This window comes from Nonomuraea sp. NPDC005650, from assembly GCF_040605375.1.
In the GTDB taxonomy this organism is placed as follows: Bacteria; Actinomycetota; Actinomycetes; order Streptosporangiales; family Streptosporangiaceae; genus Nonomuraea.
Map to the genome: position 1 here is coordinate 112990 of NZ_JBEXCR010000023.1, position 55236 is coordinate 168225.

General features: G+C 71.4%; 55 protein-coding genes (1 of these 55 only partly in view). 23 read left to right on the forward strand and 32 right to left on the reverse strand.

Features of this window, described 5'->3' with window-relative positions; genetic code table 11:
• On the reverse strand, nucleotides 1-648 hold the 5' portion of the coding sequence (locus ABZS69_RS35860; protein WP_355379837.1) for an NAD(P)H-binding protein. The gene continues 195 nt to the left of window position 1, outside the view; 648 of the gene's 843 nt are visible here — the first part of the coding sequence; its start codon is at nucleotides 646-648; the stop codon falls past the left edge of the window.
• Between the two features lie 84 nt (nucleotides 649-732).
• On the opposite strand from ABZS69_RS35860, the gene ABZS69_RS35865 reads away from it, so the two are divergent.
• Nucleotides 733-1551, forward strand: coding sequence for a helix-turn-helix transcriptional regulator (locus ABZS69_RS35865; protein WP_355379838.1), 819 nt, complete (start codon nucleotides 733-735; stop codon nucleotides 1549-1551).
• Between the two features lie 26 nt (nucleotides 1552-1577).
• Here the strand turns inward: ABZS69_RS35865 and ABZS69_RS35870 are convergent, their stop codons facing one another.
• From ABZS69_RS35870 to ABZS69_RS35880, 3 genes are all read right to left on the reverse strand, one after another.
• Nucleotides 1578-1886: a hypothetical protein gene (locus ABZS69_RS35870; protein ID WP_355379839.1), complete on the reverse strand. Its 309-nt coding sequence runs from the start codon at nucleotides 1884-1886 to the stop codon at nucleotides 1578-1580.
• 165 nt (nucleotides 1887-2051) lie between these two features.
• Nucleotides 2052-4850, reverse strand: a complete 2799-nt coding sequence (locus tag ABZS69_RS35875) for a poly(A) polymerase (RefSeq protein WP_355379840.1) — start codon at nucleotides 4848-4850, stop codon at nucleotides 2052-2054.
• The gene (locus ABZS69_RS35880) at nucleotides 4850-6664 is read right to left on the reverse strand and encodes an RNA ligase family protein (protein ID WP_355379841.1); all 1815 of its coding nucleotides are present in this window, start codon (nucleotides 6662-6664) and stop codon (nucleotides 4850-4852) included. The genes ABZS69_RS35875 and ABZS69_RS35880 overlap by 1 nt, the downstream gene beginning before the upstream one ends.
• Nucleotides 6665-6907: 243 nt before the next feature.
• On the opposite strand from ABZS69_RS35880, the gene ABZS69_RS35885 reads away from it, so the two are divergent.
• Entirely contained in the window at nucleotides 6908-7888 is a 981-nt protein-coding gene (locus tag ABZS69_RS35885) for a glycoside hydrolase family 11 protein (RefSeq protein WP_355379842.1), read from the forward strand.
• A 119-nt stretch (nucleotides 7889-8007) separates the two neighbouring features.
• Complete coding sequence (locus ABZS69_RS35890) at nucleotides 8008-10803, forward strand: BTAD domain-containing putative transcriptional regulator (protein ID WP_355379843.1); 2796 nt, start codon at nucleotides 8008-8010, stop codon at nucleotides 10801-10803.
• A gap of 12 nt (nucleotides 10804-10815) precedes the next feature.
• On the opposite strand, the gene ABZS69_RS35895 is transcribed toward ABZS69_RS35890, so the two are convergent.
• Nucleotides 10816-11406: a hypothetical protein gene (locus ABZS69_RS35895; protein WP_355379844.1), complete on the reverse strand. Its 591-nt coding sequence runs from the start codon at nucleotides 11404-11406 to the stop codon at nucleotides 10816-10818.
• A 106-nt stretch (nucleotides 11407-11512) separates the two neighbouring features.
• On the opposite strand from ABZS69_RS35895, the gene ABZS69_RS35900 reads away from it, so the two are divergent.
• The gene (locus ABZS69_RS35900; protein WP_355379845.1) at nucleotides 11513-12208 is read left to right on the forward strand and encodes a GntR family transcriptional regulator; all 696 of its coding nucleotides are present in this window, start codon (nucleotides 11513-11515) and stop codon (nucleotides 12206-12208) included.
• Here the strand turns inward: ABZS69_RS35900 and ABZS69_RS35905 are convergent.
• From ABZS69_RS35905 to ABZS69_RS35945, 9 genes are read right to left on the reverse strand one after another with little or no spacing between them, the layout of a single operon-like run.
• The gene (locus ABZS69_RS35905) at nucleotides 12191-13234 is read right to left on the reverse strand and encodes a hypothetical protein (protein WP_355379846.1); all 1044 of its coding nucleotides are present in this window, start codon (nucleotides 13232-13234) and stop codon (nucleotides 12191-12193) included. The genes ABZS69_RS35900 and ABZS69_RS35905 overlap by 18 nt on opposite strands.
• Nucleotides 13235-13245: 11 nt before the next feature.
• Nucleotides 13246-13857, reverse strand: coding sequence for a hypothetical protein (locus tag ABZS69_RS35910; protein ID WP_355379847.1), 612 nt, complete (start codon nucleotides 13855-13857; stop codon nucleotides 13246-13248).
• Nucleotides 13854-14699: a carbohydrate ABC transporter permease gene (locus ABZS69_RS35915; RefSeq protein WP_355379848.1), complete on the reverse strand. Its 846-nt coding sequence runs from the start codon at nucleotides 14697-14699 to the stop codon at nucleotides 13854-13856. The genes ABZS69_RS35910 and ABZS69_RS35915 overlap by 4 nt, the downstream gene beginning before the upstream one ends.
• Before the next feature lie 36 nt (nucleotides 14700-14735).
• Nucleotides 14736-15686 carry a sugar ABC transporter permease gene (locus ABZS69_RS35920; RefSeq protein WP_355379849.1) on the reverse strand — a complete coding sequence of 317 codons (951 nt, stop codon included), beginning with the start codon at nucleotides 15684-15686 and terminating at the stop codon, nucleotides 14736-14738.
• The gene (locus ABZS69_RS35925) at nucleotides 15683-17011 is read right to left on the reverse strand and encodes an extracellular solute-binding protein (RefSeq protein WP_355379850.1); all 1329 of its coding nucleotides are present in this window, start codon (nucleotides 17009-17011) and stop codon (nucleotides 15683-15685) included. Before ABZS69_RS35925 ends, ABZS69_RS35920 begins: the two co-directional genes overlap by 4 nt.
• Before the next feature lie 33 nt (nucleotides 17012-17044).
• Nucleotides 17045-18022 carry an aldo/keto reductase gene (locus ABZS69_RS35930; RefSeq protein ID WP_355379852.1) on the reverse strand — a complete coding sequence of 326 codons (978 nt, stop codon included), beginning with the start codon at nucleotides 18020-18022 and terminating at the stop codon, nucleotides 17045-17047.
• Between the two features lie 3 nt (nucleotides 18023-18025).
• Nucleotides 18026-18895, reverse strand: a complete 870-nt coding sequence (locus ABZS69_RS35935; RefSeq protein WP_355379854.1) for an NAD(P)-dependent oxidoreductase — start codon at nucleotides 18893-18895, stop codon at nucleotides 18026-18028.
• Nucleotides 18892-19734, reverse strand: a complete 843-nt coding sequence (locus ABZS69_RS35940) for a sugar phosphate isomerase/epimerase (protein ID WP_355379856.1) — start codon at nucleotides 19732-19734, stop codon at nucleotides 18892-18894. Before ABZS69_RS35940 ends, ABZS69_RS35935 begins: the two co-directional genes overlap by 4 nt.
• Nucleotides 19731-20438 carry a GntR family transcriptional regulator gene (locus ABZS69_RS35945; RefSeq protein WP_355379858.1) on the reverse strand — a complete coding sequence of 236 codons (708 nt, stop codon included), beginning with the start codon at nucleotides 20436-20438 and terminating at the stop codon, nucleotides 19731-19733. Before ABZS69_RS35945 ends, ABZS69_RS35940 begins: the two co-directional genes overlap by 4 nt.
• 98 nt (nucleotides 20439-20536) lie before the next feature.
• Between ABZS69_RS35945 and ABZS69_RS35950 the strand changes: the two genes are divergently transcribed.
• Together ABZS69_RS35950 and ABZS69_RS35955 are read left to right on the forward strand one after the other, a co-directional pair.
• Nucleotides 20537-22282, forward strand: coding sequence for a dihydroxyacetone kinase family protein (locus tag ABZS69_RS35950; RefSeq protein WP_355379860.1), 1746 nt, complete (start codon nucleotides 20537-20539; stop codon nucleotides 22280-22282).
• Nucleotides 22283-22309: 27 nt separating this feature from the next.
• Nucleotides 22310-22765 carry a ribose-5-phosphate isomerase gene (locus ABZS69_RS35955; protein ID WP_355379862.1) on the forward strand — a complete coding sequence of 152 codons (456 nt, stop codon included), beginning with the start codon at nucleotides 22310-22312 and terminating at the stop codon, nucleotides 22763-22765.
• A gap of 52 nt (nucleotides 22766-22817) precedes the next feature.
• Here the strand turns inward: ABZS69_RS35955 and ABZS69_RS35960 are convergent, their stop codons facing one another.
• The 4 genes from ABZS69_RS35960 to ABZS69_RS35975 all read right to left on the reverse strand — a co-directional run bounded on the left by ABZS69_RS35960 (nucleotide 22818) and on the right by ABZS69_RS35975 (nucleotide 27011).
• Complete coding sequence (locus tag ABZS69_RS35960; RefSeq protein ID WP_355379864.1) at nucleotides 22818-24443, reverse strand: ABC-F family ATP-binding cassette domain-containing protein; 1626 nt, start codon at nucleotides 24441-24443, stop codon at nucleotides 22818-22820.
• A 242-nt stretch (nucleotides 24444-24685) separates the two neighbouring features.
• Nucleotides 24686-25546: a helix-turn-helix domain-containing protein gene (locus ABZS69_RS35965; RefSeq protein ID WP_355379866.1), complete on the reverse strand. Its 861-nt coding sequence runs from the start codon at nucleotides 25544-25546 to the stop codon at nucleotides 24686-24688.
• The gene (locus tag ABZS69_RS35970; protein ID WP_355379868.1) at nucleotides 25543-26394 is read right to left on the reverse strand and encodes a phytanoyl-CoA dioxygenase family protein; all 852 of its coding nucleotides are present in this window, start codon (nucleotides 26392-26394) and stop codon (nucleotides 25543-25545) included. Before ABZS69_RS35970 ends, ABZS69_RS35965 begins: the two co-directional genes overlap by 4 nt.
• Before the next feature lie 128 nt (nucleotides 26395-26522).
• Entirely contained in the window at nucleotides 26523-27011 is a 489-nt protein-coding gene (locus ABZS69_RS35975; RefSeq protein WP_355379870.1) for a MarR family transcriptional regulator, read from the reverse strand.
• 70 nt (nucleotides 27012-27081) lie between these two features.
• On the opposite strand from ABZS69_RS35975, the gene ABZS69_RS35980 reads away from it, so the two are divergent.
• A complete protein-coding gene (locus ABZS69_RS35980; RefSeq protein ID WP_355379872.1) occupies nucleotides 27082-27675 on the forward strand; it encodes a TIGR03086 family metal-binding protein in 594 nt (197 codons plus the stop codon).
• 22 nt (nucleotides 27676-27697) lie between these two features.
• The gene (locus ABZS69_RS35985) at nucleotides 27698-28114 is read left to right on the forward strand and encodes a RidA family protein (protein ID WP_355379874.1); all 417 of its coding nucleotides are present in this window, start codon (nucleotides 27698-27700) and stop codon (nucleotides 28112-28114) included.
• A gap of 83 nt (nucleotides 28115-28197) precedes the next feature.
• On the opposite strand, the gene ABZS69_RS35990 is transcribed toward ABZS69_RS35985, so the two are convergent.
• Nucleotides 28198-29115, reverse strand: coding sequence for an endonuclease/exonuclease/phosphatase family protein (locus ABZS69_RS35990; protein WP_355379876.1), 918 nt, complete (start codon nucleotides 29113-29115; stop codon nucleotides 28198-28200).
• 225 nt (nucleotides 29116-29340) lie between these two features.
• Between ABZS69_RS35990 and ABZS69_RS35995 the strand changes: the two genes are divergently transcribed.
• The 3 genes from ABZS69_RS35995 to ABZS69_RS36005 all read left to right on the forward strand — a co-directional run bounded on the left by ABZS69_RS35995 (nucleotide 29341) and on the right by ABZS69_RS36005 (nucleotide 31608).
• A complete protein-coding gene (locus tag ABZS69_RS35995) occupies nucleotides 29341-29619 on the forward strand; it encodes a hypothetical protein (protein WP_355379878.1) in 279 nt (92 codons plus the stop codon).
• A gap of 65 nt (nucleotides 29620-29684) precedes the next feature.
• Entirely contained in the window at nucleotides 29685-30464 is a 780-nt protein-coding gene (locus ABZS69_RS36000) for a GntR family transcriptional regulator (protein WP_355379880.1), read from the forward strand.
• Between the two features lie 7 nt (nucleotides 30465-30471).
• Nucleotides 30472-31608: an alkaline phosphatase family protein gene (locus tag ABZS69_RS36005; protein ID WP_355379882.1), complete on the forward strand. Its 1137-nt coding sequence runs from the start codon at nucleotides 30472-30474 to the stop codon at nucleotides 31606-31608.
• A gap of 84 nt (nucleotides 31609-31692) precedes the next feature.
• Here the strand turns inward: ABZS69_RS36005 and ABZS69_RS36010 are convergent, their stop codons facing one another.
• The 4 genes from ABZS69_RS36010 to ABZS69_RS36025 form a co-directional block, all read right to left on the reverse strand.
• Nucleotides 31693-32307: a hypothetical protein gene (locus tag ABZS69_RS36010; protein ID WP_355379884.1), complete on the reverse strand. Its 615-nt coding sequence runs from the start codon at nucleotides 32305-32307 to the stop codon at nucleotides 31693-31695.
• Between the two features lie 46 nt (nucleotides 32308-32353).
• Nucleotides 32354-33250, reverse strand: a complete 897-nt coding sequence (locus tag ABZS69_RS36015; protein ID WP_355379885.1) for an RNA polymerase sigma-70 factor — start codon at nucleotides 33248-33250, stop codon at nucleotides 32354-32356.
• Nucleotides 33251-33294: 44 nt separating this feature from the next.
• Complete coding sequence (locus ABZS69_RS36020) at nucleotides 33295-34137, reverse strand: SDR family NAD(P)-dependent oxidoreductase (RefSeq protein WP_355379887.1); 843 nt, start codon at nucleotides 34135-34137, stop codon at nucleotides 33295-33297.
• Nucleotides 34138-34318: 181 nt separating this feature from the next.
• Nucleotides 34319-34543, reverse strand: coding sequence for a hypothetical protein (locus ABZS69_RS36025; protein ID WP_355379889.1), 225 nt, complete (start codon nucleotides 34541-34543; stop codon nucleotides 34319-34321).
• A 43-nt stretch (nucleotides 34544-34586) separates the two neighbouring features.
• On the opposite strand from ABZS69_RS36025, the gene ABZS69_RS36030 reads away from it, so the two are divergent.
• Genes ABZS69_RS36030 through ABZS69_RS36040 form a run of 3 tightly spaced genes read left to right on the forward strand, consistent with a single transcriptional unit; the run spans nucleotide 34587 to nucleotide 36752 of the window.
• Nucleotides 34587-34892 carry a hypothetical protein gene (locus ABZS69_RS36030; RefSeq protein WP_355379891.1) on the forward strand — a complete coding sequence of 102 codons (306 nt, stop codon included), beginning with the start codon at nucleotides 34587-34589 and terminating at the stop codon, nucleotides 34890-34892.
• Between the two features lie 55 nt (nucleotides 34893-34947).
• Nucleotides 34948-35523 (forward strand): helix-turn-helix domain-containing protein, encoded by a 576-nt coding sequence (locus tag ABZS69_RS36035; protein WP_355379893.1) that lies wholly within the window; start codon nucleotides 34948-34950, stop codon nucleotides 35521-35523.
• Nucleotides 35520-36752: an MFS transporter gene (locus ABZS69_RS36040; protein ID WP_355379895.1), complete on the forward strand. Its 1233-nt coding sequence runs from the start codon at nucleotides 35520-35522 to the stop codon at nucleotides 36750-36752. The genes ABZS69_RS36035 and ABZS69_RS36040 overlap by 4 nt, the downstream gene beginning before the upstream one ends.
• A 32-nt stretch (nucleotides 36753-36784) precedes the next feature.
• On the opposite strand, the gene ABZS69_RS36045 is transcribed toward ABZS69_RS36040, so the two are convergent.
• Nucleotides 36785-38047: a cytochrome P450 gene (locus ABZS69_RS36045; protein WP_355379897.1), complete on the reverse strand. Its 1263-nt coding sequence runs from the start codon at nucleotides 38045-38047 to the stop codon at nucleotides 36785-36787.
• 12 nt (nucleotides 38048-38059) lie between these two features.
• Complete coding sequence (locus ABZS69_RS36050; protein WP_355379899.1) at nucleotides 38060-39418, reverse strand: glutamine synthetase family protein; 1359 nt, start codon at nucleotides 39416-39418, stop codon at nucleotides 38060-38062.
• A gap of 181 nt (nucleotides 39419-39599) precedes the next feature.
• Between ABZS69_RS36050 and ABZS69_RS36055 the strand changes: the two genes are divergently transcribed.
• The 9 genes from ABZS69_RS36055 to ABZS69_RS36095 all read left to right on the forward strand — a co-directional run bounded on the left by ABZS69_RS36055 (nucleotide 39600) and on the right by ABZS69_RS36095 (nucleotide 48789).
• Nucleotides 39600-39788 carry a ferredoxin gene (locus tag ABZS69_RS36055; RefSeq protein WP_355379901.1) on the forward strand — a complete coding sequence of 63 codons (189 nt, stop codon included), beginning with the start codon at nucleotides 39600-39602 and terminating at the stop codon, nucleotides 39786-39788.
• Nucleotide 39789: 1 nt separating this feature from the next.
• Nucleotides 39790-40998, forward strand: a complete 1209-nt coding sequence (locus tag ABZS69_RS36060) for an FAD-dependent oxidoreductase (protein ID WP_355379903.1) — start codon at nucleotides 39790-39792, stop codon at nucleotides 40996-40998.
• A gap of 8 nt (nucleotides 40999-41006) precedes the next feature.
• Nucleotides 41007-41795 carry an acetoacetate decarboxylase family protein gene (locus tag ABZS69_RS36065; protein ID WP_355379905.1) on the forward strand — a complete coding sequence of 263 codons (789 nt, stop codon included), beginning with the start codon at nucleotides 41007-41009 and terminating at the stop codon, nucleotides 41793-41795.
• Complete coding sequence (locus ABZS69_RS36070) at nucleotides 41792-43279, forward strand: aldehyde dehydrogenase (protein ID WP_355379907.1); 1488 nt, start codon at nucleotides 41792-41794, stop codon at nucleotides 43277-43279. Before ABZS69_RS36065 ends, ABZS69_RS36070 begins: the two co-directional genes overlap by 4 nt.
• On the forward strand, nucleotides 43272-44183 hold the full coding sequence (locus tag ABZS69_RS36075) for a 3,4-dihydroxyphenylacetate 2,3-dioxygenase (RefSeq protein WP_355379909.1): 912 nt from the start codon (nucleotides 43272-43274) through the stop codon (nucleotides 44181-44183). The genes ABZS69_RS36070 and ABZS69_RS36075 overlap by 8 nt, the downstream gene beginning before the upstream one ends.
• The gene (locus ABZS69_RS36080; protein WP_355379911.1) at nucleotides 44176-45021 is read left to right on the forward strand and encodes a fumarylacetoacetate hydrolase family protein; all 846 of its coding nucleotides are present in this window, start codon (nucleotides 44176-44178) and stop codon (nucleotides 45019-45021) included. Before ABZS69_RS36075 ends, ABZS69_RS36080 begins: the two co-directional genes overlap by 8 nt.
• Nucleotides 45022-45137: 116 nt before the next feature.
• Nucleotides 45138-46583, forward strand: coding sequence for an APC family permease (locus ABZS69_RS36085; protein WP_355379913.1), 1446 nt, complete (start codon nucleotides 45138-45140; stop codon nucleotides 46581-46583).
• Nucleotides 46580-48055, forward strand: a complete 1476-nt coding sequence (locus ABZS69_RS36090) for an aldehyde dehydrogenase (protein ID WP_355379916.1) — start codon at nucleotides 46580-46582, stop codon at nucleotides 48053-48055. The genes ABZS69_RS36085 and ABZS69_RS36090 overlap by 4 nt, the downstream gene beginning before the upstream one ends.
• Complete coding sequence (locus ABZS69_RS36095) at nucleotides 48052-48789, forward strand: gamma-glutamyl-gamma-aminobutyrate hydrolase family protein (protein WP_355379918.1); 738 nt, start codon at nucleotides 48052-48054, stop codon at nucleotides 48787-48789. Before ABZS69_RS36090 ends, ABZS69_RS36095 begins: the two co-directional genes overlap by 4 nt.
• A 55-nt stretch (nucleotides 48790-48844) precedes the next feature.
• On the opposite strand, the gene ABZS69_RS36100 is transcribed toward ABZS69_RS36095, so the two are convergent.
• The 7 genes from ABZS69_RS36100 to ABZS69_RS36130 all read right to left on the reverse strand — a co-directional run bounded on the left by ABZS69_RS36100 (nucleotide 48845) and on the right by ABZS69_RS36130 (nucleotide 54903).
• Complete coding sequence (locus tag ABZS69_RS36100; RefSeq protein ID WP_355379920.1) at nucleotides 48845-49456, reverse strand: MarR family transcriptional regulator; 612 nt, start codon at nucleotides 49454-49456, stop codon at nucleotides 48845-48847.
• A 123-nt stretch (nucleotides 49457-49579) separates the two neighbouring features.
• Nucleotides 49580-50800, reverse strand: a complete 1221-nt coding sequence (locus tag ABZS69_RS36105) for a cytochrome P450 (protein WP_355379922.1) — start codon at nucleotides 50798-50800, stop codon at nucleotides 49580-49582.
• Nucleotides 50704-52029 (reverse strand): cytochrome P450, encoded by a 1326-nt coding sequence (locus ABZS69_RS36110; protein WP_355379924.1) that lies wholly within the window; start codon nucleotides 52027-52029, stop codon nucleotides 50704-50706. The genes ABZS69_RS36105 and ABZS69_RS36110 overlap by 97 nt, the downstream gene beginning before the upstream one ends.
• Nucleotides 52026-52604 carry an ATP/GTP-binding protein gene (locus ABZS69_RS36115; RefSeq protein ID WP_355379926.1) on the reverse strand — a complete coding sequence of 193 codons (579 nt, stop codon included), beginning with the start codon at nucleotides 52602-52604 and terminating at the stop codon, nucleotides 52026-52028. The genes ABZS69_RS36110 and ABZS69_RS36115 overlap by 4 nt, the downstream gene beginning before the upstream one ends.
• On the reverse strand, nucleotides 52585-52935 hold the full coding sequence (locus ABZS69_RS36120) for a DUF742 domain-containing protein (RefSeq protein ID WP_355379928.1): 351 nt from the start codon (nucleotides 52933-52935) through the stop codon (nucleotides 52585-52587). Before ABZS69_RS36120 ends, ABZS69_RS36115 begins: the two co-directional genes overlap by 20 nt.
• Entirely contained in the window at nucleotides 52932-53339 is a 408-nt protein-coding gene (locus ABZS69_RS36125) for a roadblock/LC7 domain-containing protein (protein ID WP_355379930.1), read from the reverse strand. The genes ABZS69_RS36120 and ABZS69_RS36125 overlap by 4 nt, the downstream gene beginning before the upstream one ends.
• 55 nt (nucleotides 53340-53394) lie before the next feature.
• Complete coding sequence (locus tag ABZS69_RS36130) at nucleotides 53395-54903, reverse strand: hypothetical protein (protein WP_355379932.1); 1509 nt, start codon at nucleotides 54901-54903, stop codon at nucleotides 53395-53397.
• Nucleotides 54904-55236: the final 333 nt, after the last annotated feature.

The following is a 55236-nucleotide window of genomic DNA, read 5'->3' on the forward strand; positions in this document are numbered from 1 at the left end:
CACGTCCTGGACGGCGAAGCGGACCGTACGGCCGACGGCCTCCCCGATGAGCTCGGCCTGGCGTCTGCGGCTGACCAGCTCCGGCCCGGTCAGCGTGTACGTCGCGCCTTCGTGCCCCGGCTCGGTCAGGGCGCGTACGGCGACCGCCGCGATGTCCGCCTCGTGCACGGGGGCCGACCGCGAGTCCGGGAACGGGTCCCGCACCATCCCCTCGGCCCGGATCAAGGGAGCCCACTGCAGCGTGTTGGTGGCGAAGGCGCCCGGGCGCAGGAACGTCCAGGCGATCCCCGAGCGGGTCACCGCCTGCTCGGCGTCCCCGTGCAGGCGGCTGATCGCGTCGGCCGCGTCGGGGTCGGCGAGCAGCGCCGACAGCAGCACGACGTGCTCCACCCCGGCGGCCGCGGCCCGGGTGAGGAAGCCGCCCAGGCCGCGCGGCTCGGCGTACAGGAAGACCTTGGTGACGCCGGCGAGCGCGGCGTCGAAAGTGGCCGGGTCGGCGAGGTCGCAGAGCACCGCGTCCACCCCGGCGGGCAGGCGGGCCGCGCCCGGGTCCCGGCCGGCCGCGCGGACGGGCTGTCCCACGGCGAGAAGTTGCTGTACGAGGCTGCGCGCGACGTGCCCGCGCGCTCCGGTGACCAGAATCGTCATGTGACCAGGCTGGCCGCGCGGCCGGGACGGCGGGTAGGCCCCGCCGGGCCTGGGACTCGTAGTACCAGGCCATGATGGAAGACGATGAACAAGGACGAGCTGGGCAGTTTCCTGCGAAGCAGGCGCGAGCGGGTCAGGCCGGAGGCGGCGGGGCTGGCGCCCGGACACCGGCGCCAGACACCGGGCCTGCGGCGCGAGGAGGTCGCGCTGCTGGCCGGGATCTCCGTCGACTACTACATCCGGCTGGAGCAGGGGCGCGGGCCGCAGCCGTCCGCGCAGGTGCTCGCCGCGCTGAGCCGTACGTTGCGGCTGACCGGCGACGAGCACGACTATCTGCTGCGGATGGGCGGCCAGACCCCGCTTCGGGCCGGCCCCGCGCCGGAGATCCCCAAGAACGTGCTGCGCCTGCTGGATCGCCTCGACGAGGTTCCCGCCATGGTCGTCAACGTCTGCTGGGACCTGCTCGCCTGGAACAGGATGCTGGTCGCGCTCATCGGCGACCCGGCGGCCAAACCGCGCGGTCGGCGCAACACGCTGCGCTGGCTGTTCGGCGGCGCGCCCGCCCTGCTGGGCAACCACGCCGCGCTGGCCCGCCAGGCCGTCGCCGACCTGCGGGCCAGCGGCCGCTACCCGGACGATCCAGAGGTACGGCGGTTCGTGGACGAACTGGCGGCGGACAGCCCCCTTTTCGCCGAGCTGTGGGCGGCGCAGGACATCGAGGTGCAACGCACCGTCACGAAGCGAGCCGTGCACCCCGTGTTGGGCGAGATGGAACTCGACTGCGACATCCTGCCCCTGCCCGGCGGCGACCACCGCATCGTCCTCTACACCGCGGCCCCGGGCACCCCCTCACACCACGCCCTCCAGCGCCTGAGGTCACTCAGCGGCAGCGGCTCTTCCTGAGCCCGCCGCTCAGGGCCTGCGCATCCCTACGCGGCCACGTCTTCGCAGCGAACCGTGACCACTGCGAAGAACACGTGCGAGCGCGCATCCTGCGAAACCACCGACTCGAACACGTCACACGCCGTGAACCCATGGCTGAGCGCGTTCTGCCTGGCGGCGTCCTCGGCGCCGGCGAGCGCGGTGCCCTCGTCGACGCCCTTGCCGAAGCCGTCGAACAGCGCGCCGCCCTGCACGGTGGCACTCGCGGAGGCGGGCAGCGCGGCACCGAGGGCGCCGGAACCGGCCAGCGCCGCCGCAGCCACCGCGACCAGCAGTTTTCTCTTCAGGTACATCATGGAATCTCCTCGCGAATAGGTCGCTGGGTCTACACCCGATGGGCGTTCCATCCCGTTCCACGACGCCCGGCGGCCCGCTGGGCTGATCACGACAGGAGGCCGCGCCGGCGACGACGCGTCCAGGCGCTCAAGGTCGGCTTCTCCGTGTCCGCACCGTGGCGGTCGTCAGCTCAAGGTCGGCACGCCGCCGCACTCGGCCCGTTCGACCGTGACGCCGGGCAGGCCCCTGACCCATCGGCCGGTGATCTCGCCGAGCCGGGTGGCCCGCGGGGGAGTGCGGCCCAGCCCGATGGCGTACCGGGCCGATCGAGGACGGGTCTCGAACGGCCGCGGCCAGGCGTGCACGTCCCGGATTCCGGCCTCCTCCAGGGCGGCGAGCAGGTCCAGCAGCCGTCCCCTGACCCGGCCGAGCTCTTCGGAGGGTACGGTCAGCACCGCCCACGCCGCGTGCCGCCGGTGCAGGGGCGGCGGTGCGAGGAGTTCGGCGGAGCGGCCGTTCTCGGTGAGCTCCCAGGCCTGGTAGAGCTCCTGGGTGAGCAGGTCGAGACCGCCGGGGGAGACCTGGCGGGCGCAGTTGCGCACGGGGGCGCTGGGCGTCATCACCGCGATCGGGTCCGGCTGGGGCGGGGTGGGATCCAGGGCGATCGGGTCTCGCCAGTCCCAGGCGGCCCACGTACTGAAGAAGCGCCCGAGCAGGTCGCCGGCGGGGAGGTCGCCGCTCCCGCGTACGGTGTGCGCGGCCATGACCGCCCAGGCCAGGCCGGGGAGCCCGCCGAACGGGGCCGAGTCCAGGCCGCGGGCCCGCGCCCACGCCTTCACCTGCCTGGCGAGCAGGGCGAAACGGGCGTGGTGCCCGCCGACGGCGGTCCGGATCGCGTCCGCGTCGCTGACCGCGCTCAGGGCGATCGCGGCCGCCTCGCCCAGCTCGGCGCGGCGGGCCGGCGCCTGCTCGGGGGGAAGCGATCCGGTGGGGACCACGGTCAGGTCCACCTCCAGATCGGCCGTACGGAACCGCAGGCCCGCCACCCGTGCGCCGATCACCTGGCGCAGCCGGGCCGCGTCGGGCAGCGCCGCACGCACCAGGGCCGCCACCTCGGTCATGTCCGTTTCGCCGGGCAGCGCCGCCACCAGGTCCAGGTCGGCGTCCGGGAGCCCGCAGCCCATGCGCCGGGATCCGGCGACGCACACGAGGCCCGGCCGCAGCACCTCCTCCAGCCGCCGGGCAACCCGGTCGGCCACGGCGTCGAGCTGTCCCTCCGCCTGGCCTTCCGTGCTGATCACTGCGTCGAGCCGTGTCTCCGCCTGGCCCTCCGCGCCGGTCACGAGCTCGGGGAGCCAGCGGATCTCGCCCGTGCCCAGCGTGACCCGCGCTCGGGGGCGCATGGGCTCGTCCGCGCGGCGCGACAGCAGCACCAGCTCCCCGACCTGCGCCGTCATCCCGGCCAGGCGGATCGCGTCGTCCGTACGGCCGAGCGTCAGGTGCGGGGTGAAGCCTTCGGGGCGTCCCTCGCAGCGGGGGAAGCGCCGTTCGAGCGCGCGACGCAGCCGGCCCCACGGCGTCGGGTCGCCGCCGGCGGCGGGGTCGAGCCAGGCCGTCGAGTGGTCGCGATGCCGGAACGTCCGCACCCCCTCCAGCCTGGCGGCGAACGGCTCGACCTCGGCCGCCGCCGCGGCCAGCAGCGGCGCCGCCGCCTCGAACTCCGACTCCGGCACGAAGCCGAAGAGCAGGTTGACGTGCGGCGGCCAGCGGTCGATCTGCGGATCGTGCGCGCGGCGAACGGCCTGGATCGGCGGCCACAGCTCCCGTGGCGGGATCCACGCCACCGCCGTCCGCGCCGTCGGCGGCACGTCGAGCACCCCGTCGGGCTCGTCACCGGTGGCGTCGAGGACCGCCTCCACCCCGTAGTGGTCGGAGACGTACAGCCCCTCGGGGGTGGGCGTGTCGCCGCGCAGGGCCGCCGAGATCACCCGAGGCCGGCCCCTGAGCAGGATCCGGTCCAGGCGCGCGGCCCGGCCGGATCGGGAGGAGAGCGCCGCCAGCGGGTTGGCGTCCGGGTCGAAGGTGGGGGTCTGGTCGGGTCCGTGCGCCTCTGTCCAGGCGTCGCGGAGGCCGAGCGCGGACGCGGGGGTGTCCGTGCCGTCGTTGAAGTCGCCCAGCAGGACCACGTCGCCGTCCACGCCGGCCAGCCCTTCGGCGATCCTGGCCAGCTCGGCCCGCCGCCTGGCCGCGCCGTCGCTGGAATGGTCGCTGGTCAGGTGGGTGACCGCGACGACGAGGGGGCCGGTGGCGGTGTCCACGACGATGGCGGCCACCGACTTGTGCGGGCCGAGCTCGTGCCGGGCCGCCTCCCGTACGGGCAGCCGGCTGAGCAGCAGCAGGCCGCTGTCGTCGACGTCCGGGCCGTACGGGTCGGTGCCGACGGTGTAGCCGGCGCGTACCCAGGGCGCGGCCAGCAGCATCGACACCAGCGCGGGCTCGACCTCCTGCAGGGCGATGACGTCGGCGTCGGCCGCTTCGAGGGCCGCCAGGAGCAGGGGGCGGCGCCGGGCGGTGTCGATGAGGTCGCTGTCGTAGCGGTCCCACAGCGTGTTCCACGTCAGCACGCGCGCAGCCGGGTGCCCGGAGCGCGCGTGCCCCGCGGCGGGGCGCCACCCGCCGGCCGGGTCCCAGGCGTGCGGGGTCCTGGCCGTGAAGAACGGCGGACGCAGGCGGAGCGGGTCGCGCGCCCGGCCGGCCTCGCAGGTGTCGACGCGATCCAGACCCGTGGCGCGGTCCCAGACCAGCTCGCCGTCCGCCTCCACGAACAGCACCCGGTGCCAGGGGATGTCGCCCCCCGGGGTGAACGCGGGCAGCGCGACGCGCTTGGGCGCGGCGTCCCGCTGGCCGACTCCCAGGACGAACCTGGACGGGTCGAACCGCGGGTCCCAGCGAACCCGGTGGTAGATCTCCTCACTGGTACGCATCACGCCTCCGCCCCGTCCAAGGTGCCGTCCACGTCGTCGACGGTCCCGGACGCCCCGACGTACCAGGTGCGATGGGCCTGCCCGGGATACGGCGGGACGAACCGGCGCGCCTGCGCGACCAGCACGTGCGAGGGCACCGGATGGTCGCGGCGGGCGTTGCGCCGGTGCAGCTCGTCCTCCTCCACCAGCGCGACCGCGTGCGTCGTCAGCGCGTCGCGGCGGCGCGCCACGGCGTGCACCAGGGAACGCTGGTGCTGGTTGAGCGAGGTGGCGTCCCACACCACGGTGCCGCCGGCGGCCAGCGCGGCGTCGAGCCGGTCGAGCCCCTCGCCGAGCACCTCCCGGTTGGCCCGCTGGTCGGCCCGCGCGCCCCGGGCCTGGCGCAGGTCGTCCAGCGACAGGTACGCGTCCACCCCCGGCAGGCCGGCCGCGAACGTGCTCTTGCCGCTGCCCGACGGCCCGATCAGCTGCACCAGCCTGGGGAACGGCCTGGACCGCCACCGCCAGGTCGCCGCGACGGCCTCCTCGACCGTGGCGATCCGTCCCCTGGCCCAGGAGTCGCGGGCCTCCGCCCAGCACCGTTCGGCCGCCTGCGCGCCGAGGCCGGACAGGGCCTCGCGCAGGCCGTCACGTAAGGGCTCCAGCGGCTCCGGCCCGAGCAGCCCGGCGTCCTCGGCGTGCAGGGCCGACCACTCGACCTGCTCGCGTGCCTGGTCGTCCGCGTGCCCGGCCGGCACGGCCGCCGCCACGGCGTGCAGCACGCCCAGGTCGGCGGCCAGCGCCATGCGCCCCAGCCCGGCCCGCCGCTCCTCGTCCGGGTACGGCCGGTGCAGCGCACCGTGCAGCCCGACCAGGTCCGCGACCCGCCGCGCCGGCCCCATGCCCAAGGGGCCCGCCAGCCGGGCGGCCAGCCTGGCCCGCGGCACGGCGTGCAGCGCCACGGCCAGCACACCCGCCAGCCGCGCGTCCCCGCACCGGCCGATCGCGTCCAGCCGGGCCGACACCTCAGCCACCGCCTCCGGAACCACGCGCCCCGCTTCGCCTCCGGCCACCGCCTCCGGGGCCACGCGCCCCGCTTCGGCTCCGGCCGCCGCCTCCGAGGCCACGCATCCCGCTTCGGCTCCGGGGAGACCCACCGCGCTCAGCAGGGCGTCCACGTCGGGGTCCGCGCCCGAGCGTACCGACCACAGCGCCGCGGCCGGGCCCAGAACGTTCGGCACGACGGCGGCGTGCATCCAGTGCGTGTCCGTCCGCACGTGCTGCGGCCGCACCCACTTGGCCACCCGCCCCGCGAACTCCTCCCGCGCGAACCCCTCGACGGCCCGCACCACGTAGCCTTCCTGCCGCTCAGGATCCAGCCGCAGCCCCCGCAGCGCCCGCTCGTCGAAGACGCCGCGCCACAGCACCGGCGGTACCGGAACCCCGAGCCCGCGCAGGAAGGCGACCGTGCGGTCCCAGTCGAGGCACCGATCGCCGTCCCAGGCCGAGAACCCGTAGAACCAGCTCTCCAGCCCCTGGTAGGCGATGGAGTGCCGGGCGTACATGTTCTCCCCGCACACGCGCCACCCCGCCGGGATCCGCCCGCCGATCCGCCCCTGCAGCCCCTTCACCCACGCCCGCGACGGATGGTGGGCCGAGTCCAGCGACCTGGCGTGCAGGCCGTCGGCGTACAGGGTGGTGTTCTCCCCGTCGAGCTTCTCGGTGACCACGACCTCGCGCCCGCGCAGCCCGGACAGGTCGCCCGCGCGCACGTCGTCCGGGGTCGCACCGGGCGACCAGGGCAGGTGAGGGGTACGCGGATAGTGCACGCGCATGATCCCTCCCCTCTCGGCCGGAGTCACTGTACAAGTGGCGGGAGACCCGCCTCCATCGAATTAGCCGCAGGGCACGAAACTTTCACCGGCGCATCCTGCTCCAAAGCGAGCCGCTGACCAGCATAAATAACCAGTTTACGCCCTGGCTGTCTTACCTGACTCATTGACAGGGCCAGAGGCCGTGCCGATACTTTCGCCACAAGTCCGATAATTTCAGCACCGCCACGAGGAGGAAGCACGCACATGAACGGCACCCCCGCCCACCCGAAGAGCCGCACCGGGCCGATCGTCGGCCGTGCCTGCGCCCTGGTCGTGGCGCTGGTCGCCGCCGTGCTGATGCCGCCCGGCATCGCCAACGCGGCCCCCATAACCTCCAACCAGACCGGCACCGACAACGGCTACTTCTATTCGTTCTGGACCGACAGCCCCGGGTCGGTGTCCATGAACCTGGGATCCGGCGGCAATTACAGCACCTCATGGAGCAACACCGGCAATTTCGTGGCCGGCAAGGGCTGGAATCCCGGCGGACGCAGGACCGTGAACTACTCGGGCAGTTTCAACCCGTCAGGCAACGCTTATCTGGCCCTGTACGGGTGGACGAGAAATCCGCTCGTGGAGTATTACGTCGTCGACAACTGGGGCACCTACCGGCCCACGGGGACGTACAAGGGCACCGTGACCAGCGACGGCGGCACGTACGACGTCTACCAGACCACGCGCTACAACGCCCCCTCCATCGAAGGCACGAGGACCTTCAACCAATATTGGAGCGTCCGGCAGTCGAAGAAAACGGGCGGCACCATCACCGCGGGCAATCATTTCGACGCGTGGGCCCGTTTCGGCATGAACCTGGGCAGCCACGATTACATGATCCTCGCCACCGAGGGATACCAGAGCAGCGGAAACTCCAACCTCACGGTGGACGGCACTTCCGGCGGCGGAGGCGGCAACCCCGGCGGCGGCTGCACCGCGTCGTTGTCCGCGGGCCAGCAGTGGAGCGACCGCTACAACCTCAACGTCGCCGTCAGCGGTTCGAGCAACTGGACCGTGACGATGAACGTGCCCTCTCCCGCGAAGGTCATCGCCACCTGGAACATCACCGCCAGTTACCCCAGCACGCAGGTGCTGACCGCCAAGCCCAACGGCAACGGCAACAGCTGGGGCGTGACGATCCAGCACAACGGCAACTGGACCTGGCCGACGGTCTCCTGCGCCGCGAGCTGACCGCCGCCCCTTTTGATCTTTTCGGCCCGTTCCGCTCGACCGTGAATGCCCTCTGAGCCACAATCGGCGCTGACGCCACAAGCGTGCTACAGCGCCACCACAAGGCGAGGAGGTGGGTCATGGTCGACACGACCTTTGCAGTCTTGGGCCCGGTGCGGGTGTGCTGGGCCGACGGCCGGGAGGTTCATCTCACCGGCAAGCCGCGTGCCCTCCTCGCCAGCCTGCTTCTCAACGTCAACACCCTGGTGTCCAGGGAGCGGCTGGTCGAGGCCCTGTGGGAAGATCCGCCCGCCTCGGCCATCCCCAACCTCCAGACCTACGTCGGCCAGCTCCGCAGGAGCCTGTCGCTCGACGCGCGGCTCCTCACCAGGGAGACGGGATACACCTTCGAGGCCAGCGCCGAGGAGGTGGACCTCCTCCAGTTCGAACAGGCGGTACGGCTGGCGCGGAAAGAGGCCGAGGCGGGCGACGTCCGCGCCGCCGTCGCCCAGTTCGAGAAGGCCATGGCGATGTGGCGGGGGAAGCCCGCCGAAGGCACCAAGCTCTCCGGCCACATGCTCGCCCGCGTGACCGAGCTGGAGGAGCGGCTGGCCGCGGTCAGGCTCGACTGGGCCGAGGCGAAGCTCGTCCTCGGCCAGCCGGCGGAGGTGATCGAGGACCTCCGCGCGTTCGTCGCCGAGCAGCCGCTGCGCGAGCAGGCGTGGCGGCTGCTCATGCTCGCGCATTCACGCGCGGGACAACGGGACAAGGCGCTGGAGGCCTTCCAGCACGCCCGCTCGGCGCTCACCGACGAGCTGGGCCTGGAGCCCGGCGAGGAGCTGCGGCAACTGCAGGCCGCCATCCTGGCCGGCACCACGCCGGTGAGCGAGCCCTTACCGTGGACGCCGGTCTGCCAGCTCCCCTCGGACGTCAAGCATTTCAGCGGCAGGGAGGCCGAGCTGTTCGTCCTGGACGGGCTGCTCCCGCTCGCGGACGAGGCGCCGCCGCGCACCGCCACGACCTGCGTGATTACCGGCTCCGGCGGGGTCGGTAAGACCGCGCTCGCCGCGCACTGGGCCCACGCGGTGCGTGACCGCTTTCCCGACGGCCAGCTCTACGTGGACCTGCGGGGGTTCAGCCCGGCCGAGACGTCCATGTCGCCGTCGGAGGCGGTGCGGATCCTGCTGGGGTTCCTCCAGGTGCCCCACCACCGCATGCCCTCCACCTTCGGGGAGCAGATCGGGCTCTACCGGAGTCTGCTGGCCGGCCGGCGGGTGCTCCTCCTCCTGGACAACGCCCGCGAGCCCGACCAGGTGCGCCCGCTGCTGCCCCCGTCCCCGGAGGCCCTCGCCCTGGTGACCAGCCGGACCGCGCTCACCGGCCTGATCGCGGCCGAGGGCGCCCAGTTGCTGCGGCTGGCGCCGCTCTCCGACGAGCAGGCCGGTCTGCTGCTGAGACGCCGTCTGGGCCAGGACCGCATGGCGGCCGAACGCGCGGCGGTGGACGACATCATCAAGACGTGCGCGGGGTTGCCGCTGGCGCTCGGGATCGTCGCCGCGCGGGCCATCATCAACGCCGGGCTTCCGCTGGCGTCGCTGGCGGACGAGCTGCAGGCGGAGACCACCCGATTGGACGCCTTGCAGACCGAAGAGCTCAGCACCGACCTGCGGGAGGTCTTCGGCTCCTCCTATCGCGTGCTGACCCCTCAGGCGGCCGAGACCTTCGCCTATCTGGGCCTGGCGTCCGGCCCCGACATCAGCCTGCCCGCCGTCGCCGGCCTCATCGGCCATCCGGTGGCCCGCACCCGCACGCTGCTGCGCACCCTGGAGACCGCCCATCTGCTGTACCAGCACGTTCCCGGCCGCTATCGGATGCACGACCTCGTCCGCCTCTACGCCATCGAACGCGCCCGCCTCGACCTGAGCGCGGGTGCCCGTACCGCCGCCGTGCGCCGGCTCGTGGACTTCTACCTGCACACCTCGCACGCCGCCGACCGCCTGCTCTCTCCCCGCCGCCGGAACGCCGTCGAGATGGAGCCGCCGGCCCCCGGTTGCCTGCCGTACGCCTTGGCGGACGTGGCGCAGGCCCAGGCCTGGTTCAAGGCCGAGCACGCCTGCCTGCTCGCCGCTCAGCGGCTGGCCGTCGAGCACGACCTCCACGCCGCCGTGTGGCAACTGGCCTGGACGCTCGACACCTTCCACCTGGGCCACAACATGCTCCAGAACAGCGTTTCGGCCTGGCGCATGGCGGCCAGCGCCGTCGAGCATCTGAACGATCCGGCCGCCGATGCCCTGGTCCACCAGTTGCTCGGCCGCGCCTGCACCCGGGTGGGGCACCACGCGGAGGCCCTGTCCCATTTCGCCGAAGCCCTCGCCCTGTACGAGCGGACGGGGAACATCGCCGGCCAGGCCCATGTCCGCCACACGCTCGCCCTGGCCTGGGGCCACCGGAACGAGCCCCAGCAGGCGCTGGTCCACCTGGAGCACGCGCTGCGCCTCTACCAGGACATCGACGACGTCATGGGGGAGGCCAACGCGTTCAACTCCCTGGGGTGGGGCCACGCGATGCTCGGCGACTTCGCCAAGGCTCAGGGGTACTGCGAGCAGGCGCTGGCCCTGCTCCGCCGGCACGGCGACCGCAACGGCGAGGCGGCGACCCTCGACAGCCTCGGCTACATCGCCCACAACACCGGCCATCACACCCGAGCCCTCGACTACTACCGCAACGCCTTGAGGCTGCGGCGGGAGACCGGCAACGCCAGCCAGGAGGCCGACACCCTGTCCAACCTCGGCGACACCTACCAGGCCCTCGGCCGGTACGACGAAGCCGCCCGAGCCTGGAGCCAGGCCCTGGCCATCTACCGGGACCAGCACCGCACCGCGAAGACGAAGCACGTGCAGGAGAGGCTCGACACCTTGCGCGCGAGATCCTCCTGAGCCCCGGCGGGCTCAGCGGGGGATCGGGAGCGTGCGATCGGGACGATCCGCGCGGTACGCCGCGCCGTCCGGATAGACGCACCACGAATCGCCCCGCCGCGCCGGGATCGGGCTCGTCCGCGCCTCGCCCGGAGCGGGGAGCTGGAGGTGCCGGACCCGTTTCGCCGCGTCCCAGATCAGCAGCCCGCGGATGTCGCCGAGAAGATCCATTTTGACCGGGTCGTACAGAGGATGGCTCCACAGGCCGCCCACCTCGGCGTGGACGAACCGGTCGTCCAGCCAGGCGACGTGCTCGTCGCACAGCGGGCCCCACCTCCGGTCGCACGGCACGCCCCCGATGCCGGTCGGGACGGCCGCGCTCCGGCCGTCCATCCACAGCAGGGGCTCGGGCCCGGCCAGCAGCAGAGCGTGGTGCCGCCGGTCGGGGGTGAAATACGCCCGGAACGTCACGCCCCGGCGGGAGCGCCGGTAGGACCTCCCGTACGGCGCCAGGCCCGCGGCCGTGCAGTCCTCGACCGTCAGCGCGGCCGGGGGATCCGCGCGGTCGCCGCGCGCCACGGCGGCCATCCACCGCTCCAGGGCCTCGCCACTCGTGGTCGCCATTCTGGGAGCGCGGCGCGGACGGCGCCACCGGCCGTGCCCGGACCAGTTAACACTCCCGACACGGCTTGACCAGTCAGGTCCGCTCGATCCCAGGTAACCTTGATCCATGAGTGTGGGCGCCGCGGGCGGGTTCGATCGTCGGAATCTTCGCGAGCGGTGTGTTGCGTATCTTCGTGGTGAGATCGTGTCGGGAGCGCTGCAGCCCGGCGAGCACATCAAAGAAGCCCACCTCAGCGAGGCGCTGGGGATCAGCCGGGGCACCCTGCGTGAGGCTCTGCGTTCGATCGAGAACGAGGGCCTGCTGGTCAACGACGGCAAAGGCCACATGCGCGTCAGGACCCTGAGCGCGGCGGAGATCGCCGATGTCTTCGAGGTGCGCAACGCCCTTGAGATCCTGGCGGCGTCCAAGCTCGCGCGCAGTTCCCGGCGCGGGGAGTTCGCCGACCTGCTCGAGGACAAGATCAGGCCGCTGCGGCGGCAAGATCTCGGCTTCGGTGAGCGGATCGAGGTCGATCTCGGCTTTCATGCCTTCCTGTGCGAGCTGACGGGCAACAACACGTTGAGCGCCGCCTGGCGCCAGTTGATCGGCCAGATCCGCATGATGATCATCGCCGCCGGGCCGGATCGCGCCATGGGGCGGATGCGTTATGAGGAGCATCTGCCGATCGTGGACGCCATCCGGTCCGGCGAAGTCGACGCGGTGCAGGAGACGCTCACCAGCCACATGAGCGACTTTTCGCAACGCTACGTCGGCGACGCCCTCGAAAGGGCCTCGGCCGAGACGTCATCGCACCCGTCGTAGGGTCTCGAAGAACGCGCGCTTCGTTTCCGTGCTGACTCCCCAGTTGATCGGCACGGCCTGGTAGCCGTTCGTGTAGTCCCCGCGGGTCGGCTGAGGGGGGTTGGTCGTGATCGAACCGGGGTCGAAGTACCCCCAGGACGCGCCGGCGGCGAGCGCGGCCTTCATGTGGTTGTGCGGCTGGTCGAAGTCGAAGTGATCGTCCTCGTTGAACATGATGGGCTTGGGAGCGTATCCAGGCGTCGACTTCACCTCTTCGACCATGTCGCGCAGCCGGTCCGGGGCCGGGGTTCCGTTCCCGTGCAGCAGGACGAAGTCCGACTCGGTGAGCACCTCGGGGGTGATGATGGGCGGCAGGGCGAGAAAGCTGGTGCTCACCAGCAGGCGCCGGCCCTCGTGTGACACCGACTTCGCATGCGCGATCAGCTCGTGCACGCGCGGGGCCTTGATCAGGTCGTGGGTGTAGTGCGTGTGGTAGTTCACCTCGTTCGCGATCTCGATCAGGACGTGCTGCCAGCCCGACTGGAGCACCCACTGGCACACCTCGGTGATCGCGGTCCTGATCGCGTCCTCGTCGCGCAGCCAATGATCTTGGCCGTGATAGAAGATGTCGAGGATGACGGCGAGGCCGAGCCGATCAGCCTCTTCGAGGATGTTGCCGACGCGGCGCCGGTAGCCGTCCTTGAAGTGACCGTCGGCGGTGAACCCGGCGTTGTCCCAGGGCTGTCGCGTGCTGTAGCCCTGTGGGCTGCCGCCCTGGATTCCGACCGTGAACGCGTTGAGCCCGTCGGCCTTCCACTGGGGCATCGCCGCGACGAACTCGCGGTTGTTGCGCTCCGCGTCCCACGCTCCGGTGTCCGGGTAGGCCCACATGTGAACGGTGGCCGGGTTCGCGTCGTCGAAAGCTCCGTTGATCATCCGGCTGTTCAGCAGGAGGCCGTCGAGGGGAATGTCGTCGAGCTTGCGGCCCTGGTTGGCGATCTGACCGTCGATGAGGAAGTCGGTGTCCCGGATCGAGATCGTGGTCATGGATGGTCTCCTTAGTAGGCCCTGGCCGGCCGCGCGGCAGGACGATCGTGCAGGGCGACGACCAGGCGCGCGGCGGGCGCGGCGATGACGAACGCGCTCAGCGGCTGGAGGTAGATCAGCGCGGCGCCGCCGGCGGCGATGAGAGCGGTGACGATGGCGACGAACGGATGGGTGACGATGCGTTCGAGAGTCCGCCGATACGCCTGGCGGACCGGCAGGTCCTCGCCGGCCGTGGCCGGCATGAGATTGGCGCTGAACAGCAGGAAGGGGATCGCTATCGACATCAGGGCGGCCGCCACGTACATCCCCTGTTCGCGCATGAGGGGGACGATGGCGAAGTTGACCCCCAGGAGCGCCGCGACCGGCAGCAGCACCGCCGCGGCGGCGGTGCTCGTGCGTGCGGTACGCCGCATGTTCGCGAGGAACGTGGTGAGCACGGGACCGAGATCGCCGCGCGAACCGCCTCGGGCCGTCTCCACGAGCGCGGAGGTGGCGGCCGGCGCGGTCACCACCAGCGCCGTCCCGATCGTCCACAGTGTGCTCAGCAACAGGTACCGGCAGGCCGTGTCGAGCGCCTGGAGCGTGGTGCCGGCCCATCGGTGCCGGCCGGTCGGGCGGGTCATCCTTTCAGCCCTGACGTGGAGATTCCGTCGACGATCAGCCGTTGGAACACCAGGAACAGGATGAGGGTCGGCAGCAGCGAGACCACGCTCATCGCGAACATCGGCCCGAACTCGGATTGCCCGGTGCCGTCGATGAACTGGCGCAGAGCGAGCGAGACGGTGTACAGCTCCGAGCGCGAGATATAGATCAGCTGCGAGAAGAAGTCGTTGTAGGTCCAGAGAAAGGTGAAGATCGCGGTCGTGACCAGGGCGGGCCTCAGCAGCGGCAGGATCACCCGCCAATAGATCTGGCCCGGGTTGCACCCGTCCAGCGCGGCCGCGTCGTCGAGCTCACGGGGAATGCCGCGGATGAACTGGACCATCAGGAAGATGAAGAAGGCGTCGACGGCGAAGAACTTCGGCAGGATGAGCGGCGTGAACGTGTTCACCCAGCCGAGTGAGTGGAACAGGATGTACTGGGGGATGATCGTCACCTGAGCCGGCAACATGATGGTCACCATCATGAGCGCGAACGCGGTGCGCTTGAATCTGAACTCCAGTCGGGCGAAGGCGAATGCCGCGAGCGAGCAGGCGACGACGTTGCCGACGACGGCTCCGCCGCTGACGAGGATCGAATTCAGCATGGGCTGCCCGAACGACGTCCCGGCCGCCGTGCTCCAGCCGCGCAGGTAATTGCCGAAGTCCCAGCTACGGGGCAGCAGAGCGGCGGAGCTGAAGATCTCGTCGGCCGGTTTGAACGAACTCGCGAGCAGCCAGAGCAAGGGGTACAGCATGACGATCGCGCCCGCGCCGAGGAGGACGTAGATGATCGTGCGTCCCGCGAGTCTGGGCGAGTGAGACACGACTGGTCGTGAGGTGGTGGTCATAGCGCGCTCTGCCTAGTCATCCGAGTAGTGGACCCAGTAGCGGCTGATCCAGAAGTTGACGGCGGTCACCGCGCCGATGATCACCAGCAGTACCCAGGCCATCGCCGCCGCGTAGCCCATCTGGAAGTTGTTGAACGCGGCCTGGTACAGATACAGGGTGTAGACGAGCATGGAGTTCGCCGCGCCTCCCGTGCCGCCGCCGATGATGAAGGCCGAGCCGAAGATCTGGAAGGCGTTGATCAGCTGGAGGATCAGGTTGAAGAAGACGATCGGCGTCAGCATGGGCAGGGTGACGGAGAAGAACTTCCGGAGCCCCCCGGCGCCGTCGAGCGAGGCCGCCTCGTACAGGTCGGTGGGAATCTGCTTGAGCCCGGCCAGGAAGATGATCATCGGAGAGCCGAACTCCCAGACCCGCAACAGCACCAGGGTGCCGAGAGACCAGTCCGGGTCGCCGATCCAGCTCGTGGTGGAGTGGATCCCGATGACGCCCAGCAGGGTGTTGAGCAGTCCGGCCGAGCCGAAGATCTCGCGCCAGAGGATCGCGATGGCGACGCCGGAGCCGAACAGGCTGGGAACGTAGTAGACGGCCCGCCACACGCCGAGGCCCTTGACGCCGCGGTTGAGCACCATGGCCAGCAGCAGCGCGAAGGTGAGCTGCAGGGGGACGGAGACGGCGACGTAGAGCGCGGTCACCTTCACCGACTGCCACCACAGCGGGTCCGCGGTGAACATCCTGGTGTAGTTCGCCGCGCCGATCCACCGAGGCGTGTCCAGCAGGTCGTAGTCGGTGAACGACATCAGCAGCGAGGCGACGATCGGCCCGAGGGTCAGCAGCACCAGCCCGACTATCCAGGGGCCGAGGAACAGCAGGGCCCACTTGCCCTGGGACCGCCGCCAGCTGGCGGCCGGTGGCGAGCCCGCGGCGGCCGGCGCCTTACGGCGGGAAATGACGGTCGTGGTCATGTGAGGAACCCCGAAGCCTGGGACAGGAAGCTGTCGACGCCGTCGGGGATCGTCTGCCTGCCGGTCGCGATGCTCTGGCTGGTCGTGACGAAGGCCGTCATCACCTGCGGAGAGCCGCCGGGGAACTCGTCGGCCAGCGACGGCACAGGGTGCGCGAACTCCTTGGCCACCAGGTCCACGTAGTCGACGAAGAGCCGATCGACCTGGTTGTAGGTGATCGACTTGCGCAGCTGGAGGTTCGGCGGGGCGCCGAACTCGGCCTGCAGCACCTTGACCGCCTGTTCGTCGTTGACGATGAAGTTCACCAGATCGACCGCGTCCGCGGGATGCTCTGAGCGCCCGTACACGCCCACCCAGTTGGACGCGCGCAGGAAGTGCCCGGACTGGGCGGCGCTCGGCATGGGCATGGTCGTGACGGCGAGCTCGGTCTTGGTGAGCGCCTGGAGCGCGCCGAGGACGTTCGGGTAGATGAAGAGATTCGGCGCCTTCTTGCCGACGAGGAGCGTGGTGCCGAAGCCGCCGCTGGCGGCCTGGACGGTCAGGTCGCCGGGCGGGGCGGCGCCGGTCTTGCGGAGCTCGGCCCAGATCTCGAACCACGCCCGCACGTCGTCAGGGGAGACTCCGAGCTTGCCGTCCTTGTACAGCTCCTTGCCCCGCTGGCGGACGAACACCTGGAAGCCGTTGAAGTCGCCGCTGTCGTCAACGGTGCCGTAGTAGGCACCGCCCGACTTCTTCCTGACGTCGTTGGCGAAGGCGATGAAGTCGTCCCAGGTGTGGCCGGGCTTGGGCACCGACATCCCGATGGCGTCCAGGGCGCTCTTGTCGTAGATCGTTCCATAGGCGTTGTCGCCGAGCGGAAGCGCGGCACGCTTGCCCTTGATCACGCCGCCGGCGATGGAGGACTGGTCGAACTGGGAGATGTTCAGGACGCTGGGGACGTAGTCGTCGAGCGGGGTGAGCGCGTTCTTGAGCGCGTACTGCGCGACGATGTGCTGGAACAGCGCGATCGTGTCGGCGGCGGCGCCGCCGGCGATTTCGGTGGCCAGCTTCTGCGCGTACGCGTCGTTGGCGAGCAGGGCGAGCTCCACCGAGCCGCCGCGCTTCTTCGTGTACAGGTCGTAGACCTGCCGCAGCTTCTGCTGACGCACGGTCGAGCCGAAGGCGGACATCCGCAGGGCCACGTTTCCCGCGGGCCTGCCTCCCCCTGACTTCCGGCCGTCCCCGGACGGTGCGCAACCGGCCAGGGCGAGTGCGGTGAGGCCGGTCGCGGCGGCTCCGTAACGGAGGATGGATCGCCGGGACGGCCCCGGGTTGTCGCTGTGCATGGGGGGTGTTCCTTTCTTCCTGGCAAGTGGGGGTCAGAAACCTTCCACTCGATGCGGGACGTAGTGCTCTTCCAACTGCCGCAGCTCGTCCTCGCTCAGGGCGAGCTCAACTGCGGCGACCGCATCGTCGAGATGCCGGAGCCTGGTCGCTCCGATGATCGGCGAGGTGACGACGGGGCGGTGCAGCAGCCAGGCGAGGGCGACCTGGGTGCGGCTGACGCCTCGACCCTCGGCGATGGCGCCAACCTGCTCCGCGATTTTCCGGTCTTCCGCCTCGGCCTGCTGGTACAGCGTCTTGCCCAGCGGATCGGTCTTGATCCGGTCGCTGCCGACGTCCCACGGGCGTGCGAGCTTGCCGCGGGCGAGGGGGCTCCACGGCAGCGTGCCGACGCCTTGGTCGAGGCAGAACGGATGCAGCTCCCGTTCGTCCTCCCTCGTCAGGAGGTTGTACTGGGCCTGCATCGAGATGAACGTCGTCCAGCCGTTCAGGCGCGCGGTGTAGTGGGCCTTGGCGAACTGCCAGGCGTACATCGACGAGGCCCCGATGTAGCGGGCCTTGCCCGCCTTCACGACATCGTGGAGGGCCTCCATCGTCTCCTCGATCGAGACGGTGTCGTCCCACCGATGGATCTGATAGAGGTCGACGTAGTCGGTTCGCAGGCGCCGCAGGCTCGCGTCTATCTGCTCCATGATGTGCCGGCGCGACAGCCCGCCTCCGTTCGGGCCGGGGCGCATCACCCCGTGCACCTTCGTCGCCAGGACCACTTCCTCGCGACGGGCGAAGTCGCGGATGGCACGCCCGAGGATCTCCTCGCTCTGGCCCAGGGAGTAGATGTTCGCCGTGTCGAAGGTGGTGATGCCGAGTTCGAGCGCACGTTTGATGAACTCCCGGCTGGGCTCCTCCGGGAGGGTCCAGCCGTGTGCGCCCCGGGCGGGATCGCCGTAGCTCATGCAGCCCAAGGTCACTGCGGAGACTTCGAGTCCGCTCGCACCGACTCTGCGGTACTTCATCGGTTATCGCTCCTTTTCGAACACGCGGATGACGCTGGAGTCGTCGCTCCTGCCCAGCCCTTCGCGGCTGGCCAAGGAGAAGATCTTGTTGGCTTGTTCCGTCAGGGGGGTCACGGCGCCGGCCTCGCGGGCGGCGGCCAGGACGAGGGAGGAGTCCTTGACGAAGATGTCGATCGCGCTGAGCGCGGGCAGCTGTTCGGCGGCGAGCATCCGGGGGCCTCGGTCGCTCAGCATGAACGACGCGGCGGCCCCGGACTCGATGGCGGCGAGCACCTTGGCGGGATCGAGGCCGAGCCGGTGCGCGAACTGAAGTCCCTCGGCCGCGGCGGCGAGGTGGACCGAGCACAGCAGCTGGTTGACGAGCTTCACGGCCTGTCCGTCGCCGATGCGGTGGCCGCAGTGGGCGACTTTCGCGGCCATGAGGTGCAGGAGAGGAAGCGCCGCGGCGAGTGCGTCCGGGTCGGCGCCGACGAGTGCGGTCAGTTCCCCGGTCACGGCCCTGACGACGCCGCCGGTGACCGGGGCGTCCACGACGTGCGCCCCGAGCGCGCTCAGGCGCCGGCCCGCCTCGACCGCCGCCTCGATGCCGACCGAGCTCATGATGATGACGGTCGTGCCGGCGGCGAGTCCGGCGTGAACGCCGTCATCGCCGAAGAGGGCCTCCTTGAGCTGGGCGGGTGTCGCCACCATCACGATCACCGCGTCGGCCCCCTGCGCGGCGGCGGACGCGCTGGCGGCGGCTCGCGCTCCCTCGGCGACGAGTTGGGCGACCCGGTCGGCATCGAGGTCGAAGACCGTCAGCGGATGATGGCGTCGCACCAGGCGCGCCATCGGCAGCCCCATCGCGCCGACGCCGACGAACGCGACGTTCACCGCTCCTCCCGGCCGATCACGGCGGATGTCGCTGCGGTGCTCAGATGGTTCAGGGCGGATCGCACTTCCTCTTCCTTCGTTTCGAACGGGCTGTCGTGCGTCTCCAGTTCGAGGACGAACGGTCCCTCGAAGCCGGACGCCGACGCGCTGGAGAAGACGCCGCCGAAGTCCACGTCGCCCAGGCCCATCGGCCTGCGGATGTCGCCCAGGAGCGCGTCACGGAGATGGACGATCGACACGCGAGGCGCGAACTGCGGGAACAACCCGGCGGGATCGGCGCCGGAGGCCCGCACGTGGGAGACGTCCCACGCCTGCCGCACCGCCGGTGAGAGCGCGGCCAGCAGTGCCTGCGTCCGTGGGATCGTGTTGACCAGGCGGAAGTGGTGAGGCGCTTCGACCACGAGCTCGATCCCCAGGTCCTGAGCCCGTTCGAGCGCGGTGTTCAGCCCGTCGGCCACCAGGCCGATCTGGGTGTGCGACGCGACGGCGGGCTGCTCGCGAGCTCCGCAGGTGAGGACGAGACGAGGGCTTCCGGCGTCGGCGCAGAAGTCGAGCAGGCGATGGATCGCGCCGAGAACGGCCGGATGGCTTTCGGCGGCGTTGAACGAGCCCGGATCGGCGTTGACGCTGGTCACCGCGAGCGAGCTCGCGCGCACCTGGGCCGCGACCGCGGCGAGCACGGCCGCGCTGCCGTCGGGCGGGACATGCTCGCACAATCCGGCGAGGGCGCCGAGGTCGACCTGGTCGAACCCCAGATCCGCGATGGCGTCGAGGGCCTTGCGCAGTTCGTAGTGCCGGAAGGTGATCGTGGAACAGGCCAGGGGCGGGAGCGTCGTCATGACGCGTCCGGACGTTCGGTGTCGAGACGGGGGGTCTCGCCGGCGCGCAACTCGTCGGCCAGCGCATCTTCGATGTACTTGCGGCAGAAGTCGCTCATGTGAGCCGACACGACGGCGGCCACGTGGGCGGAGTCGCCGGTCTCTATCGCGTCGGCGATCGCGACGTGTTCGGCGTAACGCATGCGGTCGGCGGCGCGTTGTGGCCCGGCAGCGATGATCATCATTTCGATCTGACCGATCAGGCGACCCCATGCGGACACGAGGGTCTCGCTGTCGGCCAGTTGGACCAGCCGGGCGTGGAACCCGAGGTCCAGCTCGATCTGCCTGCCGAAAGCCAGGTCGTGCGACTGCAGCGGGACGAGGAGCTGACGCAGCTCCGCGGCGGTCGCCAACCGGTCTTCACGCTTGGCCAGCTTCGTCGCCGCCAGCACCTCCAGCGCTTCACGGACCTCGAAGACCTCGAGGATCTCCCGCGAGTGGAGCTCGCGGACGAGCATGTGGCCACGGCCGTCGCCGACGATGAGCCCCTCGGCTTCGAGCGGGCGAAGGGACTCCCGCAACGTCCCGCGACTCACACCCAGCTCGCGGCTCAACGGCACCTCGACGATGTGCTCTCCTGGGCGCAACTCCCCGGAGATGATCCGTTCTCGCACAAATGCCGTGCACCGCTCACGCAGCGTGCTGCGGTCAAGCGTGGTGCGCATCCCGTTGTCCATAGCCGCCAACAGTAACCGTTGACATTTTTTTGTCAACAATTATCCTACCGACAACGCATCGGTGAGTGTGAGAGAGGCAGCAACGCATGACCCGTCTGTGGAACGCACCGGACGACTTCGCCGACGAGATGCTCGAAGGCTTCGCCGCAGCCTGCGGCAGGTGGGTGCGGCAAGTGCCAGGTGGAGTCGTACGCTCGACGCGAGACCCGCGGCCGACGGTGTCGGTCGTCATCGGCGGAGGATCCGGACACTACCCGGCCTTCGGCGGGCTCGTCGGCCCAGGCCTCGCGCACGGGGCCGCCATGGGCAACCTGTTCTCCTCGCCATCGGCGCACCAGGTCGAGTCGGTCGTCCGCGCGAGCGATCAGGGCGAGGGCGTGCTGCTGTCCTACGGCAATTACGCCGGCGACGTGTTGCACTTCGGCACCGCTCAGGAGACCCTCCGGGCCGAGGGGATCGACTGCCGGACGGTGCTCGTCACCGACGACATCTTCAGCGCCCCCGCAGGCCGCACGGCACAACGGCGCGGGATCGCCGGCGACTTCGCGGTGTTCAAGATCGCCGGCGCCGCCGCGGCGGCGGGATACGACCTGGACGCGGTCGAGACCGTGACCAGGCGGGCGAATCTCCACACGAGATCGATGGGGGTCGCCTTCTCCGGGTGCAGCCTGCCGGGCGCTCCCGAGCCGTTGTTCACCGTCCCGCCGGGGCGGATGGCGATCGGGCTGGGGATCCACGGTGAGCCCGGAATCGACGAGGTCGACCTGCCCACCGCGGACGGGCTGGCCACGTTGCTGATCGACCAGTTGCTGGCGGCCGACGAGCTGCCTCTGGGGGCCGGACCCGGCGGCGCCCGCGTGGTCCCCATCCTCAACGGCCTCGGATCAGTGAAGAACGAGGAGTTGTTCGTCGTCTACCGCCGGATCGCCGAACTCCTCGACGACGCGGGCGTCGTGGCCGTCGACCCCCAGGTCGGCGAATACTGCACGAGCTTCGACATGGCAGGTGTCTCCCTGACCCTGCTGTGGCTCGACGACGAACTGGAACGGCTGTGGGCGGCCCCGGCGGACACGCCCGCGTTCCGCACCGGCGCCGTCGACACCGCCGCGCTGCGCCCGTTCACCGCCGAGTACGTATCGACGGACCCGGAAACACCGCCGCCATCGAGCGAAGCCTCCCGCCACCTGGCCGCCAGGATCGCTTCGGCCCTCGACGCGGCCTTCATCGCGATCGACGCCGCGGCGGACGACCTCGGCCGCATCGACGCCGTGGCCGGCGACGGCGACCACGGGATCGGCATGCGGCGCGGCACCCGCGCGGCGGCGAAGGCGGCCGCGGCAGCGGTCAGCTCAAACTGCGGCGCGGAAACGACGCTCGGCACAGCCGCCGACGCGTGGTCCGACAAGGCGGGCGGTACCTCCGGCGCCATCTGGGCGGTCATCCTGCGGGCGATCGGCCGAGAACTCGGCGACAGCGAAGAACCCACGGCTCGCGATCTCGTCCGCGGCCTGAACCGCGCGGTCGCCGACGTCACCGCGTACGGACAGGCCGCCGTCGGCGACAAGACGCTGGTCGACGCGCTCGTACCGCTGGCCCACACGCTCGGCGCCGCGGTCGAGGCCGGCGAAAGTCTCGCCTCCGCATGGGCGAAAGCCGCCGTCGCCGCCACGACGTCGGCGAACGCGACCGCTCACCTGCTCCCACACCGTGGAAGAGCACGCACGCACGGCGAGAGATCGCTGGGCACGCCCGACCCCGGGGCGGTGTCGCTCGCGATCATCGCTCACGCCGTCGAGCGTTTCGTCGCCCCCGCGACGAGCCGCACTCCCTGACGCCCCTTCAACAGACGGACGCTCTCCATGAACAACGCCCTCCGTGTCGTCGTCGGCTCCGACGAAGCAGGATACGAGTACAAACAGCGCATCAAGACCGACCTTCAATCAGACTCGCGCGTGAGCGAGGTCATCGACGTCGACGCCGATCGAGACACCAACTATCCGACCGTCGCCATTCAGGCCGCAGAGATGATCGCGCGCGGAGCGGCAGACCGCGCCATCCTCATCTGCGGAACCGGGCTCGGCGTGGCCATCGCCGCCAACAAGGTCAAAGGCGTGCGTGCCGCCACAGCACACGACAGCTACTCCGTCGAACGATCGGTCCTGTCCAACAACGCCCAAATCCTCTGCATGGGACAGCGCGTCATCGGCATCGAGCTCGCGCGCAAGCTCGTCCATGAGTGGCTCGGCTACACCTTCGACGCGGCCAGTCCTTCGAACGCGAAGATCGGCGAGATCAACAGCTACGAAGCCCACTGATCGCACTGGCGCCGCGTGCCCAGCCCGTACGAGGTCGCGGGCCGGCAGCGCGTCACTCACCGGCAGGCCCCCCGGCCTGCACCAGCCGGCCGCCGGACAGCTCCAGCCGGCGCTCCACCCCGATCTCCGCCAGGAACCGCTCGTCGTGGCTGACCACCACGAACGCCCCCTCGTACGCGGCGAGCGCGCTCTCCAGCTGCCCCACGCTGACCAGGTCGAGGTTGTTGGTGGGCTCGTCGAGCAGCAGGAGCTGGGGCGCCGGCTCGGCGCAGAGCACGCAGGCCAGCGTGGCGCGCAGCCGTTCGCCGCCCGACAGCACGCCCACGGGCAGGTGCGCACGCGCGCCACGGAACAGGAACCGGGCGAGCAGGTTCATCCGCTCCGCCTCTGGCAGGCCGGGGGCGAACGCGGCCAGGTTCGCCGCCACGCTGCGCTCGACGTCGAGCAGGTCGAGCCGCTGCGACAGGTACGCGACCCGGCCGTCGGCCCGCCTGGTCGTGCCGCCGTCCGGCGCCAGGTCGCCGCTGATCAGGCGCAGCAGGGTCGACTTGCCGGCGCCGTTGGGGCCGGTCAGCGCGATGCGTTCGGGGCCGCGGACGGTCAGGTCGATTCCCGGCTCGGCGAACAGGTCGCGGGCCCGCAGGTGCTCGCCGTGGAAGACCGTGCGCCCGGCGGGCACGTTCGTGCCCGGCAGCTGCAGCGCGATCTTCTGGTCGTCGCGCAGCGCCCGCCCGGCCTCGTCGAGCCTGGCCTTGGCGTCGCTGACGCGGGCGGCGTGCATCTGGCCCGCCCGCCCGGCCGCCTCCTGGGCGCCCCGCTTCATGTTCCCGGCGAAGATGCGCGGCAGCCCGGCGTTCTTGAGGTTGCGGGCGGCGGTGCCCGCGCGGCGCTCGGCCCGCTCGCGGGCCTGCTGCATCTCCCGCTTCTCGCGCTTGAGCTCCTGCTCGGCGCTGCGCACGTTCCGTTCGGCGGCCTCCTGCTCGGCCCGTACGGCCTCCTCGTACGCGGTGAAGTCGCCGCCGTAGAAGCGGACCTCGCCCCGGTCGAGCTCGGCGACGCGGTCCACGCGGTCGAGCAGGGCACGGTCGTGGCTGACCACGAGCAGGCAGCCGTTCCAGTCGCCGAGCACGTCGAAGAGCCTGCGGCGCGCGGCGAGGTCGAGGTTGTTCGTCGGCTCGTCGAGCAGCAGGACGTCGGGCCGCCTGAGCAGCTGCGCGGCCAGGCCGAGCGAGACGATCTGGCCGCCGCTCAGCGTACGCAGCGTGCGGTCGAACCCGAGCTCGCCGAGCCCGAGCCGGTCGAGCTGGGCGCGGGTGCGCTCCTCGATGTCCCAGTCGTTGCCGATCGTGGTGAAGTGCTCCTCGCTCGCGTCGCCCGACTCGATGGCGTCCAGCGCGGCGATCACGGGCGCGATGCCGAGGACCTCGGCCACGGTCAGATCGCCGGCGAGGGGCAGGCTCTGCGGCAGGTAGCCGAGCGGCCCGCTGACGGACACGCTCCCGCCTCCGGGCCGGTACTCGCCGGCGATCAGCTTGAGCAGCGTGCTCTTGCCGGCGCCGTTCGGGGCGACGAGGCCCGTACGGCCGCCGCCCACGGTGAAGGACAGGTCGCTGAAGACGGGCGTGTCGTCAGGCCAGGAAAAGGACAGGCTGGAGCAGATGATGAACGCATCGGACATGCGAGAAGACCTCGTACGGGAACGCGGGCGCGGGGAAGCGGCCCGGCAAAGGGGACAGGGATCGGGGAACGACGACGAGGGCCACGTCGGCGGCGGTCATGCGCGCCTGCCGGGGCCGGTCAATCTCCGGTATCACCCGGAGATGTCGTCGTCACCTGCCACGTCTGGTCTCCTAGCTTCCGATCACGAGCGTGTCACACCATAGCAGCCCTCAGGCAGGCCCCCGCCACCGGAGCGCGGCGTCAGGGAGCTTGGACGAGCGGTTGCAGGACCGTGAGGCCGCGGGACTCGGCCGGTGACGGCGGCGCGGACTCCGGCGCGGTGCGGCGGAACGCGGTCGGCGCCACCCCGTACACCGCGCGGAACCGGCGGGAGAAGTGGTACGCGTCCGCGAAGCCGCACTGCGCGGCGATCGCCCGCATCGACAGGTTGCTCTGCCACAGCAGCGGTTCGGCCCGGGTCAGCCGGAGCAGCTCGACGGCGGCGACCGGCCCGACCCCGAAGATGCGGCGGAACGTACGGGACAGCGTGCTCGGCGAGACCTGGGCGGCCAAGGCGAGCTCCCGCATCGGGACCGGCCTGGCCACCCCGTCGGACCAGTGCTCGCGCACCGCGCGCGTCATCGCGATCACCGGTGCCGGCAGGGCCGTCGGCGTGCGCTGCGCGGGCGCGGGATCGGCCAGGAACGTCAGCACCAGCAGGCGCAGTGTCTCGCAGGCCAGGACCCGCCACCCCGGCGGGCACTCGGCTCCCAGCCAGAGCAGATACTGGCACAGGGCGCCCATCGGGTCGTGCCGGCCGGTCAGGTCCCGCACCAGCGGCCAGTCGGCGGGCGGCTGGCCGGCGAGCGTGAAATGCACGTACGCGTGCCGGGTCGGGAGGCGCGGATCCCAGCGGAACGCGTCACGCATGCCCGGCCGGATGAGCAGCAGCCGGCCCGGAGCCAGCGACAGCGCGAGGTCGTCCCACAGCCAGGTGGCGCTGCCGCCGAGAAGCCAGACGAACTGGTACGACCTGGCCTCCCGCGGGCCGAAGGTCGAGCCGGGCGGATAGTCCGCGACGCTCGGCCCGAGCCGCGCCACCAGATCGACGGAGATCGTCATCTGTCACAGCCGCCGTCGCGATTCGGGCGGATCCGCGGCCGGCGCACGTCCTCGACCCCTTTGTACGCGTACGGGTCGGCGCCGGCGACGAGGACGACGTCCCGGAAGTCCGCCTGCGCCATCCCCGTCCCCTCTGCCGGAACGGCCCAGGGCAGCAGGGATTCGGCGCTCATGTAGTGGTTGACCAGAGCCCGGCGGTAGCCGCGCCGGCCGGTGTTGGGCAGCGACTTGTGCAACAGGTAACCGTTGAACACCACCACGCTGCCGGCCGCGACCTCGACGGGCACCGCGTCGGAGTCGTCGTGCGGGAAGCCGTACGACTCCACCGTGCAGTCGTAGCGGGGGTCGTCGTGCTCGCGGTTGGGGTAGAGCACGCCGCGCCGGTGGGAGCCGGGCAGCACCCAGAGGCACCCGTTCTCCACGGTGGCGTCGTCGAGCGCGAGCCAGGCCGCCGTCAGCGAACGGTCGCGGGTCGGGATGAACAGCTCATCCTGATGCCACGCCTGCCCCGGCTCGCCCTCGGACTTGATGAACAACATCGACTGCATCGCCTTGACGTTCGGGCCGATCAGCGAAGTGAGCGCCGAGACTATCGCCGGATGGCGCATCGTGGCGAGCATCAGGCCGGAGAGCTTGTGCGGATAGTGGACGCACAGGAACCTGCGCAGCACGTCGTCGTCGGTGTCGGCGTCCCCGGCGGGGATCGCGCCGCGGATGTCGCCGAGCTCGCCCCGGCAGATGCGGACGGCCTCTTCGAGCAGCTTGCCGACCTCGCCGGAGTTGAGGGCGTGGTCGAGGACGAGGTAGCCGTCGCGCTCGTACGAGATCTTCGGGTCAGGGTTCGTCATCGCCCCATCATGGCCATCGCCGCGCGGTCCCGGCCATGGCCCGATCACGCATCCGGATGGCGAATTCTGTCACCCGCCGTATCCGGTGGCGCGCGTCGTCTTCCGCCTGACGCGTCGGTCCGGGGTGGTCAGCGGTCGTGGGCCGCGTTCGATCGCTGAGCGGGTCGCCGGTCAAGCGGCGACCGCTCGGTGATCTGTTCGCGAGGCAGCTCGTAGAGCGCGTGCAGGGCGCGGAGGAAGCCCTGGCGGTCGGCTGCGGGCAGGCGCGCGAGCAGGCGCTCCTCGTTGGCCTGGATCTCGGCCCGCACCGATCGGCGCACCTCGCGGCCCTCGTCGGTGATCGCGAGGATCCTCGCGCGGCGGTCGCGCGGGTCCGGCTCGCGGGTGATCAGCCCGGCCGTCTGCAGTTTGTCGAGGGTGCCGATGATGCGCGTCTTGTCGGCGCCGATCGCTTCGGCCAGCGCGGCCTGGGTGCGTACGGAACCGTCGTCCAGGGCGCCGAGCACGGTGTAGCCCCACATGGAGACCCCGTGCGCCGCCAGCACCGGCAGCTCCGCCGCGATGAGCGACTGCAGGAGGGGGTGCATCATCTCGGCGAGGTCGCGGCGGCCCGTCACGGGTCCAAGATAACCGGTTGACAGATAATAAGCGACTGCACATCATGTGCGAATGCGTATGAATGAACCGATGACAAAAGCCGATCTTGTCGCGCTCGACGCGCAGGCCGTTCGCGCCAGCGTCGACCTGGCGGCGCTCGTCCGGCAAGCGGACCTGTCCCGTCCGACGCCCTGCCTCGGATGGACCGTGTACGGCCTGCTCGCGCACATGGCCACGCAGCACTACGGCTTCGCCGCGGCCTCCAGGGGAGACGGCGATCTCGCCCGGTGGAAGTCGCGTTCCCTCGGCGACGATCCCGTGGCGAGCTACCGGGCCTCGGCCGAACACGTCCTGGAAGCCTTCGCCGCCGACGGCGTGCTGGAGCGGACGTTCCCGCTGCCCGAGTTCTCGAGCGGAAGCGCCTTCCCCGGGGCGCAGGCGATCAGCTTTCACTTCATCGACTACGTGGTGCATTCCTGGGATCTCGCCAAGGCGCTGGGTGCCGACGTCGAGTTCCCGGCGGACCTGCTGGACGTGGCCCTCGCCGTGGCGAAGGCCGTACCCGGCGGTGCGGGGCGCCTGGCGCCCGGTGCGGCCTTCGCGCCGGCGCTCCCGTGGCCGGACGGGTCGCGCCTGGATGAGATCGTGGCGATCCTGGGCCGCTCGCCGAACTGGCCCGCGTGAAATCCTCGAAATGGAGTACGACATGAGCAGCAGCGTCAGACTGATCCGCAATCACCAGCTCACGCAGCAGGTGGACTACGCCTACGCCGCGGTCGCCGACGCGCCGGTGCGGTCCATCTGGGTGGCCGGCGCGTGTCCCCTTGATCTCAAAGGCGAGACCGTCGCGGTCGGCGACTATGCGGGTCAGGCGCACCAGGTGATGCGCAACCTCGTGACCGCGCTGGAAGGGGCGGGCGCGTCGCTGACCGACGTCGTCAAGACCACCGTCTACGTGGCCTCCTCCCGGCAGAGCGACCTGGGCGCGGTGTGGAATGTGTACCGGGAGTACATGGGCGAGCACGACGTGCCCAGCACCCTGCTCGGCGTGACCGTGCTCGGCTACAAGGACCAGCTCGTCGAGGTCGAAGCCGTCGCCGTGCTCGCTGCGGCGGACGGCTGATTCCCTGCCGAGACGTCGTCCCCCAGCCCGTCGAGGGGCTGGGGGACGACGTCAGGCAGTGCGGATTCGCGGTGTCTCTACGCTCATCCGCCGATCTTCAGGTGAGCGATCACGGGGTAGTGGTCGGACGGGTACTGGCCGTTCTGCTCGAACGGGTCGATCTCGCTCCAGAGCGTCTCGACGTCGCCGCGTGCCAGGATCCAGTCGATCCGGTCGCCGTTCGCGACGGGGGGCTTCCAGCCGCCGAAGGTGTTGTACGCGGGACCGCGGCGGCGCGCCGTCGCCCAGGTGTCGGTCAGGGCGTTCTCGCCGGTGAGGATCGCGTAGGACTGCGACTTCTCCGCGGCCGTGTTGAAGTCTCCGGTGAAGACGACCGGACGGCCGGCCTCGAAGCCGCGCACCCGCTGGAGAGCCAGTTCGGCACTCTTCACCCGGGCGTTCTCCGACTGGTGGTCGAAGTGGGTGTTCACGTGGTAGAAGTCCGCGCCGGTACGCCGATCGCGGAACCTCGCCCACGTCACCATCCTCGTGATCGTGTTACCCCAGGTGGCCGACCCGATGACGTTCGGGGTGTCGGACAGCCAGAAGTGGTCGAAGTCGAGCACCTCGAAACGGTCCTTGCGGTAGAAGATCGCCGAGAACTCGTCGCGGGTGCCGCCCTGCCGCCCCATTCCGATCCAGCCGTACTCGGGGAACGCGTTCTCGATGTCCCGCATCTGGCGCCACAACGCCTCCTGGACGCCGAGCAGGTCGGGACGGTGATCGCGCAGGAGCCGCTTCATCACCGGAAGCCGGTCCGGCCAGGCGTTGGGCGGGGTGTCGGAGGCGTACCGGATGTTGTAGGTCATGACGCGTACGCGGGTGTCACTCGCCGACGCGGGGCCGGCGGTCGTCAGCATCGTCAGCGTGATGGTGAGCGCGCTGACGACGGCGGTGAGAAGTACGAACCATGACTTCCGGAACAGGCGAGAGGTTACGGAGGCGCGACCTCGTGCGAGCATGTCGGTCCCTTCGAAGATCTTCGATGCGCGCACGATCCTGATCTGGCGAGGTGTCCGCTTGACGGCAGCGGCATGTCCATCTCAGTACGTTCTGGTGGCGCAAGTCTTGATGGGTTGACGACCTGATCCCGTTCGCCACCCCGCCCGCGCTCCGCACGCTGGTGGACATGCCTGGCAGCACGCCTGGGACTTCTACGGCACGAGAGCGGCGAGGACGACATCGGGGTGCTCGCCCCGGCCGCCGCGTACGCCGGCTGGAAGCCGTCCGTCGCGGACGCCCACCAGGGGCGCCGGGCGTTGGACGACGCCGAGCGATCGTTCGACGCCGGCTACCCGGCCACCGCGCTGCTCGGGCTCAAGGACAGCTTCGTCAACGGTCCGAGCTGCTTCTTCGCGCACGCCAAGCTGCTGTGGGCGCGGGCGTACCGGGATCTCGGCCGTCCCGCGTACGCGGAGCGTCTCGAACTCATGGCGGCGACGTACCAGGATCCGTGCGACTGCTGACCCCCTGGAACGGCCAGCGCGCCAAGCATGTTATACATATCTATACATCTACATGAGGAGCTGGAGTGAACGAGCGTCCGGCACAACCCGCCCCGACGCGTCCCCGGACACCGCCAGTCCGCCGCCCGGGCTCGGCGCTCTACAGCGAACTCACCCGCGACCTGCGCGACCGCATCGACCGAGGGGAGTTCCCGCCAGGAGCCAGACTCCCCTCGGAGAACGAGCTCGCCCAGACCTACGGCGTCAACCGGCTCACGGTGCGACGCGCCCTGTCCGAACTCGCGCAGACGAACGCCATCCGCACCGAGCACGGTGTCGGCAGCTTCGTCCGCGAACCCTCCGTCCGGCACCGCGTCGACGACGGACACGCCGGGCTGGCCGAAAGCATGGCCGCGCGCGGGCTGACCGTCACTCACGAGCTGGTCTCGGCCGAGACCCTCACGCGCGACGATCTCGACGAGGACACCCGAAGCCGCATACCCGACGGCTGGCGGGGGCCACTGACCCGGTTCCGGTTCCGCAGACTTCTCGAGGGAATCCCCTGGTCTCTCTCCACCGCGGTCATGCCCGCCGACCTCGTGCCGGCAGGCGGCTGGGACGCGACCGGCAGCCTCCCCGCGCTCCTCGCCGACCACGGGACCCCCGTCGTACGCGCGGAACGCGGATTCTCGGCCGCGCCCGCCGGCGACGAAGACGCCCGCTGGCTCGACGTCGCCCCCGGAACGCCCGTCCTCGTCATCAAGGGGCTCAACACCGACCAGGACGGCGACCCCGTGATGTTCCTGCACCACCACACCCGCGCCGACCGCGCCGAATACGTCATCCAGCCGAGCCGGAAGAGGTGATCACCCGATGCCGACCCGCCAGCGCGTGATCGTCGCCATGATCGACGGCCTGGACCCCGGCTACGCGACCCCGGACGCGATGCCGGAGCTCAACCGGCTCGGCGACACCGGTACCTCGACGCTCGTCGACGCGGTCGCGCCCACCGTCACGAACGCCAACAACGCCGGCATCAGCTGCGCCGCCTGGCCCTCCGAGCACGGCATCACCGGCAACTACTACTACGACCCCGCGACCGGCGAGGAGGACTACATGGAGAACGCCGAACTCCTCCTCCGCCCCACCCTCCTGACCCAGGTCGCCGACGCCGGCGGCAAGGCGGCCCTCCTGACCGCCAAGCGGAAGACGATCAGCCTCCTCGGCACCGGGACCACGCTCGCGGTCGCCGCGGAAGAGCCTCCGGCCGCCTTCGTCGACCGGTACGGCCCACCGCCCGGCATCTACTCCGCCGGCATCAACCACTGGCTCTGGACCGTCGCCGCCGACCTGCTCCGCACCCGGCCCGACCTCGACCTCCTCTACGTCCACACCACCGACTACCCCATGCACGCCTGGGCCCCGGGAACACCGCCGTCGAACGACCATCTCGCCGAGCTCGACGCGCTCATCGGCGAAGCCGTGCACGCAGCGCCCGACGCGGCGTTCTTCGCCACCGCCGACCACGGCATGAACGCCAAGAGCCTGGTCTACGACCTCGGCCAGACGCTCGCCAAGCGCGACGCGCCCATCCGGCGCGCTCTGTCCGCCGAGAAGGACAAATACGTCCGCCACCACCGAACCTTCGGCGGCACCGCCTGGGTCTGGCTCGACGACCCCCGCGACGAGGGACGCGTCACCGACCTGCTCGGCGCCCTGCCCGGCGTCGAACGCGTCCTCACCCGCGGCGATGCCGCCAGGACGTTCCGCCTGCACCCCGACCGCATCGGCGACCTGGTCGTCCTCGGCGACGAACACACCGTCTTCGGCGACCTGGACCCCGGAAACGACCACGAGGCCCTTCCCGCCGGCTACCGGTCCCACGGCGGCCTCCACGAGGTACGGGTCCCGCTGTTCGCCTGCAACAACGAGTCGCTTCCCTACCTCGCCACGCCCCGGCACAACAAGGATCTCCTGACGCCGCTGCTCAACGGCTGGCTGGCGTCATGAGCTTCCCCTCCCGCCGCGGCATCGCCGCCGGTCACGGCCAGGACAGCCGCACCAGCCCGACCGAGGTGCCCAAGCCGTAATCAGTCAGCCACCGCGCCGGTCGTCGACGATCACGGCCAGCCCGGGCCAGCCGTCCGCGAGGCGGCGCGGGTCGTCGGCGAGCGGGGGCAGGTGCGCGCCGGGCAGGAAGCGCACGGTCGTCCCCGTCGTGCCGTCGCCGCCGACGGGCTCCAGGTCCGTGACGGGGACGCCGTGCTCGTACCGCTGGGTCCAGGACCCGTTCAGGCGGCGGTTGGTGTGGACGAGCCATTCGCTGAGCGCGGCGACGACGGACATGCCCCGGCGCGGATGCCCGTCGGGCAGCACCTGCGCGCCGGGGTCGTCGAAGAAGCGCAGGTCCTTGGAGGCCATGACGGGCTTCTTCACCGGCCGCCCCCGCTCGTCGAACCGGGTGTCGGTGCCCCGCCCCTCGTCGGCCACGGACACCGAGCCGTCGGGGTGGAGGGTGACGGCGCAACGTCCGGCGCCCGTGCTCGCCGCCTCGTCGGCCGGGTAGGCGAGGACTTCGAGGATCAGGTGCCGGACGCCGCCGGGGGCGAACTCGGCGGGATTCTCCCGGACGCGGCCGAGGTGGCCGAGGTCGACGTCGGTCGCCCAGTCATGGGTGGTGTTACGCCAGGAGGCTCGGGAGGTGCTCACCGCAGCACCCTACTCACGACTCGGGCCGCTCGTAGGCGGCCGGTGTTCATCGCAGGGTGAGCGAAGTCTCGGATCCGATGCGGGTCAGTTTCTGCGGGTTGCGGACGTAGTAGAGGCCGGTGATGCGGGCGTCCTCGACCTGGATCGCGACGACCCCGTCGATCTCGCCGTCCACGCGCAGGACGAGCGCCGGGCTGCCGTTGACCACGGTGGGGTCGCCGGTGAGCACGACTCCGGCCTTGCCGATGCCGCCGACGATGAAGCGGGCCACCTTGCCGGCGCTGATGATCGGTCGCGGCGCGGCCTGCTTGACGCCGCCGCCGTCGCTCACCAGGACGACCTCGGGGGCGAGCACGTCGAGCAGGCCCTGCAGGTCCCCGCCTTCGAGCGCGCGCCGGAACGACTCCAGAGCCGCCCGGGTCTCTCCGGAGGAGACCGCCTCGCGAGGGCGGCGGGCCTCGACGTGCCGGCGGGCGCGGTAGGCGATCTGGCGGACCGCCGCGGCGCTCTTGCCCACGGCGGCCGCGATCTCGTCGTAGCCGACGTCGAAGACCTCGCGCAGCACGAAGACGGCGCGCTCGGTCGGCGACAGCGTCTCCAGGACGAGCATGAGCGCCATCGACACGCTCTCGGCGAGCTCGACGTCCTCGGCCACGTCCGGGGCGGTGAGCAGGGGCTCGGGCAGCCAGGAGCCGACGTACGCCTCCCTGCGGAGCTTCATGCTGCGCAGGCGGTTGAGCGACTGCCGGGTGGTGATCCGGATCAGGTAGGCGCGCTGGTCCTGCACCTGGGCCAGGTCGGCCTTGACCCATCGCAGCCAGCTCTCCTGCAGGACGTCTTCGGCGTCGGCCGCCGATCCGAGCATCTCGTACGCGATGGTGAAGAGCAGGTTGCGGTGGGCGAGGAACGTCTCGGTCGCCGGGTCGGTCGGGTGGTCGCTCATGTCATGGTTCCTGGTCGCCGGGGCTCGAAAGGCCGGATGGGGAGTCACCGGTCGAGCTTGCCGTGGGCCTGCGCCGACAGGTCCTGCCAGTCGGCCCAGGTCTTGAGCCGATCGGCGTACGCCTGCTGGATCATCGGGTAGAAGCCCTGGCCGAAGAGTACGCGCAGGGGCGGGTCGTCGGTGTCGGCGAGCGCGAGCAGCGCCTGGGCGGCGGCGGCCGGGTCACCGGCGGGCTGGTTCCCGGCGACCGCGCCGAGCCGCCGGCGGAGAGCGTCGTAGGCCGGGTCGGGCCGGGCCATGTGGCCGTTGGCGAGCGGGTCGGGGTTCTTGCCGGCGCGGGTGGCGAAGCCGCCGGGCTCGATGATGGTGACCTTGACGCCGAAGTCGGCGACCTCCCCGGCCAGGGCTTCGTTCAGGCCTTCGAGGGCCCACTTGGAGGCGTGGTAGGCGCCGCCGAGCGGCATGGCGATGACGCCGGCCGCCGAGGACAGCTGGATGATGTGGCCCGAACGCTGCTCGCGCAGGTGTGGTAGCGCGGCCTGGACGACCCACACCGCCCCGAACAGGTTGGTCTCCAGCTGGTCGCGCAGGTCCTGCTCGGTCAGCTCCTCGACGGCGCCGATCTGGGCGTAGCCGGCGTTGTTCACGATGACGTCGAGGCGGCCGAAGTGTTCCCTGGCCCGCCTGACGCTCGCGAAGACGGCGGCCTTGTCGGTGACGTCGAGCTCCAGCGGGAGCACCGCGTCGCCGTAGGCGGTGACCAGCTCGTCAAGGCTTGCGGTGTCGCGCGCGGCCGCTGCCACCTGGTCGCCGCGGGACAGGGCGGCCTCGACGAAGTGGCGGCCGAGGCCGCGCGACGAACCGGTGACGAACCAGACCTTGCTCATGATGTCTTCCCGCTCCTTCTGCCGTCTGCTGTTACACCCCTCAAGACACACGACCGGGCACGGACATAACACCCACCGAATGTGACCTGTGTCTCTAACCGGGACGCCGGCGCGTGATCCGCGCCTCGACGGCGTCCAGCAGGGACAACGCGGAGTCGGCCGAGGCGGACCTGGTGATCGACTACCTCTGGGGCAGGCCGGCCACCTGCGCGACGCGTACGCCCTGTCTCCCGGCGACCGGGTCCTGATCCGGCCGGGCGGATACGTCGCCCTGGTCGCCGCCGACCTCGCCACCGTCGAGTCGTACCTGGACCAGGCCGGGTTGCGCCGGCCACGTCGCAGTGCCGGTGGCGCCCGGGTGCGCGCTGGACGATCGGCGCACCAGGTTGACTTTTCGTAGCGACATGATTACTAATCGCTATGGAGTGTTCACCGCAGGAAGGAATCCCGTGCGCCAATCCTCCAGGGCAGCTCTCGCCTCCGTCGCCCTCATGTGCTGCGTTCTCGCCTCAACCCTCCCCGCCCAGGCCGCGGTTCCTATGGGCAACGCGCCCACGTGCGTAACCGTCTGGCAGACCACGGGCAGGATCACCAAGACCGGATACGCGCGCAACGACTGCGGCCGCACCCTCCGGCTGAACATCGTGTGGGCGCGCGGCACCGACGGCGAGTGCTACACCGTCCAGGCAGGCGAAACCATCTCCTCCAAGGTCGCCCGGGGCGTCCGAACCTTCGACGGGGCCGACACCTGCTGACCTTCGTACCTGAACGGGCATTGAGAAGATATCTTTGCATAGATATCTTCTCATCATGCCCGAATCGCAACCGCGCGTGCTGTCCGACATCGATGCTCTCAAGGCCCTTGCCCACCCGCTGCGACAACAGCTGCTGACCTGGCTTCACCGCCACGGCTCGGCGACGTCCGCCGACCTGGCCTCCGAGTTCGGCGCGGATCGCGGCGCGACCAGTTACCACCTCCGGCAACTGGCCCGGTTCGGGTTCATCGAAGAGGACACGGGCCGTTCGTCAGGGCGTCGCAGGTACTGGCGGCCCATCCCGCAGGACGTACGGCTGCCGCGGCGTCCGGCCGATCCGGAGGTCGCCGCCGCGGCCGATGAGATCGGCCGGCAGTGGATGGAACGTGCGGATCGCGATCTCACCGCCTACCTGTCCGACAGGCAGGCGTTCGGCGAGTTCGCCGCCGCGGCGATGCATTCCTTCGGCGCCACCGTGCTCAGCGCTGAGGAACTGGCCGAGTTCGGCGAGGACTACCTGGCCTTCCTCAAACGCTGGCAGCGGGCACCCGGTCAGGCCTCTCCCGGCAGCCGGCACATCTCCGTGGTGTTCCACGCGTTCCCCACCCCGGACAGCAGAGACGCGTCGTGACCGCACGCGGAGAGTCGCTGTGGCGCAACCGCGAATTCGCCGCCTTATGGGGCGGTCAGGTCGTCTCGACCCTCGGGGGCCAGATCAGCGGGACGGCGATGCCGCTGCTCGTGCTCGTGACCACCGGATCGCCCTCCGCCGCCGGGATCGTCGGAACGGCCGGCACGTTGCCCTTCCTCATCGCCCACCTGCCGGCCGGGCCGCTGGTGGACCGGTGGGACCGCCGTAAGATCCTGCTGGTCAGCGAGCTCGTCGCGGGCCTGGCGCTCTGCACGGTCCCGATCGCCGTATGGCTGGGCGTGCTCACCGTCGCGCAACTCGCGGTCGTCGCCTTCGTACGGGGGCTGTGCTTCGTCTTCTTCGGGCTGGCTGAGCGCGCCGCCCTCCCCATGATCGTCCCGGCCGCGCTCCTGCCCACAGCGGTCGCCCAGAACGAGGCCAGGAGCCGTGGCGCGGCGCTGGCCGGGCCGCCCCTGGGCGGCCTGCTCTTCGGCATCGACCGCGCCGCGCCGTTCCTGGCCGACGTGCTCTCCTACGCGATCGCCTCGATCGGGCTGCTGTTCATCCGAAGCGACCTGCGTAGCCCCGCGAAGCCGGAACCGGAACCGCTGCGGCAGGCGGCCGTCGCGGGCCTGCGGTGGATCTGGCGCCACCCCCTCATCCGCGCCGCGATCTTGCTGATCGCCGTCAGCAACCTGGTCTTCCACGCCCTCACGCTGGTCCTCGTCGTCCTCGCGCAGCGTCAGGGCGCCTCCTCCGCCACCATCGGCGTGATGTTCGGCGTCTACAGCGGTGGCGGGCTGATCGGTGCACTCGCGGCGAGCAGGCTCCATCGGCACTTCACCCCCAGAGCCGTCATCATCGGAGTCAACTGGATCTGGGCCGCGCTCCTGCCCCTGTTCGCGGTCGCGCCCAGCCCGCTGCTGCTCGGGGCCGTCGGTGCCGCCTGCGCGTTCGTCGGACCGCTGTGGAACGTCGTGATCACCACGTACGCGACCGTCCTGGTTCCCAACGAGCTCATGGGACGGGTCACCAGCGCGGCCATGACGATGTCCTGGGGAGTCACGTCCCTCGCCTCCATCGGCGCCGGCTACCTGCTGGCCGCCCTCGGGCCGACCGGCTCCATCGTGGTGCTCACCGCGGTGACCCTCGTCGCCGCGATCATCGCCACTGTCAGCCCGGCCGTCCGGCACGCGCCGCCGCTCCCCGGGCCCGGCAAGCCGGCCTGACCTCCGAGCGCCGGGATCGCCCGGGCGCGGGCTCAGGCGAGCGTGACTTCGACGGGCAGTTTCTTGATGCCGTTGACGAAGTTGGAGCGCACCCGGGGCACCTCGCCGGCGACGCGGATGTCGGCGATGCGGGGGATGAGCTCCTCGAACATGACGCGGATCTCGGTGCGCGCCAGGAGGTTGCCCAGGCACAGGTGCGGGCTGCTCTTGCCGAAGGTGACGTGGTCGTTGTGCGTGCGGGTGACGTCGAGGCGGTACGGCTCGTCGAAGACCTTCTCGTCGCGGTTGCCGGAGGCGTACCACATGACGACCTTGTCGCCTTCCCTGATCCGCTTGCCGCCCAGCTCCACGTCACGCGTGGCGGTACGGCGGAAGTGGTAGACCGGCGAGGCCCAGCGCAGGAACTCCTCAACCGCACCCGGGATGAGGGCGGGGTCGCGGCGCAGCAGGTCGAGCTGGTCGGGGTGCTCGATGAGGGCGAGCATGGCGTGCGAGATGGCGTGCCGGGTGGTCTCGTTGCCGGCGACCACGAGCAGCAGGAAGTAGTTGTCGAAGTCCTGCTCCGACAGGGGCACGCCGTCGCGAGGCGTCTCGTTGACGAGCTTGGAGACCAGATCGGTGCCGGTGCCGCCGCGCCGCCGCCGGGCGAGCTCCCGGCCGTAGGCGAAGACCTCCAGGGAGGCGGGGGAGCGGAAGGGCAGGTGCCGGTACTGCTCGCTCTCCCGGCTGCCCAGCAGCACGTCGGCGTAGTCGGGGTCGGTGTTGCCGATGATGCGGTTGCCCCACTCGATGAGCTGCTTGGTGTCGCCGTCGGGGACGTCGAGCAGGCGGGCCAGCACGTTGATGGGGAAGTCGGCGGAGACCTCGGAGACGAAGTCGAAGGAGCCCTTGGCGAGCGCCGCGTCGAGGGTGGTGGCGGTCAGGCCGCGCAGGAAGTCGGTGTACTGCCCGATGACGGAGGCGCCGAACTGGCGCTGGAGCAGGCCGCGCAGGGCCCGATGGCGCACGCCGTCCAGCTCCAGGATGGAGGCGCGGCGCTTGATCTGGTCGTCGTCGACTTCCTCCAGGTTGACGAACTTGGTGGAGGTGAACGTCTCGGCGTCGCGGTCGACGCGGGCGATGTCCTCGTGGCGGGTGACGGCCCAGAACCCGGCGTTCGGGGCGGGCTCGGGCTGCCAGTGGACGGGATCCTGGTGGCGCAGGGTGTGGAACATGCGCCACGGGGTGATCCCGTCGGTGAAGTTGCCGGGGTCGGCGAGGTCGACCTCGTCGAGGGGGAGGGGCTCGGGGATCATGGGGTGGCGCTCCTACAGGTGGTAGGCGTACTCGGTGAACTCCCAGTCGGTGACGTGCCGGTGGAAGCGTTCGATCTCGTTGCGTTTGTAGGCCAGGTAGGACGTGGTGAAGCCCTTGCCGAGCAGGTCGGTCAGCTCGCCGTCGGCCTCGAAGGCGTCCAGCGCGCCGGCCAGCGTCATGGGCAGGACGGCGGCGCGCGCGGTGTCGTAGCCGTACCCCTCCAGCGGGGGTGGCGGCTCCTGCCCGGCGCGCACCCCCAGCAGCGCCGCGGCGACGATCCCGGCCAGCAGGAGGTACGGGTTGGCGCCGGCGTCGCCGAGGCGCACCTCGAACCGCGTCCCGGCGCCGCGCTCCGGCGGGATGCGCAGCATGGCGCTGCGGTTGTCCAGGCCCCAGTCGATCAGCCAGGGGGCGAGCGTGTCGGGGCCGAAGCGCTTGTAGGAGTTGACGGTCGGGTTGGCCAGCGCCGCCAGGGCGGGGGCGTGGGCCAGGACGCCGGCGATGGCGTGCCGGGCGGTGGCCGACAGCCCGTACGGCGCGGACGGGTCGTCGAAGCAGTTCCGCTCGCCGTCGCCGCTCACACAGGACAGATGGACGTGGAAGCCCGAGCCGCCCTCGTCGTTGAACGGCTTGGCCATGAACGTCGCCAGCCGCCCCTCGACACGGGCCAGCTCCTTGATCGCCGACTTGAACAGGAAAGTCCGGTCGGCGGCGTCCAGGGCGGCGGAGTGCGTGAGGTTGATCTCGAACTGGCCGCTGCTGAACTCATGGTTGCCCATGCTCACGCTCAGGCCGAGGTCACGCAGATGGCGCAGGGTGCGCAGCAGGTGGCCGTCGGGGTCGCCGCGCCGCCCGGCGGTGTAGACGTTGCCCGGGGCCTCGGCGTAGCGCCGCCAGCCGGTGGGCGCGGCCGGATCGGGCTCGCACAGAAAGTACTCCAGCTCGGGGCCGGCCACGGGGGTGAGCCCGTGCTCACCGCAGCGGTCGAGCACCGCGCGCAGCAGGTCGCGCGGCGACTCGGGGACCGGTTCGCCGGTCGCGGGGTCGACGACCTCGCCGAGGCACCAGGCGACGCCCGGCTCCCAGGGCAGCGGCCTGATCGTGTCGAGGTCGGGGCGGACCGCGATGTCGGGCAGGCCGGCGTCGAGGCCGCCCGCGACGGGGACCACGTCGCCCTGGGGGCTGGTGTGGTAGACGGCGCGGCAGAAGGCCAGCCCGTGCTCGCACGCGGCGGGCAGGTGGTCCACGAGAACGTCCCTGGCCCGGTCGACGCCGATGAGGTCGGGATAGATCACGCGGACCACGTCCACGTCCTGAGCGGCCAGCCGGGCCAGCTGCTCTTGGAGGTGGGGGATGTCCTGAGCGCTCATCGGCGTCTCCTCGGGCGGGATGGAGGTGGCACGGTGACTTCGTTTGAAGCCAAACGATAGGTGCCGGCGGGCGAGCCCACAAGAGGGCTGTCCTCATCATTTTGCGTGGTCACGGCTCTTGACCTGGTCCCGGGCGTCTCCTTATGTTGTTTGGACCCAAACGAACTAGGAGGTGTGGCTCATGAAGGTCGTCGTCGACATGAACAAATGTCAGGACCACGGGCAATGCGTGTTCGCCGCCCCCGACGTCTTCCGGCTCGACGGGACCGGCCACCTGGCGTACGTCGCCGACCCGGACGAGTCGCTGCGCGCCGACGTCGAGGACGCCGCGGACGTCTGCCCGCTTCAGGCCATCACCCTTGAGGACTGACGTGCCGTCCCGCGTCGTGGTGGCCGGAGCCTCGATGGGCGGCCTGCGCGCGGCCGAGCGACTGCGCGCGGCGGGCTGGACCGGAGCGATCACGGTGATCGGCGAGGAGCCGGTGATGCCGTACAACCGGCCACCCCTGTCCAAGGAGGCGCTGGCCGGCAAGGAGCCCTTCGAGTCGCTGGCCTTCCGCCCCCGGGCGAGCGTCGCCGACGTCGAATGGATCCTCGGCGGCACCGTGGCCGCCGCGGACCTGGGGCGCCGCGCGGTCGGCCTGGCCGACGGGACCGAGCTCGCCTTCGACGGCCTGGTGATCGCCACCGGCGTGCGTTCCCGGCGGCTGCGCTGCCCGGGCCCCGCCCGGGGCCGCCACACCGTGCGCACCATGGGCGACGCCCGCATGCTGCGCGCGGCGCTGGCCCGCCCCGGCGCGCGCGTCGTCGTGGTCGGCGCCGGGTTCATCGGCTGCGAGGTCGCCGCCACCGCGGTCGCGCTCGGCGCCGCCGAGGTGACCGTGGCCGACCCGGAGCCGCTGCCGTTGCTTCGCCCCCTCGGCGAGCTGCTGGCCCGCGAGCTGCTGCGCCGTCACGGGGAACGCGGCGTGCGCTTCGCCCTCGGCACCGCCGTGACCGCCTTCGACGGCGAGGACCGGGTGACCGGCGTGCGGCTGGGAGACGGTCGCCGGCTGGCCGCCGACGTGGTGGTCGAGGCGGTCGGGTCCGTCCCCAACACCGAATGGCTGGACGGCAACGGCCTGGACCTCGCCGACGGCGTGGTCACCGACGAGCTGCTGCGCGCGGGCGGCCTGCCGCACGTCGTGGCGGTCGGCGACGTGGCCCGCTTCCCCAACGCCCGCTACGACGGCGTGCCCCGCCGGGTCGAGCACTGGTCGATGCCCGCCGACACCGCCAAACGCGCCGCGAAGACCCTGGCCGCGCACCTCACCGGCGCCGAGCCGGACCCCGAGCCGTTCGCGCCCCTGCCTGCCTTCTGGAGCGACCAGCACGACTTCCGCCTGCAGTCCTTCGGCGCCCCGGCGCTCGGCCTCGACGACGCCCGGGTCCTGGAGGGCGAGCCGGGCGGGGACCTGGTCGTCGGCTACCACCGCGCCGATCGGCTGGTCGGCGTCGTCGCGCTCGGCGGCCCCGCCGCCACCGCCGCAGCCGCCCGCCACCGCTCCGCCCTGCTCAAGCAGCCCGCTCTCACCGCGTGAGGAAACGCATGTCCTTCTGGTATCCGCAGACGGCCACCGGCCGCTCCTCGCTGATCCCCGCGCCGCCGTGGCACTACTCCGGCGACCTGCTCACCATCGAATACCGCACGGATCCGGCCCGGGTCAGGGAGTTGCTGCCCGAGCCGCTGGAGCTCGCCCCCGAGGACCCGGGCGCGGTCGCGCTCATCTGGGCCGACTGGCAGTCCTGCGCCGCCTCCGCGGAGGAGCTGCTCGACCCGGTACGCGCCCAGTACAAGGAGGCGTTCGCGGTCGTGCGCTGCTCCTACCGGGGGCGCACGTACTCCCGATGCGTCCACATCTGGGTGGACAAGGACTTCGCCATCGCCCGCGGCATCCACCAGGGCTATCCGAAGAAGCTCGGCTCCATCCACCTGACCCGCCCCCACCCGTACGGGCCCGCCCCGCGCATCGAGGCCGGCGCCCGCTTCGGCGCGACCCTCGCCGCCGCCGACCGCAGGCTCGCCCAGGCCGTGGTGACGCTGCGCAAGCCCGCCGAGAGCAACGGCTTCGTCAACGGGCACCCGATGGCGCACCACCGCCGCCTGCCCTCGATCGAGAAGGGCGCGGGGTTCGCGCTCGACGAGCTGATCGCCTCCGGCGCGGCCTCCTTCGAAGGCGGCACGCCCTGGCGCGGCGAGGCCGACCTGGAGCTGTTCGAGGCCCCCACCGAAGAGCTGGCCCGGCTGGAGATCCGCGAGCCCATCGGCGCCTACTACCGCCAGGTCGGCGTCGTCTGGGACGGCGGCACCCTCCTCGAACCGAAGGAACGCCCATGACCACGTACACAGCGACCGTCGCCGGGGTCGCCGTCGACACCCGGCACTGGATCGGCGGCGCCCGCGTCGCCTCGGCCACGACCTTCACCGACGAGTCGCCAATCGACGGCGGTGTGCTGGCCGAGATCGCCCGCGGCGGCCAGGCCGAGGCGGACGCCGCCGTCGCCGCCGCCCAGGAGGCCTTCCCCGGCTGGGCCGCCACCTCACGGGAGCGGCGCGCCGCGCTGCTGCGGGCCATCGCCGAGGGCGTCGAGAAACGCCTGGAAGACCTGGCGATCGTCGAGACCACCGACAACGGCGCGCTGCTGCGCTCCCACCGGCGCGGCGTGATGCCGCGCGTCGCCCACAACTTCCGCTTCTTCGCCGACTGGCTGGACGGGCTCGGCCACGACGACTTCACGACGTATATCGGCGGCTCCGCCGCGGGCCGCGGCCACACCAACCACGTCTCCTGGGACCCGGCCGGTCCATGCGTCCTCATCACGCCGTGGAACGCGCCGCTCATGCTGGCCACCTGGAAGGTCGCCCCCGCGCTCGCCGCCGGCAACACGGTGGTGCTCAAGCCCGCCGAGTGGTCGCCGCTGACCGCCTCGCTGCTGGCCGACATCGCGGCCGAGGCCGGGCTGCCCGCCGGGGTCCTCAACGTCGTCCAGGGCTACGGCGCGGAAGCGGGGGCCGCGCTGGTGTCCCACCCGGGCGTGCGCCGCATCAGCTTCACCGGCTCGGTGCCCACCGCCAGGCACATCGCGCGGGCCGCGGCCGCCAACCTCGTCCCGGCCAGCTTCGAGCTGGGCGGCAAGTCGCCGCTGCTGGTCTTCGCCGACGCCGACCTCGACCTGGCCGTGGACCTGGCCGTCGAGCAGTACGACAACGCCGGCCAGGTCTGCCTGGCCGCCACCCGCCTGCTCGTGGAGTCCGCGATCGCCGAGGAGTTCACCCGCCGCTTCACCGCCAGGGCGCGGGCGCTGCGCCAGGGCGACCCGCGCGACGAGGCCACCGACCTCGGCCCCAACATCCATCCCCGCCAGCTCGACAAGATCGACGGCTTCGTCCGGCGGGCGCTGGCCGCCGGGGCGCGCGCCGTCATCGGCGGCGAGCGCGGGGAGGGCCGCTATTACCGGCCGACGCTGCTCACCGACGTGGCCCAGGACAGCGAGGTCGTCCAGGAGGAGGTCTTCGGCCCGGTGCTGACCCTGCAGACCTTCGACACCGAGGACGAGGCGATCCGGCTGGCCAACGACACCCGCTTCGGCCTGGCCGCCACCGTGGCCACCGGCGACCGCGGGCGTGCCGAGCGCGTCAGCGCCCGCCTCGTCGCCGGGACCGTCTGGGTGAACTGCTTCTTCGTCCGCGACCTGCGCGCCCCGTTCGGCGGCTCGCGCGAGTCGGGCGTCGGCCGCGAGGGCGGCACCTGGAGCTTCGACTTCTACTGCGACCTCAAGAACACCGTGACCGCCCCGAAGGGATGGCAGGACCATGGGTGAGATCGTCGGGGCGGGCCTGCTCGCCCACGTCCCCACCATCGTGCTCCCCGAGCGGGACCGGCTGGAGCTGAACGAGGGCAAGGAGATCACCCTCGTCACCGGCCTGCGCGAGCTGCGCGAGGACGTCTTCGAGACCCTCGACTACGACACCGTCGTCGTGCTCGACTCCCACTGGGCCACGACCGTGGAGTTCGTGGTCACCGCGCAGCCGCGCCGCGCCGGGCTGTTCACCTCAGAAGAGCTGCCGCGCGGGATGTGCCGGATGCCGTACGACTTCCCCGGCGACCCCGAGCTGGCGCACAACGTGGCCGCCTTCGCCGGCGAGCACGGCACCTGGATCACCCCGATCGACGACGAGTACCTGCCGATCTACTACGCCACCGTCAACCTGTGGAAGTTCCTCGGCGAGGGGCTGCCCGGCAAGCGGTGGGTGTCGATCGGCGTCTGCCAGACCGGCGACATGGAGGACCACCTGCGGCTGGGCCGCGCCCTGGCCGACGGCATCGCCGCCACTCCCGGCCGCAAGGTGCTGCTCATCGCCTCCGGCGCGCTCTCCCACACCTTCTGGCCCCTGCGGGAGCTGCGCGACCACGAGGCCAGCGACCCGCGGCACATCTTCACGCCCGAGGCGCGGGCGGCCGACCAGGAGCGCATCGCCTGGTTCGGGCAGGGCCGCCACGACCGGGTCCTCGACACCATGCCCGACTTCTGGAAGTACAAGCCCGAGGCCCGCTTCTACCACTACCTCATGATGGCCGGCGCCCTCGGAGAGCGGGCGTGCACCGCCCGCGCCCGCCAGTACGGCGAGTACGAGAACTCCGTCGGCACCGGCCAGGCCCACCTCTGGTTCGACCGCCCGTCCGGCGGCTGGACCGCACCCCGTCAGGAGCACGCCCATGCCTGAGTACCGCCGCATCCTGCTGGGCGGCGCGGTCGTCGAGACCGTCCGCGACGGGGACGAACTGGTCGCCGGTGACGGCCGCCGCGTCAAGATCGACGACGCCGCCCATCTCCCGCCGGTCGTCCCATCGAAGATCATCGCGGTGCACCTCAACCATCGCAGCCGGGTCGAGGAGTTCCAGATCAAGCTGTCGGCCACGCCGACGTACTTCCACAAGCCCACCTCCTCGCTCAACGCCCACCGCGGCGACGTCGTGCGCCCCGAGGGCTGCAAGTGGCTCAACTACGAGGGTGAGGTGGCCATCGTCATCGGCCGGACCTGCCGCAACGTCTCCCCGGAGCGGGCGGGGGAGCACATCGCCGGCTACACCGTCGCCAACGACTTCGGCCTGCACGACTTCCGCGACACCGACGCCGGGTCCATGCTGCGCGTCAAGGGCTCCGACACCCTCTGCCCGCTCGGCCCCGGCCTGGTCACCGGCTGGGACTTCCACGGCAAGTATCTGCGTACCTTTGTCAACGGCACCCTCGTCCAGGACGGCTCCACCGACGAGATGACGTGGGACATGCACTATCTCGTCGCCGACATCGCCCGCACCATCACCCTCTACCCCGGCGACGTGCTGCTGTCCGGCACGCCCGCCAACTCGCGCCCCGTCCGGCCGGGCGACCTGGTCGAGGTCGAGGTCGAAGGGCTGGGACGGCTCTCGAACCGCGTCGTCACCGGCCCCGTCGCGATCCGCGCCGACGTCGGCGCCCAGCCCACCGAGTCGGAGGAGGTCCTGTCCACGGCCCTCGGCGGCGACTGGGAGTTCCGCGGCATCCGCCCACCCCGCCGATAGAGGTGGCGGGGCTGACCCCCTCTTGCCAGACGGACGGCACACGCCTCATGATGAGGCACATTCGTTTGGCTACAAACGATATCCCCCCATCTTCTCGGCACCGGCAGGTGATATCCATGGACACATCAGCGACGGCCGCCACCGGCATGGCCCAGGACCCGCCCGCGGCGGGCCGGCTCAAGCCGAACGCCCTCGGCGTGCTCGGCATCGTCTTCTTCGTACTCTCCGCACAGGCCCCGCTGACCGGCATCGCCGGTGCCGCCCCCATCGCGATGGCCATCGGCAACGGCGCCGGCGCCCCCGCCGCCTATCTCGGGGCCGGGCTGATCATCCTGCTCTTCTCGGTCGGCTTCGTGGCCATGGGCAGGCACGTCGTCGACGCCGGCGCCTTCTACGTCTACATCGGCAAGGGCCTCGGCCGGACGGCGGGCACCGGCAGCGCCGCCGTCGCGCTGTTCGCCTACTGCGCCATCCAGGCGGCCATGTACGGCCTGTACGGCTCCATCGTCTCCGGCCTGGCCGGCGGCCTCGGCCTGAACCTGCCCTGGTGGGTCTGGTCCCTGGTGACGATCGCCGTCGTACAGGTGCTCGGGCAGGCCGGCATCGAGATCGGCGCCAAGGTGCTGGCGGTCTTCGTGCTCGCCGAGTTCAGCATCCTGCTCGCCTTCGGCCTGGTCACCCTCGTCAAGGGCGGCGGTCCCGAAGGGCTCGGCGTCGCCCAGACGTTCGGGCCGAGCGCGGTCCTGTCGGGCGCGCCGGGGGTGGCGCTGATGTTCGCCGTGGCCTCGCTGTTCGGCTTCGAGGCCACCGCCATCTACGGCGAGGAGGCCCGCGACGCCAGGCGCACCGTCCCCAGGGCCACCTACCTGGCGGTCGCCGTGGTCAGCGTCTTCTTCGTGCTCACCTCCTGGATGCTGGTGAGTTCGTACGGCGCCTCCAAGGTCGTCGCGGAGGCCGGCAAGGCCCTGGAGTCGGGCGACTCGGCCGGGTTCGTCTTCACGCCCGTGGTGGCGCTGTTCGGCGGCTGGGCCGGCGAGGTGCTGCCGATCCTGCTGGCCACCTCCCTGTTCGCGGGCGTGCTCGCCTTCCACAACTCCGCCAACCGCTACCTGTTCTCCCTCGGCAGGGAAGGGGTGCTCCCGCGCAGGCTGGGCTCGCTCAACCGGCGGCACTCGCCGGCCGTGGCGGGCTGGGCACAGACCACGATCGCCGTGGTCCTGATCCTGCCGTTCGCGGCCGGCGGGCTGGACCCCGTGATCACGCTGTTCTCCTGGTTCAGCGGTGTGGCCGTGCTGGCCATGATGCTCATGTACCTGCTCACCTCCGTCTCGGTGGTGGCCTTCTTCCGCCGCGAGCGGGTGGACTCCCGGCCGTGGAACACGCTGATCGCCCCCATCCTCGGCGCGCTCGGCATCGCGGCCGCCATCTGGATCATCCTGGCCAACTTCCCCACCCTCATCGGCGGCTCGGTCGCCACGGCCGTGTGGCTGGCCGTCGCCGTGCCGGTCGTCATGCTCCTCGGCGTGCTCGCCTCCAGGCGTTCGGGAAAGGTGGTGCGGTGATCGACGAGGACTGGGCCGCCCGCGCCGCGCGGGTGGCCCTGCCCACCGGCCACCACCTCGCCGGGGCCGACGAGCCCGGCTCCGGCGCGACGTTCACGGTCGTCTCGCCCCGGGACGGCCGGGTCCTGACCGAGGTCGCCGACGCCGGGCAGGCCGAGGTCGACCGCGCCGTCGCCGCCGCCCGCCGCGCCTTCGACCACGGCCCCTGGCCGCGCCTGGCGCCCGCCGAACGCGGCCGCGCGCTGCTGCGGCTCGCCGACCTGATCGAGGAGCGGCGCGCGGACCTGGCGCTGACCGTCAGCCTGGAGATGGGCAAGCCCATCAAGGACGCCTACGACATCGAGCTGCGCGCCGCCGTCTCCACCTTCCGCTGGTACGGCCAGCTCGCCGACAAGCTGACCGACGAGTCCCCGCACACCGCGCCCGACGCGCTGGCGCTGGTCACCCGCGAGCCCGCGGGCGTGGTCGGCGCGGTCGTGCCCTGGAACTTCCCGCTCACCATCGCCTCCTGGAAGGTGGCCCCCGCCCTGGCGGCCGGCTGCACGGTCGTGCTCAAGCCCTCGGAACGGTCGCCGCTGTCGGCGCTCGCGCTGGGGCGGCTGGCGACCGAGGCGGGGCTGCCGCCCGGCGTGCTCAACGTCGTCACCGGCGACGGCCCCGCCGCCGGCCGGGCCCTCGGCCTGCACCCCGGCGTGGACGTCCTGGCCTTCACCGGCTCCACCGCCGTCGGCCGGCACTTCCTTCGCTACTCCGCCGACTCCAACCTCAAGCGCGTCTGGCTGGAGCTCGGCGGCAAGTCCCCGAACATCATCCTGCCCGACGCCCCCGACCTCGACCGGGCCGCGGCCACCGCCGCCTGGGGCATCTTCTTCAACCAGGGCGAGATGTGCACCGCGCCCTCCCGCCTGCTCGTCCACGTCTCCGTCGCCGAGCGCGTCACCGAGGCGATCGTCGCCCGCGCCCGCGAGCTGCGGGTCGGCGACCCCCTGGACCCGGTGACGGAGATGGGCCCGCTGGCCGGCGAGGCCCACCTCGCCCGGGTGCTCGACCACGTCGGCTCCGGCCTCGCGGAGGGGGCCCGGCTGCTGACCGGCGGTTCGCGACCCGCGCTGGCCGGCAGCTACCTGGAGCCCACCGTGTTCGACCAGGTCGCCCCCGGCATGCGGCTGGCCCGCGAGGAGATCTTCGGGCCCGTGCTGTCCGTGCTCACCTTCGACGACCTGGACGAGGCCGTCGAGCTCGCCAACGCCACCGAGTACGGCCTGGCCGCCGGCCTGTGGACCGCCGACCTGTCCACCGCCCACAAGGTCTCCCGCGCTCTGCGGGCGGGCACGGTCTGGGTGAACTGCTACGAGGAGGGCGACCTCACGGTGCCCTTCGGCGGCATGAAGCAGTCCGGCAACGGCCGGGACAAGTCCGCCCACGCCCTGGAGAAGTACACCGAGCTCAAGACCACGTGGATCCGGCTGTGAGACCCCTGATCGCGATCCCCGCCCGCTTCGCCGCCTCCGCCTCCGCCCTGCGGCACGCCGCGGAGGTCAGCGCCCGCGCCCTGATCGAGGCTGTCTGGCGGGCCGGCGGCGAACCGGTCGCGCTCCACCCGCACGCCCCCGGCGGCGTCGCAGACCCGGACGAGGTGGCCGATCGGCTGGCCCGCTTCGACGGCGTGCTGCTCCCGGGCGGCGGCGACCTCGCCCCGCACCGGTACGGGGACGGCGCCGCGCATGCGAGCGTCTACGACGTGGACGACGAGCAGGACGGCTTCGACCTGGAGACGGCCCGCCAGGCCCTGGCCGCCGGGCTGCCGCTGCTGGCCGTCTGCCGCGGCCTCCAGGTGCTCAACACCGCGCTCGGCGGCACCCTGGAACAGGACATGGGCGGCCCGGACCGTGAGCACCGGCACGTCGTGCACCCGGTCGCCCTGCTGCCGGGCTCGCTCGTGGAGCGGGTCACCGGGGCGCAGAAGGTGAGCGCCTCCTGCTACCACCATCAGCGCGTGGCCCGGCTCGGCACCGGCCTGACCGTCACCGCCGAGGCCGCCGACGGGACGATCGAGGCGCTCGAAGCCCCCGCCCTGTCGCCGTGGCTGGCCGCCGTGCAATGGCATCCCGAGGACACCGCCCACGAGGACCTCGCGCAGCAGGCGGTCTTCGACGCGTTCGTGCGTGCCGCCGGCGCCCGGCCTTCATCGACCGTCCGCTCGTGAGGAGTCCCGTACGGCGGGCAACGCGGTCCGGCGAGCTCCCCGAGGACTGACGGTCTTATCCAGGCCGGCGGTCTTGGGTGGGCCGGCGGTCTTGGGCGGGCTGGCGGCGCCGGCCGCTGCGGCGCGGGGCGGGCTCGGCGCCGTCCAGCAGCTCCAGCCTGCGGTCCTCACCGTGCTCCTCCACCTGCAGCACGACCTGCCGCAACCCGTTCGCCAGCGCGCGGCAGGCGTCGTCGTCGAGCCGGGTGGTGACGAAGCTCTCCTCGGCGTTGAAGGCGGGGAAGACCCGCCGCATGAGCTCCTCGCCCTCCTCGGTGAGGCTGAGCAGCAGCAGCCTGCCGTCGGTGGGATGCTCGGCGCGTTTGACCAGCCCACGCGACTCCAGCGTGCGGATGACCCCGGTCAGCGTGCCCTTGGAGATGCCGGCCTCCTCGGCCACGTGTCGGCTCTCCGACTCACCCCAGATCCACATCACCCACAGCACCACGAACGCGGTCCAGGACAGGTCGCTGCTGCGCAGGACCGCGTTCTCCAGGTGCTGGCGGACCGCCGCGGCGGCGCGGTAGATGTTCGCCACGACCGCCATGCTCACGTGGTTGACCGACGCGCCGCCGAGCTTCGCCTCGACCAGCTTCTCCGCCTCGGTGATGGACCGTTGCCCGGGCACCCGGCCTCCCCTCCCTTTGGACCGAAGTTCATTCGGGTCCAAATTGTATGTCGCCCGCGGGAACCGCCGCGTGCGGCGCCCGGCCGGTGAACCGGCCTCCGGGCGGGCGTCGCCGGTGAAGGGTCAGCGGTTCAGCAGGAGCGGGAGGTTGCCCCAGCCGTGCGCGATGAAGGACGGCACGTGCGGCAGTTCGCTCTCGTCCGCCGCCAGCCGGAGGTCAGGGAAGCGGGCGAACAGCGCGGGCAGGGCGGTGAGCGCCTCCTGGCGGGCGAGCGGCGCCCCGATGCAGCGGTGCACGCCGATGCCGAAGGCCAGGTGCTCGTCGCGTTCCTTGGTCGGGTCGAACCGGTCGGCGTCCGGGCCGTGCTGGTCGGGGTCGTGCCCGGCGGCCAGGTAGCTGGTGATGATCGCGTCGCCCGCCTCGATCCGTACCCCGCCGATCTCGATCGGCTCGATGGCGAAGCGCAGCGGCAGGTTGGCGATCGACGGGGCCCAGCGCAGCGTCTCCTCGATCACCGCGTCCCAGGAGATCTCGCCCGACCGCACCCCCTCGAGGTGGTCGGGATGGGTGAGCAGGGCGTGCGCCGCGTTGCCGATCAGGTTGACGGTGGTCTCGTGCCCGGCCGCGATGAGCAGCAGCAGGGTGTCGCGCAGCTCGTCGTCGCTGAGCGAGTCGCCGCTGTCGCGGACGTTGATCAGCTCGGTGGTCAGGTCGTCGCCCGGGTGCTCGCGCTTGTAGGTGACCAGGGCGGGCAGCACGGTGCCGATCTGGGCCGCCGTGGCCGCCGCCTGCTCAGGGGTGGCGGTGGTGTCCATGATGGCCTCCATCATCTGGGCCATCTCCACCCGCATGTGCCCAGGGACGCCGAACAGCTCGCAGATCACCCGCATCGGCAGCGGGTGGGCATAGGCGCTGCGGAGGTCGACGGGCCGGCCGGGCGGCTGCGCGGCCATGGCGTCCAGCAGCTCCGCGACGATCCCCCCGACGATCGGCTGCATGGCCTTGGTACGGCGCGCGGTGAAGCTGGGGGCGATGAGCTTGCGCAGCCGCCGGTGTTCGTCGCCGTACGCGCTGAGCATGTTGGACACGCCGATCCAGGTCAGGATCCAGGTCCAGCCAGGCTCGGTGAGCGCCTGGGGGAGCAGCCGCCAGTGCTGCTTGTCCTTGCTCACCCGCGGATCGAGGATCAGCTGCTTGAGCAGGTCGTGCCGGGTGACGGCCCAGGCCGGGATGCCTCCCGCGAGCTCTACGAGGACCAGGGGGCCGAGGTCACGTAGCCGGCGGACCTCGCCGGGGAGGTCGGAGCCGAAGGGATCGAGGACGACGGGGGCTGCATTGCCCACGGGGATTCTCCTGGCTGATCGGGGCGAACGGGGGTGAATCGCACCGGCAGGTGCGCCAGCGCACGGTGGAACGGGCCGGGCCGCCACGACAGCTCGTCACGGGGCACGGTCAGTTCGAGGTCGCACAGGTGAGAGGTCAGGCGTTCGATCGCGGTCATGGCGATGACCACGGCCGGGTCGCTGGCCGGGCAGCGGTGCGGCCCGGCGCCGAAGCCCAGGTACGCGCCGCCGTCGGAGCGCAGCTCCTCGGGAACGTTGGCGGGCTCGGTGTTGGCCGCGGCGTAGGAGACGAGGACCAGCTCGGCCGGCTGGATCCAGGTGCCGTGGAAGTGCACGGGCTGGCGCACGAAGTACGGGCCGTAGTTCGACATGGCGGGCTCGGCGCGCAGGGCCTCCATGAGGGCGTCGTACGTGCTGAGCGCGCCGTTGGTCAGCGAGCTGTAGTAGCGGTCGTCGCTGACCATCCGGGAGATCGTGTTGGAGATCAGGTTGGCCGTGGGCTCGTAGCTGGCGGCCATCACCAGCACGATGTTCTGCGCCAGCTCGTCGGGGTTCAGCGCGGCCGGATGGTCGATGAACCAGGAGGTCAGGTCGTCGCCCCGCTGGGCGTACTTGGCCTGGATCAGCTCGCCGATGTAGCGGCCGAACGCGTCGCTGCCCCGCGCGGCCGTCTCGCCGTCGGCCTCCATCAGGTCCGCCAGGGCCCTGATCAGGCCGGCGCTGTCGGAGTCGGGCCGCCCGAAGAGCAGGTTGAAGACGCGCGCCGGGATGAGCTGGGCGAACTCGGCCACCAGGTCGGCCTCGCCCTTCCCGGCGAACCGGCCGATGAGCGAGTCCGACACCTCGGTCACCAGCTGGCGCAGCTTGTGCGGCTGGACCAGCTGGAAGCAGTCGGAGATCGCCTTCCGGTAGCGGGCGTGATCGGCACCGTCGGAGAACAGCGCGTTCGGCCGGTGGCCGAGCATCGCGATCGCCCCCGCGGCCTCCGGGGTGTCGGGGAGGCGGGTCTGCCAGGCGCTGGGGTTCTTGAGCCAGACGCCGCCGGCGTTGGTGAGCACGTCCAGGGCGGCCTGGTAGCCGATCACCAGGTGGGCCTCGATGCCGGGGGCGATCTCCGCGGGCGCGACCGCGCCGTGCCGCCGGCGCAGCTCCGCGTAGATCGCCTGCGGGTCCCTGGCGTACTCGGGCCCGTACAGGCGCCCGGCGTCGGGCATGTAGCGCATGGTCATGACAGCACCAGCTCTCTGATGTGCTCCACCAGCGCGATCAGCGAGGCGCGGGCGGAGGCGGGGTCGCGGGCGTCGCACACCACCAGCGGCGTGCGCGGGTCCAGGTCGAGCGCTTCGCGCACGGACTCCAGCGGGTAGTCCGGCGAGTCGGGGAAGTGGTTGACGGCCACCGCGTAGCGGATGCCGGCCTTCTCCACCAGGTCGAGGACGGCGAAACTCTCGTCGATGCGGCGGGTGTCGGCCAGCACCAGAACCCCGAGCGCGCCGCGCACCAGCTCGTTCCACAGGACCTGGAACCGGGTCTGTCCGGGCGCCCCGAACAGGTACAGCACGACCCCCGGCAGGGTGAGGCGGCCGAAGTCGATCGCGGTGGTCGTGGTCGTCTTCTCGTTCACGCCGGTGAGGTCGTCGACCAGCGTGCCCGCCTGGGTGAGCACCTCTTCGGTGTTGAGGGGCTTGATCTCCGAGAGCGCACCCACGATGGTCGTCTTGCCCACGCCGAAGGGCCCTGCGATGACCAGCTTGACCGGGATGTGCTCGGTACTGATACGGCTGTCAGAGAGCGCGGAGGCCACTGAGCACCAACTCCAAGATCTCGATGTCGGGCAGGTCGGCGGCCGGCGGATCGCGGGTCAGCAGCGTTCCGCCGCCGACCAGCCCGGCGACCAGCAACCGCACCACGCAGTACGGCAGGCCCAGGTGCGCGGCGCACTCGTACACCGATAACGGCCCGTCCTGCAGCAGGGCCAGCAGATGCGACCCCGGAGGGTCGAGCCCGTCGGCGGCGGCGTCGGGCGCGATGTAGACCAGGGTCGTGCGCTCGACGCTGATGTGCTCGGGCACGGTCAACCTCGCGGCGGCCATGTAGTCCGGGACGACCCGCCGCCGTTGCCGTCCGGAGGTCATGTCCGGACGCCCGGCACCCTGGCCGCGCTGGCCTCGTCGAGAGCCTTGATCAGCTTCTGCACCTGCAGCTGCACCTCGTACGCCAGCGCGCCGATGTTGACCGCCCCGGTGGCGGCGACGACGATGGCGGCGCGGTCGCCGGCCGGTGCGACGTAGTAGTAGCCGCTGCCCGCAGAGATGACGATGTCCACGACCTCGCCGTCGGTGCCGTTGCTGAGGCCGTCGCACAGGGCGCGGGCGGCCCCCAGCACGGAGCTCGTCATGGCGGCGGCACGCTCACCGCTCTCGGTCGTCACATCGGCCGAGCCGCCGAGAATGAGCCCGTCACGGCTCAGCACCACGCCACGGGCGACCCCGGGCAGGGCCAGGAGGGGCGACAGGACCCAGGACACGTCGAGGGACAACGGGCGACCCTTGTTTTGAACACGGCCTGAAGCGCTGTGAGTGTCCATGGATCGGTCAATTCCCTTCGGTGATGTCGTGCTGCTCGGCCGGGAGCGCTTCGCGGCGGCCCGCTTCGGCTCCGACCTGGAAGTCTCCCCACCGCTTCTGGGCCTCCTCCGGGGTGGTGAGCAACCTGCTGTCAGGACCCTGAGAGCCGCCTCCGGCGGGCCGGGCACCGGACGCGGCACGCGGCGTCGGCGGCGCCTGGCGGCGGCGTTGCGGCAGCGGCGCCAGATCCTCCCCGGACCGCTGCTGGGGCGCCGTCGGGGGCTCGGCCCGTACGGGCTCCTGACGGTGAGCCGCCGCCATGGGCTGGACCGGCGCGGCGGACACGGGCTCCGGCCGGAGGGCCGTGCCCGCGGACGGGACGGCGGCGCGGACCGGCTCGGGCGCCAGCACCGACGGCCGGCTGTCCTCCGGCATCTCCACCAGCAGGGCGGTGGGGATGCTCAGCACGGCCTGCACGCCGCCGAAGGCGCTCTTCTTGACCGTGACCTGCATGCCGTAGTGCGAGACCTGGCGGCCGATCGCGGCCCAGCCGGTGCGCGGCGGGTTGCCGAGGTCGACCAGGCGGACCGGCTGGGTGCCGCCCAGCAGGCGCGAGGCGCGGGCGTACTGGTCCTCGTTGAGTCCGACGCCGGCGTCGTCGATGACGATGGCGGCGCCGTTGTTGGTCTCGTGCACGGCGATGGTCACCTTGAGCGTGCCGTGGGAGTGGTGGACCGCGTTGGCCAGCAGCTCGGCGGTGATGAACAGGATCGACTCCGCGGCGCGGGCGGCGACCCCGATCCGGCGGCGCAGGTGGTTGGCCGGGCCCTCGATGCGCAGCTCGAAGTTCTCGACCCGGGAGATGGCGCCCACCACCAGGTCCACCAGATAGGTGTCGTCACGCGACAGGCCGGTCGTGGCGCCGCAGGCGATGCCGGAGACCTGCACGCGACGGATGATGAGTTCGTTGAACATGTCGAGCCCCAGCACCTCGCGCAGGAGCGCCGTGTGCTCGTCGCCGCTGTAGCGCTGTTGCACGCCGGCGAGCAGGTCCTGGGCACGCAGCGCCTGGGTCTGCACGCGGGACATCGCGCCCCTGACGACGGACTGGGCCGCCTCGTCGATGCGCTCGCCCTCCTCGCGGACGCCTCGGGTGAGCGCGTCGAGGAGGGCGCGGTGCTGCCTGTCGACGTCCGTGCCGGCCAGCGCCGGGTTCTGCACGCCGGGCACGATCACGTGCGGGGCGCGCAGATGGGACAGCAGGGCGGGAATCCGCTTCGAGATCAGGTGCTCGGTCTCGGCGCGTACGAGGTCGTGCTGGGCACGGGCTTCGCGCAGCAGCTCCGTGCTCTCCTGGGCCTGGCGCTCCGCCTGGACCAGGCGCTGGTTCCTGGCGCTGGTCTCGCGCGTGACGTGCTCCTGCGCCTGACGGGCCTGAGCGAGCTGCCCGTGGGCCTGGGCGAGGTTGCGGCGTACGCGCGTGTGGAGGACGAGGACGCCCACGAGGGCGAGGGCGAGAACTACGGCAACGATCACTATCGGGACGCTGAAGGAGTCTGGCGGCATGACTGGTCCTGGGGTCGAGGAAGAGCCGGCGGGGGAGATGTCGACCGCCGAAGAGCCCGCTAGCGACGCGGGTCGGTCTCGCGCGGCGGCCGGCGTGGACCGCGTCGGCGTGGCGCGCGCCCTTCCGCGACGTCGGCACGGCTGCGTGCCTGGTGCGGCTCTGCCTGAGGCATGGCGAGGCCAAGCGACATGGGCGTCCTCGGTCTGAGTGGAACGACGGCCAAACGGGAAACCCAGTATTCCCGTTTAGTCACGATAGTCAACCGTGCGTAAGGTCTTCGCTGCGATGAGCTGTTGAATCTT

Excerpts from the sequence above, each read along its gene's own strand:
- ABZS69_RS36070 (WP_355379907.1), top strand. The coding sequence starts at position 41,792 with ATGACCACGTACACAGCGACCGTCGCCGGGGTCGCCGTCGACACCCGG.
- ABZS69_RS36065 (WP_355379905.1), top strand. The coding sequence starts at position 41,007 with ATGTCCTTCTGGTATCCGCAGACGGCCACCGGCCGCTCCTCGCTGATC.
- ABZS69_RS35925 (WP_355379850.1), bottom strand. The coding sequence starts at position 17,011 with ATGCACAGCGACAACCCGGGGCCGTCCCGGCGATCCATCCTCCGTTAC.
- ABZS69_RS36085 (WP_355379913.1), top strand. The coding sequence starts at position 45,138 with ATGGACACATCAGCGACGGCCGCCACCGGCATGGCCCAGGACCCGCCC.
- ABZS69_RS36120 (WP_355379928.1), bottom strand. The coding sequence starts at position 52,935 with ATGACCTCCGGACGGCAACGGCGGCGGGTCGTCCCGGACTACATGGCC.
- ABZS69_RS35875 (WP_355379840.1), bottom strand. The coding sequence starts at position 4,850 with ATGCGTACCAGTGAGGAGATCTACCACCGGGTTCGCTGGGACCCGCGG.
- ABZS69_RS36075 (WP_355379909.1), top strand. The coding sequence starts at position 43,272 with ATGGGTGAGATCGTCGGGGCGGGCCTGCTCGCCCACGTCCCCACCATC.
- ABZS69_RS36035 (WP_355379893.1), top strand. The coding sequence starts at position 34,948 with ATGCCCGAATCGCAACCGCGCGTGCTGTCCGACATCGATGCTCTCAAG.
- ABZS69_RS35970 (WP_355379868.1), bottom strand. The coding sequence starts at position 26,394 with ATGACGAACCCTGACCCGAAGATCTCGTACGAGCGCGACGGCTACCTC.
- ABZS69_RS36045 (WP_355379897.1), bottom strand. The coding sequence starts at position 38,047 with ATGATCCCCGAGCCCCTCCCCCTCGACGAGGTCGACCTCGCCGACCCC.
- ABZS69_RS35940 (WP_355379856.1), bottom strand. The coding sequence starts at position 19,734 with ATGACGACGCTCCCGCCCCTGGCCTGTTCCACGATCACCTTCCGGCAC.
- ABZS69_RS36050 (WP_355379899.1), bottom strand. The coding sequence starts at position 39,418 with ATGAGCGCTCAGGACATCCCCCACCTCCAAGAGCAGCTGGCCCGGCTG.
- ABZS69_RS35900 (WP_355379845.1), top strand. The coding sequence starts at position 11,513 with ATGAGTGTGGGCGCCGCGGGCGGGTTCGATCGTCGGAATCTTCGCGAG.
- ABZS69_RS36025 (WP_355379889.1), bottom strand. The coding sequence starts at position 34,543 with ATGTCGCTACGAAAAGTCAACCTGGTGCGCCGATCGTCCAGCGCGCAC.
- ABZS69_RS35870 (WP_355379839.1), bottom strand. The coding sequence starts at position 1,886 with ATGATGTACCTGAAGAGAAAACTGCTGGTCGCGGTGGCTGCGGCGGCG.
- ABZS69_RS36020 (WP_355379887.1), bottom strand. The coding sequence starts at position 34,137 with ATGAGCAAGGTCTGGTTCGTCACCGGTTCGTCGCGCGGCCTCGGCCGC.
- ABZS69_RS36015 (WP_355379885.1), bottom strand. The coding sequence starts at position 33,250 with ATGAGCGACCACCCGACCGACCCGGCGACCGAGACGTTCCTCGCCCAC.
- ABZS69_RS35945 (WP_355379858.1), bottom strand. The coding sequence starts at position 20,438 with ATGCGCACCACGCTTGACCGCAGCACGCTGCGTGAGCGGTGCACGGCA.
- ABZS69_RS35990 (WP_355379876.1), bottom strand. The coding sequence starts at position 29,115 with ATGCTCGCACGAGGTCGCGCCTCCGTAACCTCTCGCCTGTTCCGGAAG.
- ABZS69_RS35865 (WP_355379838.1), top strand. The coding sequence starts at position 733 with ATGAACAAGGACGAGCTGGGCAGTTTCCTGCGAAGCAGGCGCGAGCGG.
- ABZS69_RS35920 (WP_355379849.1), bottom strand. The coding sequence starts at position 15,686 with ATGACCACGACCGTCATTTCCCGCCGTAAGGCGCCGGCCGCCGCGGGC.
- ABZS69_RS35985 (WP_355379874.1), top strand. The coding sequence starts at position 27,698 with ATGAGCAGCAGCGTCAGACTGATCCGCAATCACCAGCTCACGCAGCAG.
- ABZS69_RS36055 (WP_355379901.1), top strand. The coding sequence starts at position 39,600 with ATGAAGGTCGTCGTCGACATGAACAAATGTCAGGACCACGGGCAATGC.
- ABZS69_RS35950 (WP_355379860.1), top strand. The coding sequence starts at position 20,537 with ATGACCCGTCTGTGGAACGCACCGGACGACTTCGCCGACGAGATGCTC.
- ABZS69_RS36110 (WP_355379924.1), bottom strand. The coding sequence starts at position 52,029 with ATGACCATGCGCTACATGCCCGACGCCGGGCGCCTGTACGGGCCCGAG.
- ABZS69_RS35890 (WP_355379843.1), top strand. The coding sequence starts at position 8,008 with ATGGTCGACACGACCTTTGCAGTCTTGGGCCCGGTGCGGGTGTGCTGG.
- ABZS69_RS35905 (WP_355379846.1), bottom strand. The coding sequence starts at position 13,234 with ATGACCACGATCTCGATCCGGGACACCGACTTCCTCATCGACGGTCAG.
- ABZS69_RS35960 (WP_355379864.1), bottom strand. The coding sequence starts at position 24,443 with ATGTCCGATGCGTTCATCATCTGCTCCAGCCTGTCCTTTTCCTGGCCT.
- ABZS69_RS35885 (WP_355379842.1), top strand. The coding sequence starts at position 6,908 with ATGAACGGCACCCCCGCCCACCCGAAGAGCCGCACCGGGCCGATCGTC.
- ABZS69_RS36005 (WP_355379882.1), top strand. The coding sequence starts at position 30,472 with ATGCCGACCCGCCAGCGCGTGATCGTCGCCATGATCGACGGCCTGGAC.
- ABZS69_RS36080 (WP_355379911.1), top strand. The coding sequence starts at position 44,176 with ATGCCTGAGTACCGCCGCATCCTGCTGGGCGGCGCGGTCGTCGAGACC.
- ABZS69_RS35955 (WP_355379862.1), top strand. The coding sequence starts at position 22,310 with ATGAACAACGCCCTCCGTGTCGTCGTCGGCTCCGACGAAGCAGGATAC.
- ABZS69_RS35980 (WP_355379872.1), top strand. The coding sequence starts at position 27,082 with ATGACAAAAGCCGATCTTGTCGCGCTCGACGCGCAGGCCGTTCGCGCC.
- ABZS69_RS35965 (WP_355379866.1), bottom strand. The coding sequence starts at position 25,546 with ATGACGATCTCCGTCGATCTGGTGGCGCGGCTCGGGCCGAGCGTCGCG.
- ABZS69_RS35880 (WP_355379841.1), bottom strand. The coding sequence starts at position 6,664 with ATGCGCGTGCACTATCCGCGTACCCCTCACCTGCCCTGGTCGCCCGGT.
- ABZS69_RS35910 (WP_355379847.1), bottom strand. The coding sequence starts at position 13,857 with ATGACCCGCCCGACCGGCCGGCACCGATGGGCCGGCACCACGCTCCAG.
- ABZS69_RS35930 (WP_355379852.1), bottom strand. The coding sequence starts at position 18,022 with ATGAAGTACCGCAGAGTCGGTGCGAGCGGACTCGAAGTCTCCGCAGTG.
- ABZS69_RS35895 (WP_355379844.1), bottom strand. The coding sequence starts at position 11,406 with ATGGCGACCACGAGTGGCGAGGCCCTGGAGCGGTGGATGGCCGCCGTG.